Consider the following 57,671-nt stretch of genomic DNA (forward strand, 5'->3'; position numbering starts at 1 on the left):
GGTCTTCACCGGCGATATATCCGAGGCGGATGCCTATAGTGAATTACGCGGGCTGATAATCGCCATGGTCGGGCGCGCATAACGCGCCTGTACCCGGGACGATCAGCCAGCGGGCACATTGCTGCTCACTCGCGCCGTCCGCGTGTCGCCAGCCAGCAGATGACGGACCCGACGCAAACCATGCCCGCCCCCTGCCAGAACGACAGTGACAGCGGCGTGTTCAGCACCAGCGCTGCCAGCGCGGCAGAGAGAACCGGCGTGAAATACGATACGCCGGCCAGTATCGTCACGTTGCCATGCAAAATGCCGACATTCCACGCCGCATAACCGAAGCCCATCGCCCCGCCTGCAAGCGCCAGCATCATCAAGGCATGATAGCTGAACTCAAGCGTATTCACGCCGTCGATAGAGTATTTTACCCATAGTGCCAGCGCAGTCAGCATGAAAAACAGCGTCACGCCATTCTTGCCTGACGCCATTCTGGCCGTGACGATACTATAAGCTGCCCAAATAACCGCACCGGAGAAAGCGAGGCCATAGCTGAGAGGGTTATCCTTGACGTTCTCCATCAAAATCAGCGGATCTATGCCCTTGTCACCGCCCAAGACCCAGGCAATTCCCAGCAATGACAGGATAACGCCGGGAAAAATCAGGATATTGGCTTTCTGCCCGTTGAACAGGATGGCGGCGATGATGATGAATGTCGGCCATAGATAATTGACCATGCCGATTTCAATCGCCTGCTGCGAATTGTTCGCGTAGCCCAGCGAAAGCGACAGGCACAACTCATAAGCAACGAACAGGATACTTCCCCAGAACAGGTAACGCCTGGGAAACTCGCTCAACTTCGGGAAACCGACAGTAAAAACAAGCAGGATCGAGCCAACCGTATAAATCAGAGCGGCACCGCCTGTTGCGCCGAAGCTTTCGGAAACGATTCGGATCAGCCCGACAATCGAACTCCACAGCAGGATTGCTATCAGTCCGATGAGGGTCGCTCTGGTCCTGCTCATGGCGCTAACGGAATTGCTCATGCTGATTGGTCCGGCTCTTGGAAAAACAACGCAGTGGAAACAGAGCAGCTTGCGCTCAAATCGAATTGTCGAATTGAACACAAGCTGCGTGATGTCAATAATCTGCCGCCCTGTCCCCGCTTTGGCGGAGGAAGGGCGGTTTATGCTTTGTCATCAGTGACCGGATGCCGATACATCAATCCAGATCGTCTTGAGTTCGGTGTATTGGTCGTGCGCCCAGATGGACTTGTCGCGACCGCCGAACCCGGACTCCTTGAAGCCGCCGAAGGGCGTGGTGACATCGCCTTCGCCGAAGCAATTGACTGTCACGACTCCGGCGCGGATTTCACGCCCCAGTCGAATGGCATTGTTCAGGTTGCTCGTGTACACCGCAGCGGCCAAACCGTAAACGGTGTCGTTGGCCAGGGCGATGGCTTCGCCGATGTCCGTGAATGTCGTGACAGCCAGAACCGGGCCGAAAACCTCTTCGCGGAAGAGATTGTTATCCGGCTTTACGCCATCGATCACGGTCGGCTCGACGAAAATATCGTTTTCGGTTTTGCCGCCGAAAGCGATATTCAGATTGTCGGCCTGCGCCTGCTCGATGAAGGAACGCACCTTCTCGAAGTGCCCCTTGCCGGACAGCGAGCCAAGACGGTTCTCGGGGTCGAGGGGATCGCCCATCTTCCAGTCACGCAGATGCACGCCGATGCGCTCCAGCAGCGCATCCTTGATGTCGGCATGCACGATCAGTCGCGATGACGCCGAGCAGTTCTGGCCCATATTCCAGAACGCTCCGCTGACAATGTGCCCGGCAACGGCATCGAGATCCTCAACGTCGTTCAACACGACAGCCGGATTTTTGCCACCGCATTCCAGCACAACGTGCTTGAGGTTCGACTCGGCGGCATACTGCAAGAACAGCCGGCCGGTTTCCGTCGATCCGGTGAAGCTGACCATCGCAACATCCGGGTGCCGGCCCAAAGGCGCGCCGACATCCCTGCCCCCGCCCGTGACGACGCTGAGGACACCTGCCGGCACGCCGGCCTCATGCGCGAATTCCGCCAGACGAAGGGCTGTGAGGCTGGTTTCCTTCGCCGGCTTCACGACGACGGAACACCCTGCCGCAAGCGACGGCCCGATCTTCCACGCCAGCATCAGCAACGGGAAGTTCCAGGGCAGCACCAAACCGACCACGCCGATAGGCTCACGCACCACCAGAGCGACGGTATCCGACCCAACAGGGGCCGTGCTGTCGTAGATCTTGTCGATCAACTCGGCATGCCAGCGGAGAGTGTGGATGGTTTCGGGAACGTCGGTATTCTGACACTCCCTGATTGGCTTGCCGCTGTCGAGGCTTTCCAGCACCGCGAGTTCATGGGCGTTTTGCTCCAGCAGATCGGCAAAACGCAGCAGAACGGCTTTGCGCTCGGACGGAGAACGCCGACGCCAGCGCCCATCCTCGAAAGCAGCCTTTGCCGCTGCTACCGCAAAATCGACGTCCGCGGCATTGCAGGCCGCGACCTTCGCCAGAACCTTGCCGGTTGCGGGATCGATAGTCTCAAACGTTTCACCGGATGACGACGGCCTGAAGCCGCCGTCGATGAACGCCTGTGTCGGGAACTCGATCTTTTTGGCAATGGCCGCATATTCTTCTGCTGTCAGAAGCTGGGTCATCAGACGGTCTCCCCGGTGATGGCGGAAACTTCGCGCTTGAGTTCGGTCACGATGGTCTTGAGCGCATCCCGTTCGGTCTCATCAAGCGGCTGGAGCGGCGCGCGCACGCCGCCGGTTTTCAAGCCGGCCAACTCACTGCCAACCTTGATGGACTGCACGAACTTTCCGCCTTCGAGGAAGTCCATCAGCGGCAGCAGCGCAGACATGATCGCCCGGGCCTTGTCGAAGTTCTTTTCCACGACAGCCGCCTCATAGAGAGCGACGTGCTCGCGCGGAATGAAATTCGAACCGGCGCACACCCAGCTCCGCGCGCCCCACGCGAAGAATTCCAGCGCCTGGTCGTCCCAGCCGCAGGAGATGCCGATATCCGGAAACTCGCGCGCCAGCAGATGCAACTGCGACGTGAGACCGGAGCTTTCCTTGATGGCGACGAAGTTTTTCGATGCCGCGGTAACGGTGCGGAAAAACTCCCGCCCCATCAACACACCCATACGCGCGGGGTAGTTGTAGAGCATGATGGGAAGGCCGGCGGCCTTGTCGACGGCCAGTGCATGGGCCGCGTTTTCCTGCTCCGTCGGCAGCGCATAGGGCGGCGACGAAACGAGGATGGCGTCGGCCTTGATCTCCTTGGCGGCCTTGGCGAATTCAACCGAGTCTTCCGTACGCACAGCGCCCGTGCCGACGATCAGCGGCAGACGGGTGCCAATGACCTCGCGCGCCTTCGCAGAAAGATCGAACCGCTCCTGCGCGGTCTGTGCATAGTATTCGCCCGTCGACCCGCCAATGATGATGCCGTGGACTTTTGCGTCGATCAGATATTCCAGGACATCAGCAAAAGCAGCGTTATCAATCTGGCCTTCCGCCGTCAGCGGCGTAATTGCGGGAGTGTAAATTCCGTTGAACGTCATGATGACTTCTCCTTGAACTTTCAAAAATTGAGCGTGAACAGACGCCACGAGCGGCCGCAGGCCATGCCGTTAGCTTTCCAGGCCCGCGCGGTATTGCCCCCATGCGAGGTTGGCGTTGACGCCGATTGACAGGAAAGGCTCCGGGGGAGTTTTGTTCGGCCCCGGCGATGCCAGCAGCATGTCGATGAGATCGTTCCGCTGACCGGCAAGCCAATCCGCCAACAGCGTGCCGGTGACCGTGCCACGGGTGATACCCAGCCCGTTGCAACACAATGCACCGTAGACATTTGGAGCAAGCTGGCCGAAAAACCCCTCGTGATTACGCGACATCGCCAGCGATCCGCTCCACGTATACTCAAAGTCTACATCGCGGAGCACCGGGAACCGGCGCTCGAAAGATGTCCGATGGTTCCTGACAAAGCGATCCAGATACTTCTGCCGTGGGCGGCCGTCCGGATTGAAACTGAAACTGTTCCGGATCAGGATGCGATTGTCATGCGTGCGGCGTACAGTGGTGCCGTAAGTATCAGCGGGGATGACGCCCCAGAACGACTTGCCCCCCAAACTCTCCTGTTCGGCCTCGCTCAATGGACGAGTGAGGCTGGCGTAGAGAAAAATGGGCAGCATTCGACCTTGCAGAAAACCGAAGCGCCCGCCAAACGCATTGTTAGCCAGCACGAGTTTATCGGTGGTGATGCGGCCTTTGCTATGCTGCAGCACTGTCTTGTCGCCGTATCCCACTTGACTGATGGGCGTATTTTCATACAGCGTGACATTTGACGGCAAAGTATCCGCCAGCCCTTTGACCAGCGCCGACGGCTGGAGCAAAAGCGTGCCGGGCGTGTACAGCGCCTTGCGATAGAAGGATGTGCCGATATGCTCCGGCAGATCCTTGCCTTCGATGATTTCGGACGCCTCGCCAAGTTTGTCCAGCCCGCGCCGGTAGGCATCGAGCACAGCGATGCCGCGATCCTCCACCGCCGCCTGATACTTGCCGGACGGACGCAGAGCGCAATCGATCTGGTTCTGCTCCACGGTCGAGCGCAGAATCGATTGCCCCGTGCGATTAAGCTTCAGCGCCATCTTGGCGGTGGCGACGTCACCGATGTAATCCTCCGCGCCGATATCGTGCGGCAGATCGATGGCAAACCCGGCGTTGCGGCCTGACGTGCCGAAGCCGACTTCCTGCGCCTCGACCAGCACGATTTCGTCATCCGGAAAATTCAGAGCCAGTTGCCGGGCAGCGGCAAGCCCGGTCAACCCCGCTCCAACCACTGTCCATCGGGCCTGTGTCTCGCCCGTGTGCGCAGGCCGGGGCTGGCGGGTGCGGCTGGTATGATACCAGCCGCATGCAGCATCATCCGCCGGAAGCGAAGTCACGTTTTGCATTTTTATCCCACACTCTCAGAGCGCTATTGCAGAGCGGTATTGCAGAGCATTATTGCTGGCGACGTCGCCACGCGCATTCACGCGTGCCGGTGTCTACGCCCGACATTGAGCTTGTCGCGCATGTAGGCGATGCTCTCCCGAGCGGCCTGAAGCTCGATCTCACGCCCTTCCTCGATGGAATATCCGCTCAGGGGCAGCTCGACCTCGAACACGATCGTATCCAACGCCTCAGGCGCGTTTGCCCGCAACTCCTGCATGATCTTGACGCAATCGTTGTCGCCCTGCCCCACGGCGGTACCAATCGAGTGCGTCCCATTCGGATCCACGACGATCTTGATGTCGCAGAAATGGACGCAGTACGCATATGGCGACAGCTTGCGCACGCATTCCTCGACACCCTCACCAACGACAAGGGAGTTCATCGTATCAAGGCAAGCGCCGATCAGCGGGTGGTGCAGTTGCTCGACAATCCAGATAACCTCGTCTGCGAACAGGTCGCAGTGGTTCTCAAGCGCGATCTTGATGCCGTACTTCTCGATGAGCGGCAGGTTTTCCTTGAACTCACGGATGCGCTCGGCAAGCTGAACCACGATATCCGAACGCAGGCTGGACCCGTAGAGCGGCGCGGTGCGCTTGATATCGAGGCTGAACTTGACGAGCTGCGCGCCGATGGCGTGCGCGATGTTCAAGGCCTCTTCAACCGTTGCATTGACACGCGGATCGCTGGGGGCATCGAAGGAGACGTTCAGCTCCAGATCGAGGCCGTGCTTCTTCGCATTGGCTTTGACCTGGCTGAGATGTTCAGGGCTGACGTCGTTGTCGAGATCGACGAGCGTGATGTGCAGGACATCCAGACCCCACTCCGCCGCCAGCTCCATCATCTTGTTCAGGTTGATTGTCTTCTCAAAAGCGTAATTTCCATCAAAGCCCCAGCTCTCACCACACCCGCTGAGATGAAGCGAATAGGAGTGCATGCCAAGCTTAAACTGACGGTCGTTATTTTTCACGATAGCCATGTTTCATTCCTTGAAAGTTTGAACTTTGTTTTGCTGATCGAAACAATCATCTGTTCCGAAATTTATTGAGCTGCGGCTAAGCCTGGCGCTGCGAGCGGGATGGTGCGACCTCGGCCGATACGGTCTGCGAAAGCTCCATGCCCTTGGTTTCAGGCGCCCATGCATAAGAGACCACCAAACCGATGAGGCTCACGATGCCGCCGATGAGCATGACTGGCCCGGTTCCCCAGAGCGCGAGACCGATGGGAAGCAGGAAGGTACCGGCCGCTGCGCCAAGACGGCTCATTCCAGCGGCAAAGCCGACGCCCGTTGCACGGATTTCCGTGGGGAATATCTCACTCGGATAAAGCATCTGCAGGGTGCTTCCGGCTGCATGCGAGAAGGCGAAGACGATGAAGCACAGCAGCACGAGGAACGCCGGGTGATCGCTGAACCAGACACCGAGCACCAGAAGCGGAATGGCCTGCCCGATGAATGTATAGATGAGCAGCTTGCGCCGTCCCAGACGGTTGATAAGCGAGACACCGACAAGGCAGCCGATCAGCAGGAAGATATAGAGAACAATCTCACCCCAACTGCTTTCCGAACTAAAGTGGAGATCCTGCAAAATCTTGGGCAGGAAGATGTAGATCGCGAAGAACGGTGTGATCTGCGCCATCCAGAAGATGCTGGTCAGAGCGGTTTTCTTGATATATTGCGGCGAAAACAGCGCGCTATATCCCAGAGAGCGGATCTTTTCCTTGAACAGATCCTGCCGGGTAACGGGATCGAGGTATTGCTCCGCAATGGCGTGCGCCTCTTTCATCCTGCCTTTGCTGGCCAGCCAGCGCGGGGACTCAGGCAGACCTATTCTCAAGACCATCATCACCAGCGCAGGCAGGAAGCTGCTGGCCAGAATGACGCGCCACAAATCGGGATAATCGGGCATGACGCTGATCAAGACGATCGACATCGTAGCCGCGACAGTGAAGCCGATATACCACCAGACCAAAAGGCCAGCCAAACCAGGGCCACGCCGCTCCTTGCTGTTGAATTCAGCAATAAATGCCCCTGCGATGGCATAATCGGCACCCACCGCGAGGCCAAGAATGACACGCAGCACAAAGAGTTGCGTAGGGTCAGTGACGAAAAACTGAAGGATCGAGCAGACAAGAAATGCGGCCAGCGTCGCAAGAAACATCTTCTGGCGGCCAAGTTTATCGGTGACCCACCCGAACACCAGACCGCCGATAAAGAGGCCTATCAGCGACGCCGAACCAATCAAACCCTCCATAGTCGGAGAGATATCAAGGCCGGTGCTGGTCAAAGGCAGGGCTACACCGATAACGGCAAGAATCCAGCCGTCACAAAGCTTACCGCCAGAAGCGCAGACCGTAACCTTTCGCTGGAACTTCTCGAATTTTTTATCGAGTGGAGAATGCTCTCCATAGGAAGCGGAATTTTCCATATTATTTTTCCTCCTGATTTTTATATTTTTATTGAAAGCGCCCTTGTTTTATTGAAGCGCATTGCTCCACTCGCTCTTGCCTGTACAAGAGCTATTCAGAACTTCAGACATGACCCGCCAAGCATCCGGACGACGACATCCGGTTGTTTTCTGAAATGACGCACTTTGGCCTGTATCAGTTGCACGCGCGGATCTGCCGGGAGCTTTCACCGCGAGACGCCGCATGGCGATCATGAGCGCGGGCGTAAAACACCGAGGCCCCATCGTTTGCCAAGCCATCTGACACAGTGTTCAACGCACTCACCCACGTTGCAGGGATACCGTGCGCAGCGACACAAGCAACGAACGACTCGAGCCTAGATAGCCAGTAACGGTTTGATATTGATCGGCATTTCATTCTCTCCCTGTCATGAAGCTTGCTTATGACGATATTTTCTGTATGTCTTTTTTGGTCGGCGGCTTTCTGTTGAACCGTCACTCGTTGAAATTTAAAAGCTTCATCGCTTGGCGCCATATGGCAAAAGACATACGTCCGGAGACCTGCTTCCATGAGGGACGACGAAGCACAGGCATCGGCTGCCCTCTTCTCCATGTGTGGCAGTAACGATTTTGGAGCAGCACTGGATAGACTTTCTTCCACCGCCGCTGTGTTCGACATGAGCAGCGCCTTTGCTTTTCATGCAGATCGCTCTCCGGTGGTTATTCATGATGGCTACAGCGCGACCACCAATCGCAAGGCCCTCAACGCCTACGTTCGCGGAGCCTATCTTCTCGACCCATTCTACTCTGCCAGCGTGGGAAACCATGCTGAAGGGTTATGGCGGATGCGCGATCTCGCGCCAGACGCCTTCTATGAAGGGGGGCTGTCACGTTCAAGCGAAGTCTACCCTTGTATTTCAGACGAAGCAGGCACGCTGGTTGAGGAAGTCGGATTCATTATCGACCTCGAAAACAATATCTCTGCTACGTTTTCAATAATGCGCAATCGCCATGGTATGCCGTTCAGCGACGAAGAGTTCGCAGCGCTTTCCGCTCTCACGCCTTTAGTTGCTGTCAGCTTGAGACGACATTGGCAACTGCTGAATGTGTCTGACGATGCGGCCACAACACGTCGACATAGCGAAGAAATTTTCCGTCGAGCGTTCAGCAATCTCACTCCGGCACAATACCTTGTTACCAAACTGATCCTCAGAGGACACAGCAACATCTCGATTGCCGAAAACCTGGGGATTACAGAGGGAACAGTAAAAATGCACCGCTATAATATCTATAAACGCCTGAACATCTCAAGCCAGTCAGAACTTTTCCAGATATTTATTGATCAACTGACAGAATGAATATTCCGTCGAAATTGACCATTTTGAAATCAGGGGTGAATATGAAGCTGAAGCGAGTGAGGTGTTTCCAAGCCATGAAAGCAACTTGCGGTTCAATATCAAACTCTGACTTGAAATAACTTCGCTGCAACGGTTTCCAGCGCGGGACGGGCGAGATGATATCCGCCCTGCCGCACCGTCTTGCTTTGCTCACGCTTGTCGGATCAGGCTCCTTGGGCGTAGAGTTGGCGGCGGGCGTCCGGATCGACGCCATTTGCGGAACGATAAATCGCCGCGACAGCCTCGACTTGCCCCTCGTCGACCCGGGCGGCTACAAGCGTTCCGCCCCGGCTGACCGCTTCGGCATAGAATTTTGCATCATCGACCGATACGCCCGATTCCGTTAGCCCCCCGATCAATCCGCCTGTGAGACCGCCGACCACGGCACCGCCAGCCGCTCCGGCAAGCGCAGCCGCCAGCCATCCGGCTGCCACGACCGGGATTGCGACTACGCTGAGGCCGGCGATGACTCCACCGACACCGCCGATCAATGCTCCAATCCCGATACCGGCACCTGCACCTTCGACTGCTCGCTCGCCGCTTCCGGCCAGCTCCTCCGGCGAGATAATGCTGATGTCCGCCACATCGACATTGGCTGCCTTCAGTGCCTCGACTGCTTTGCGCGCATCTTCATAAGTATCGAACAATCCTGTCACGACCGGCATGATACTCTCCTGTTTATTTTGTTATTTTTAAATCAGTATTCCAGAATATTGTCATGACTTTCATCTGGGGCAGAAACAGCACATCAGCCGACAATATTCTTTGTATACATGCCGTTAGGGTACTTGCGGCACTTCCGGATTCAGAAACTCGAACAGCATCAGCAAGCCTGCAACCACGATCAATCCCGCGATGAGAAGATAAAACACCGTCCGCCCGACGCTTAGTCGACGATTTGTGGTTCCGGGCGCGACTTCGGGGTCGCCATTCGGCTTGACTTCCCGTTTTTCAGGCGCATAAGCCATCATAATGCCTCCTGCATTCACCATATGATGGGTAACACCTTCCATTCCGAAGTTGTTCCCACCGGGAAATGCTGGCGCCGGGCGCGGCGTCTTTATCGAACCCGCCGGTCGCTCGTTTATGGCTAATCGACTGGTTGAACACAGATGCTCTAAAAATCCGCCGCTTCGCTCTTTTTTGCAGCCAATTTGCGCGATAGGCGGGCATCGCGCCATTCGCCGCCGTTCACCACCAGCATGCCGCAAAGCACCAGCGCTGCACCGATAATAAAGCTCGGTTCAAGCCGCTCGCCTAGCAGCACCACGCCGAACAGCACACCGAACAACGGCGTCATGAAGGACAGCACGCCCAGTCGCGATGCAAGATAAACCCGCAGCAGCCGAAACCAGACAAGGTAGCTGATAAACACGACGATGAGCGTCTGGAAAATCAGGCTCGTCCAGACCAACCCCGTCGATACGAAATGGGTGCGGTCGAACATCAGCACGAAGGCGAATGCGACGATAAACCCCACTGCAAGCTGCCAGAAAAGCGTTTGCGCCGGCGGAGCCTCGCTGAGCCGGGTGGTGCGCACTGTCACGGTGGTCATGCCCCAGGCGAACCCTGCACCCAGGCCCATCAGGTCTCCGATCAGCATCTCATGGGAGATCGCCGCCCCGGCAACGGACTCCACGGGTGATAGGAGCCCCGGCGCCAGAAAGATGAAACCGATGCCACTGAACGCTATGGCGATCCCGATCCATTTTACCCGCGACAGATGCTCCTGCGGCAGGGCCAGATGAAGCCCGAGGGCGGCGAAGATCGGCGCGGTATAGAGAAACACCGCCATGTGCGCGGCATTGGTCCAGCGCAGTCCTTCGGCAACCAGCAGGAACTCCAGCCCGAACAGGAGGCCGGCGACAGGACCGGGGCCTTTGGCAATTCCCGGCAACCACGAATCGCGCAGCCACAACCGGCTGAACGCCAGAACGAGGCAGGCGCCGATGCCGGACCGCAGAGCGATCTGAAGCGCGGGGTCAAAATCCCCCACGACCACCTTGATCGCCACCTGTTGCAGCCCCCAGATGACACACAGCACGACCATGGCGCTGAAGGCGAAGGCATCGACGGGTTTTCGCATGGACGGCACCGCTGCTTGAGGAACGCCATCATTCCTACCGTGGCATCGCGAAATTAGACAGCGCCAATCCGCCAGTCAGACAACAAACCTGTCAGGAGTTTTATGCATGCATCAATCCATTATTTCATTGGACTCTGCGGTATTGGAGGCCGCCTCGTCCCCCAGCACCAGCGCGAGTTGTGCGGAGGCGATATCGACCAGATCAATGGGCGGATAGCCGGTCATGAAGCGGTTCCACAGCAGTCCCGCGATCACCGGGGCGATGAGAAGCTGCGGGAAACGGCGCAGGACATCCAGCCGGGCTGTATCATCGGAGTGGGCCAACCGGTCTATTTGCGCCAGCACGGGCTCCAGCACGGCGTTGACATAGATCTCGACGAGCTGCGGAAACTGCCGCCCTTCCGTCAGAACCACAAGTGCAATGCCGGAGCGGCCCGAGTTCTGCAAATCGGCAACCGACGCCAGCATGGACCGCCGGAAAGCCTCCGTGGACAAATGATGCGGGTTGTCGGAGATGATGCCCTCCTCCCCCGATGGCAGCAGGGTTTCCCGCACGACACCCTCGAACAACTTTTCCTTGCTATCGAAGTAGAGATAAAGCGTGCCCTTGGCGACACCGGCATTGCGCGCCACTGCCGAAAGCCGGGCATCGGCGAAGCCGTTGTCTGTGAACTCGCGCAGCGCCGCTTCCAGAATAGCCGCCCGCTTCGCCTGCTTCTTGTGGCGCATGCGGTCGGATTCTGGGCGGCTCACGGATTCCGGGGGCTGATGTTTCGTCATGCGGCAATAGTGGCACAAGAAAAAATGACCTGCCAGTCATTATATCATTGAAGATTGACCTGCGGGTCATTATTGTCTGGCCGGTCATGAGGAGCTTCAGACCATGAAACGCGCCGCCATCGTCATCCTGCTTGCGGTCGCTGTCGTTGGCGGCGGGGCGTGGTATTGGCAAAATCATCAATCCAACGGATCGCCGCTGGTGCTGGGCGGCAACGTCGATATACGCGAGGTCAACCTGTCGTTCCGCATCGGCGGGCGGGTTGCGGATGTGCTGGTCGACGAAGGCGACCGCGTGGATGCCGGCACGGTCATCGCCCATATCGATCCGGAACCGCTGGAACAGGCGCTGTCGCGGGCACAGGCCGAGTTGGCCGCGGCCAAGGCAAGCGAGGCATTGTTGAATGCCGGCACGCGTACCGAGGATATCGCCCGTCTGAAAGCCCAGATGGATGGCCTGGCCGCAGTCGCCGCAACGGCGCAATCGACTTATGAACGCCAGCAGTCTCTGGTGCGGACCAACACCACCTCCCGGCAGGCGCTGGACGATGCTCGCGGCGCACGCGACCGTTCCGAGGCGGAGCACGAAGCGGCGCGTCAGGCCCATGCTGCCGCCGTCGCCGGCGCACGCCCCGAGGAGCTGGCGCAGGCTGCCGCCCGCACGCGTGCCGCCGAGGCGCAGGAAAGCGCCGCCGCGCTGCAACTGCGTGACGCCACCTTGCTCTCCCCCAGCGCCGGAACCGTGCTGACGCGCGCGGTGGAACCGGGAACGATGGTGAACGCGGGGACATCGATCGTGACGCTATCGCTCGACCGGCCCATGCGGGTGCGCGCCTATGTGCAGGAGCCCGATCTCGGCCGTGTCGCGCCCGGTACAAAGGTGCTCGTCCATACTGATTCAAGGCCCGGACGGCCATATACCGGAACGGTCGGCTTCGTCGCGCCCCGGGCCGAGTTCACGCCCAAGCAGGTGGAAACGCAGGATCTGCGAACCGCGCTCGTCTACCGGCTTCGCGTCGTTATCGATGACCCGGACGACCTTCTGCGTCAGGGAATGCCGGTGACCGTCAGCCTCGCTGATGGACCATGATACCGGCCATGCAGGACAAAACCGCCGTCACCATCCAGGGGCTGTCCCATCGTTACCGGGAGCAGGCGGAGGGGGAAAGCGCCCTTGCTGATGTGGATCTTGCCGTTCGTCCCGGCATCATCACCGGGCTGGCGGGGCCGGACGGCGCGGGCAAGACCACGCTGATGCGTATCATGGCGGGTTTGCTGAAACCGTCCTCAGGATCGGTTGAGGTCGTGGGGCTGGACCCCATCGCACAGGCGAACGAGCTGCATTTGCGTGTCGGCTATATGCCGCAGAAATTCGGCCTCTATGAAGATCTGACGGTCATGGAGAATCTCGTTCTTTATGCCGATCTGCGCGGCGTAAAGAACGAGACGCGCAAGGCGCAGTTCGCGCAACTGCTCGACTTCACGGATCTTCATCGCTTCACCGGGCGGCTGGCGGGCAAGTTGTCTGGCGGCATGAAGCAGAAGCTCGGCCTTGCCTGCACCCTCATCGGCACGCCGGAGTTGCTGCTGCTCGATGAGCCGGGCGTGGGGGTGGACCCCATATCGCGCCGCGAACTCTGGCGCATGGTGACCAGTCTGGCCGAAGACGGCATGGCCGTGGTGTGGGCAACGGCCTATCTCGACGAGGCTGAGTTGTGCAATGAACTCTGCCTGATGAACCAAGGCCGCGTCATCTTCTCCGGCCCGCCGGCAGAGCAGATTGCCCGCATGCGTGGCCGCTGCGTGCGCGTGGGCAACATCACTGAGAACCGCCGCCATTTCCTGCGCCGGGCGTTGGGTGATCCGGATGTCGTCGATGGCGCTATTCAGGGCGAAAGCGTGCGCGTTGTCCTGAAGGAAGGGGTCGCCACCCTTCCCGAGCGATTGATCGCAAATGAGCCGGATGCGCAAGTTGCGGCGGTTGAGCCCCGGCTGGAGGACGCTTTCATCGACCTTGTCGGCGGTGGGCCGGATGGCCGTTCGGTGCTGGCCGAAACCATGCCTGAAGCCCGCCTGCCAGAGGGTGTTGATGCCAATTCAGTGATCAGCGCCCATGAGTTGACGCGCCGTTTCGGCGATTTCATCGCCACGGATCATGTCAGCTTCGATGTGAAACGCGGCGAGATATTCGGCCTTCTGGGGCCGAACGGGGCGGGCAAATCCACGACGTTCCGCATGTTGTGCGGGCTGCTGACGCCGACATCCGGCACGGCGCAGGTGATGGGCATCGACCTGAAACGAAGCGCCGGCGAAGCCCGCCAGAAGCTCGGCTACATGGCGCAGAAGTTCTCGCTTTACGGCAATCTTGGCGTGGAGCAAAACCTGCTTTTCTTCTCCGGCATCTATGGTTTGCGGGGAAGCGCGCGCACGCGCAAGGTGAAGCAGATGATGGACAGCTTCGACCTGACGCGCTATCGCCGCACCCAGGCAGGTGAGTTGCCGCTGGGCTTCAAGCAGCGGCTTTCCCTTGCCTGCGCACTGATGCACGAGCCGCCGTTGCTGTTCCTCGATGAGCCGACATCGGGCGTCGACCCGGTGACGCGGCGCGAGTTCTGGACGCATATCAACGCCCTCGTGGACAAGGGCGTCACCGTGATGGTGACGACGCACTTCATGGACGAAGCGGAATATTGCGACCGCATCGCCCTGATCTATCGCGGCCGGATGATCGCCGCCGGGCCGCCGGATGCGCTGAAACGGCAGGTGGCGGACGATGATCTTCCCGATCCGACATTCGAGGATGCCTTTATCCGCCTGATCCAGCGCGACGATGCCGCCCGGCAGCAGGCGGGGGAAGCCGCCGCATGACGGACAGGCCCGCCGCCCACGCCGGTTTTTCCTTCCGCAGGCTCTCGGCGTTATGCGTCAAGGAAACGCGGCAGATCATGCGCGATCCCAGCAGTTGGCTGATCGCCATCGTCCTGCCGGTATTCCTGCTGTTCATCTTCGGCTTCGGCATCTCGCTGGATACCAACAGGCTGAGGATCGGCGTCGTCATGGAAGATCGCGGCATCGAGGCCGTGCGGCTGGCAGCTTCGGTGTCCGGCTCGCCCTACTTCGATCCCGTCTTCGCGGACACGTTGGCCGAGGTGCAGGACGGGCTGACACGCGGTAACCTGCGCGGCGTCATCGTCATCCCGCAGGATTTCACCGCCAAAGTGCTGGGTGGGCATGACCAGGCACAGATACAGGTGCTTGCGGACGGCTCGGAGCCGAACACCGCCAACTTCGTGGCCAGCTACGCGCGCGGCATGCTTGAGAGCTGGCTCGCGGCCCGCGCGGACTCCCACGGCATGAGCTTCAGCGAGGCCGTATCGCTGGAGCCGCGCTACTGGTTCAATCCCACCACCATCAGCCGCAACTATCTTATTCCCGGTTCGATTTCCGTGGTGATGACGATCATCGGCGCATTGCTGACATCTCTCGTCATCGCCCGCGAGTGGGAGCGCGGCACCATGGAGGCGCTGCTGGCCACGCCCATCAGCAAGACGGAGCTGCTGCTTTCCAAGAGCCTGCCGTATTACGCGCTGGCCATGGTGGCGATGGCGATCTGCGTGCTGATCGCTATTTTCATCATGGATGTGCCCTTCAGGGGATCGATCCTGATCCTGCTGCTATCCACCAGCCTGTTCCTTGGCAGCGCGCTGGGCCTTGGGCTGCTGCTGTCGAGCGCCACGCGCAACCAGTTCAATGCCGCGCAAGGCGCGCTCAATGCCGCCTTCCTGCCATCGGCATTGCTATCGGGCCTCATCTTCGAGATTTCGTCGATGCCGCTCGCGGTGCAGGCGGTGACTTATCTGGTGCCTGCCCGATATTTCGTCACGACGCTGCAAACGTTGTTTCAGGCGGGAGACCTGCTGGCAATCCTGCTGCCGAACATGCTGTTCCTGCTGTTGTCCGCCGTGTTCTGGCTTGGCCTGACCGCCCGCGCGACGCGGCGCCGGCTGGACGGGTAAGCGCCATGTGGAACCGCATCGTCGCCCTCGTCACCAAAGAGTTGCAGCAACTTTTCTCCACCCGGCGCAACATCATGATGCTGATGACGCCGCTTATCCTGCAACTGGCGATTTTTCCCTTTGCCACCACGCTTGAGGTGCGCAACGCGACGCTCGCCATTTTGAACGAAGACACAGGCGCGGAAGCCATAGAACTGGTGCAACGGCTGGCAGCGGCATCGGCTTTTACGCAGGTGACGATGATTTACGACGACGCCACACTGGAAAACGTGATCGACGCGCAGACGGCGCTTCTGGCCATCCGCATCCCGCCGGACTTCTCCGGCAAGGTGTTGACGGGTGAGCCCGTTCGCCTGCAAGCCTTGATCGACGGTCGGCGTTCCAACGCGGCGCAGATCGCTTTTGCCTATGCGCAGCAGGTGGTGACCCAATTCGCCGAGGAACGCGCCGGGCAGAAGCCGCCCGCGACACTTGTGGTCCGCAACCTCTACAATCCCAACCTCGACTATCGCTGGTTCGTGCTGCCAAGCCTCGTGGCGATCATCGCCACTGTCGGCTGCCTTCTGGTGACGGCGCTGTCGCTGGCGCGGGAGCGCGAGGAAGGCACGTTCGACCAGTTGCTGGTCACGCCGCTGACGCCGGCCTACATCATGCTCGGCAAGGCTGTTCCGGGCATTCTGGTGGGGATGGCGCAAGGCGGCATCATCGCGCTCGCCGCCGTGTTCATCTACGGCGTTCCTTTCACCGGCCCGCCGTGGCTGCTGGTGCTGGCGACCTTCGCCTACGCGCTCGCGCTTTCCGGCGTCGGGTTGCTGATCTCGTCGGTGTCGTCCAGCCAGCAGCAGGCGTTTCTTGGCGTGTTCTGCTTCATGGTGCCGTCAGTCGTGCTTTCCGGCTATCTCGCGCCTATCGAGAACATGCCCACCGTGTTGCGCTGGATGAGCGATATCAACCCCCTCACCCACTTCATCGCCATGTCGAAAGGCATCTTCCTCAAAAGCTTCGGGCTGGAAGAAACCTGGCATTCGCTTGTGGCGCTGTTCGCCATCGCAGCCGTCACGCTGGTCGCGGCGCATGCCGTGTTCCACAAGCAGACCCGATCCTGAGCGGAAGCTGCCCGACGCCTTCGGATTTTCATAATCCGTATGATATATCTGCCATCCGATAGAACATAAAATCATTGATTTGTCAGTCGGATGGGAGGCTTCATGAAATTCCGGACCACGATCAGGACGTCGATGAGCCGCATGGATCTGGCCTGGCGCGACAGCGCGGCATCTGCCATTGCCGCCATTGTGGCATGGGTGATCTCGCAGCGGTTGCTGGGGCATCCGCTGCCGCTGTTCGCCGCCATCACGGCCCTCGTCTGCCTTGCGCCGGGGCTGCCCAACCATGGCGGGCAAGCGGTCAACATGCTGCTGGGCGTCATCACCGGCATCGTGATCGGCGAAATCGGCCTGTTCATCTTTGAAATCCTCGGCATCGAACAGGGCTTCTCCCTGCTGCGGCTGGCGCTGGTGCTATTCTTCGCCATGATGATCGCGGCCAGTTACGGCCTGCCGGCCGTGGTGGTGATCCAGTCAGGTATCTCGGCCATGCTTGTTGTGGCCACAGGTCCGGAAAACGCCGGGATGCATCGCCTGCTCGACGTTGTGGTGGGTGTCACGGTAGGGCTCTTCTTCAGCCAGATTTTGCTGACACCCGATCCCCTGCGGCAGATCGCGGGGGCGTCCGGCAGGTTCTTTTCACGTCTTGGAGCAGGCTTTACCGGGGTTGCGTCAGCCGTAGCGGCAGGTGACGCAGGCAAGGCGGAGAACGCGCTGAAGAGCTTCGCGGCCGCGCACGACAGTCTCGTCGCGCTGCAAGCAGGCATAGTCGGGGCGCGTGGCTCGACGCGTTGGTCGCTGCGTGGACGCCTGATGGCGAAAGCTGTCACGGTCGCGGCAGATCGCTATGAGCGCAACGCGGTGAAGCTTTATGCCTCGGCCCTGCTTCTCGCAGACAGGTGCCCTGCGGCCCTGCGCAGCGGCGAACCCGCGCCGGAAGGGCTGGAAAGCGCTATCCGGGCAATTGCAGCCTATTGCGCCGGCCAGCCATCAAACACGGAGCCGCCCGTGGTGGATCTGGAGCGCATAGCGATTGCCAGCCCGTGGCATGAAACCGTGCTGCATCTGCACCAGGTCAACGAGACGCTTGCCGCCCTGCAACGAACCGAGGCCGATCTCGACAAGGCGACGTGAAGCGCGGGCATCTGGTCTTAGGCGTCAGCCTGCCGCTTCCACCATGCCGTGGCGACCGATGGGCAGCATCAGCGGCCTACCGGACGTCGGATCGGTGATGACTCTGCTTTCGAGGCCGAAGACTTCGCGCACGTTACTTTCCGTCAACACATCCTCCGGCTTGCCGGAAACGTGCAGACGCCCCGCCGCCATCGCCACGAGATAATCCGCGTAACGCGCGGCGAGGTTGAGATCGTGGAGCACCATCACGATGGTTGTGCCGCGGGCGCGGTTAAGATCGGTCAACAGATCCAGCACCTCGATCTGATGGCTGATGTCGAGAAAGGTCGTGGGTTCGTCCAGCAGCAGCAGATCCGTCTGCTGGGCCAGCGCCATGGCGATCCACACGCGCTGGCGCTGCCCGCCGGACAGCTCGTCCACCAGTCTGGTGGCGATGCCGTCGGTCGCCGTGGTCACAAGCGCTTCAGCCACGGCCTCATCATCCGCACGCGTCCAGCCTGAGAACAGGCCTTGATGCGGATGCCGGCCACGGCTGACGAGATCCGCGACGGTAATTCCCTCCGGCGCAATCGGTGACTGCGGCAACAGGCCAAGTTGCCGCGCAAGCTGCCGCGACGGCAGGTGGTGGATCGACTTGCCGTCGAGCAGCACCTGCCCCCGGCGCGGCTGAATGAGGCGCGACATCGCGCGCAGCAGCGTGGACTTGCCGCAGGCATTCGCGCCGACGATGGCGGTGATTCTGCCGGGTGGCACGGTCAGATCCAGCCCTTGCAGGATGTCCGTTTCGCCATATCCGGCGGACAACCCGCTGACGACGAGCGAGGTGGAATGGGCGGCGGCGCTCATAACGAACTGCCCCTCCTGTTGACGCGAACGATCAGGAAAATCAGGTACGGCGCACCTAGCGCGCCAGTGACGACACCCACCGGATAGCGGCCCGGCAGCAGGAACTGGCCGCAATAATCCCCGGCGAGCACGAGCACCGCGCCAACCAGCGCCGATGGCAGCAGCAGGGAGCCGCTTCCACCCACGATGCGCGCGGCAATCGGCCCGGACAGGAAAGCCACGAAAGCAATCGGCCCCGTCACCGCCGTCGCAGAGGCAATCAGGCCCACCGCCCCGACGATGACTGCGATGCGGGTGCGAGCGATCCCCGTGCCCAGCGCCGCTGCCATATCATCGCCCAGCCGCAGCGCGTCGAGATCGCGCGCCCGGCTCGCCAACAGCCCGCCGAAAACGAGCAGCGCCAGCAGCAAGGGCAGCACGTCCCCGGGCTTTGCACCGTTCACGCTGCCGGTGAGCCAGCGCATCGCCTCTTGCAGATCCCACGCCGGCGCACGGGACAAGGTGTAGGCGACGAAGCTCTCCAGCATGGCCGAAACCCCGATGCCGACGAGGATCAGGCGCGTTCCGGCGACGCCGTTGCGGAACGACAGGCCATACACGAGCAAGGCCACGCCAAGCCCGGCAACAACGGCGGCGACCGACACCGCAGGCCCCTTCAGCGACAGCACGACGATGGCGAATACCGCCGCCGCGCTGGCGCCTGAGCTGATGCCGATGATGTCCGGGCTGGCAAGTGGGTTGCGCAGCATGACCTGGAATGCAACGCCGCCCATTCCAAAGCAAAGCCCGGCAAGCAAGGACAGAGAAGCGCGCGGCAGCCGCAGCTGCCCAACGGTAAAGCTCGCGCCCGGCACCTGCTGCCCCAGCAGCACGCGCACCACATCCTCCGGCGGGGTCAGCGATTGCCCCAGCGACAGAGTGAGCAGGAACAGCGCCAGGATGAGCGCGACGAGCAGGCCGACCGCGAGATTGCGGCGACGGGCGCGATGGCGGCGATCACTGACGATCGCATCGAGGGTGGCGGTCAATTGGGTCACAGGTCATGCACCCGCTGGCGTCTGATCATCCAGATGAACACCGGCGCACCGACGAACGCGGTGACGATGCCCACATCAATCTCCGATGGCCGTGCGACGATGCGCCCGACGACATCCGCCGCCACCAGCAGGCATGCGCCGCCCAACGCCGAGAACGGCAGCAGCCAGCGATGATCCACCCCAACCAGCAGACGGCACAGATGCGGCACCACAAGGCCGACAAAGCCAATCGGCCCGCAGATGGCGGTCGTCGCGCCGCACAGCAGGATCGCGCCGAATGACGACACAGCGCGCGCGGCGGCAACGTTTTCGCCCAGCCCTGCGGCCAGATCATCTCCCAGCGCCAGCGAGTTCAGCTTGCGCGCCGACAGCAGGCTGATGACGAACCCGGCGGCGAGAAACGGCAGCCCGTTCAGGATGCCGTCGAACGTCGCCCCGCCGACACCGCCGACCTGCCACGAACGGATACCGCCCGCGATATCGCTGCGCGGCAAGACAACTGCGATGACCAGCGACGAGAAGGCGACCGAGGTGGCCGCGCCTGCCAGCGCCAACTTGAGCGGCGTCGCACCGCCGCGCCCGAGCGAGCCAATCACGTAGACGAACGCAGCCGCCAGCCCCGCGCCGACAATGGCGGTGAAAATATAGGCATGGGCGGAGGCGATGCCGAACCACACGATGCCGACCACGACCGCCAGAGACGCGCCCATGTTGACGCCAAGAATACCGGGATCGGCAAGCGGATTGCGCGTCACACCCTGCATGATCGCCCCCGCGAGGCCCAGCGCCGCCCCGGCCAGCACGGCCAGCACGGTTCTGGGAATGCGGACGGCAACCGCAGCCTGCCCGACAGAATCGACCTGCCCATTGAGCGCTGCGGCGATGTCCGACCACGCGACTTCGCGCGTGCCGATGGCGACGGAAAGCATGCACAGGGCGGCAAGCGCCACGACAAGCCCCGCCAGTGACAGCAGACGGACACCGCGCGATTTGCCGTGAAGAGGTGCAGGCCGCAGGGACGTGGCGCGGGCGAGAATCATTGGGAGCCCGCCGTCACTGCGATTTGTTGACGGCGGCGCCGAGCAGCGCGACATAGTCCTTCAACACCCACGGAATCGAGAGCGGCGTGGGGTTGGCCGCCGTGCCGACCGGATCTCTGCCGAGCATGACGAGCGCATCCTTGTGCACGGCGGGCATTCTGGACAGCAGAAGATGGGCGCGCACCGCGTCGAGCAGCGGCTGGCTGCCATAGCTCACAACGATGTCGACATCGTCGAAGGCATCGACGCGTTCGGCGCTGACGCTCGCCGCGAACTGTCCCGGCTTTGTCGCCTCGCGCACGCTGCGGGGAGATTTCAGCCCGAGATCGGCGAAGAACTTCACCCGCGTATCGTTTTCGGTATAGAAATTGACGACGCTGAGGTTCGTGGCATCCAGATGCGTCACGAACATCGCGGTCTTGTCCTTGAGTTCGGGATGCTCGGCAACCGTCGCGGCGATCTCCGCTTCGATCTTCTCGATCAGGGCATCGCCTTCAGCGGCCATGCCAAGCCCGGCGCTGTTCAGACGGATCATGTCGCGCCAGTCCGTCGCCCATGCTGACTCGGGATAGGCGACAACCGGGGCGATCTGGCTCAGCGTATCGTAATCGGACTGGCTCAGGCCGGAATAGGCCGCGAGGATCACATCCGGCTGCGTCGCGGCCACGGCCTCGAAATCAATGCCGTCGCCCTCGTCGAACAGCACCGGCTTGTCGGCGCCAAGCTCCTTCAGCTTCGCATCGACCCACGGCAGCAACCCGTCACCATTGTCATCGCCGAAATTGGCTGCCGCGAACCCCACGGGCACGATGCCCAGCGCCAATGGCACCTCATGGTTGGCCCACGCCACCGTTGCGACACGCACAGGCTTTTTCGGAATGGTCGTCGTGCCCAAAGCATGCTTGATGACGACAGGATAAGCCGTATTCTCCCCCGCCTCGGCGCCGCGAAACAGGCCAATTGTAATAAACAAGGCCAGAAATAAAATAGAATAATTAAAAACTCGCAGCATTAGACAGTGTCTCCGCAGTGCTTCGGACGCTATCTAGTTTCAGTTTCACCATAGTCCGTCAACAGCGCAGCATGCTTACTTATGGAAAAGCAATCAGATTTCCGTGCCTTTCTACAAAGGAGAGGAAATGTACAATACGCGACGGCGCGCTCAAGTTAGCGATGATCCCAGCTCTACGATTGTCACGGCTTTACGATTATCCACAGAATGCGCCAAGGATGGTATGATGCGTGTATTCGATTCCTCACCCCGGCGGCCGGCCAATGTCTTCCTTGCCGGTTGCTCTCTCATCGCGGTTCTTGCCGGCTCGTCGGCGGCGCATGCGCAGCAGGCGACTCCCGCCATCGAGCTTGACCCTGTCGTGATCGAGGCCACCGGCACTGCCCCGGGCGACGGGCCGGGCGGCGGGCTGACGTCAGCAGGCTACGTCGCGCGCGATACGACGATCGCGACCAAGACTGATACGGACGTGCGCAAGATCCCGCAGTCCATCGGCACCGTCTCGCGCGAGGAGTTGGAGAACCGCAACGTGCAGTCGCTGGTCGAGGCGGCGCGTTACACGGCGGGCGTGCGCGCGGGGCAGTTCGGTTTCGATCCGCGCTTCGACACCATTTATGTCCGCGGCTTCAACGTCACCGACACGGGCTTTTACCGCGACGGCCTGCGCAGTCTCGGCGGCTCGTTCTCCGTCTTCCGCCATGAGCCCTACCTGTTGCAGGGCGTGACGATTCTGAAGGGGCCAAGCTCCATGCTTTATGGCTCCGGCGCGCCGGGAGGCATCGTCAACGTCATCTCGAAGCGTCCCACCGAGACGCCGTTCCATGAGATCGAGGCCCAGGTTGGCTCGCACAGCCGCGTGCAGGGCAATTTCGACCTCTCCGGCCCGGTCCCGAGCAGCGAGAACCTGTTCTATCGCCTCACCGGCGTCTGGCGGTCCGCCGATACGGAATTCATCGCCGCGCGCGATGATCGGGTTTCCATTGCGCCCGCTCTGACATTCCGCTCCAGCGACAAGAACACCGAGCTGACCGTGCTGGGCGAATACACCGAATTCACCTCGGGCGGTTCGGCGGGATGGTACACCACCCCTCAGGGCCAGATCACCGGCCTTCAGCATGGCGATCCCAACTACAAAGACTATGACGGCCAGCAGTTCCGCATCGGTTACGAGTTCAGCCACCGCTTCAATGAGCATCTGGCCTTCCGTCAGAACCTGCGTTATCAGAACGTGGATACGGACATGAAATATGTCAGCATCCTCGGCCTCGACCCGGTTCAGGGCGTCGCGAACCGCTATGCGGCCCGCCTCGTGGACAATTCTGAAGGCATTGCGGTCGATAACCAGCTTCAGGCGAACTTCAACCTTGGCCCCGTCGCCAATACGGTTCTGGCCGGGCTGGACTATAACAATGTCAGCTATCGCTACCGTTACGGCTTCGGCACTGCCGGCCCCCTCAGCCTCGCCTTCCCCAATTACGGGATGACGTTGGTGCAGCCGCCAGTGAGCCTTGACGGCTACGAGCAGCGGACGCGGCAGGAGCAGCTGGGCGTTTACGTTCAAGACCAGATCGAGTTCAACCGCTTCGTGCTCACGGTCGGCGGCAGGCATGACTGGCTGGAGACGCGCAACAAATACCCCCTCTCGTCCAGCAGAAGCGAGCAGAACGACAGCAAATTCACGGGCCGCGTCGGTCTGGCCTATCTGTTCGATAACGGCTTCTCGCCGTATGCCAGCTACTCCACCTCGTTCGCGCCCACCATCGGCACGTCGCGGGACGGTTCTTCATTCAAGCCCACGGAAGGCCAGCAGGAAGAAATCGGTCTGCGCTATACGCCGAGCGACCTCAACCTGTCCGTCAGCGCCGCCCTGTTCCGCATCAAGCAGTCCAGCATCCTGATTCCCGATCCGACCGATCCCAACTTCCGGATACAGCAGGGCGAGGTGGAATCGCGTGGCTTCGAGGTTCAGGCCATGACCAGCCTGACGGATAGCCTGAACTTGACCGCAGCCTACACCTATCTGGACATGGAATACCTGAACGGCGATGACCGCGGCAACATGCCGGCGGGCATTCCCGATCACCAGTTCTCGGTGTGGGGCAATTACGAGTTCTCGTCCGGCTTCGCGCAGGGCGTGGGGATCGGCTTCGGTACGCGCGTCATCAGCAAGAGCTGGGCGGACGATGCGAACACCTCGCGCAACCCCTCCCGCGTTCTCTTCGACGCTACGCTCTCGTATGACTTCAGCCACCTGAGCGAAAGCCTCAAGGGGGTTCGCGCCCAGGTATCCGCCAAGAACCTGTTCGACGACCGCGTGCCGACTTGCGTCAACAGCTACTGCTACCGCGAAGAAGGACGCAGCGTCATCGGTTCGCTGCGCTACAGGTTCTAAAACGGTTTCAAGCAGAGCGAATACCGACTTGCGTCAATAATACGCGATACACCAATGCGCTAGAGCATTTCGACAGGCTAGAGCATTTCGGCATTTCGTTGAAACGCAGAAATGCTCTATCTTATTGGCTTTACGCGTTTTCTTCACGCAAAGCGGCATCCGCTTTGCTTGAAAACGCTTTAGCGAAATGCTCTAGCGATTCAGCGCCGCATGCCGGGCGCGCCGCCAGGCGGCGGGTGTTTCACCTGTGATCTGGCGGAAAGCCTTGGTCAGATGCGCCTGATCGGAAAAATTGAGCTGGGCGGCGATGTCAGCGATCGTCAGGTCGGTGTCGGCCAGCAGTTGCCGCGCGGCCTCGATCCGCCGCGCCAGTTGCCATTGCTGCGGCGTCTTGCCCAACGTCTGCTTGAAGACGTTGGCGAACCAGCTCTCCGACAGGCCAACCGTCTCGGCCATTTCCGCAACGGTCAGGCGATGGCCGCCGCTGGCGTCGACGCGTGACAGCAGCTTGTTCATCTGCCCCTGCGTTAGACGGCCGGTGGCGCGTTCGGCGGCGGGTTCGGGAATGTCCAGAAGCCCGGTGACGATGCTGCCCGCCAGGCTCTCGGCATAAACCGCATGCTTTGACGGTTTCGCCACCTCGTCGACAAGCAGGCTCGCCAGGGTCTCGACGGCATCGATATCCTGAACCTCCACAGGCCGCCGCAACGCCGTCAGGGCATGCGACTGGCCAATGGACGGCGACAGAAAGCGCAACATGCGATCCTTGTGAACATGCAGATCCAGATGCGAGAAACGATGCGGGGCCGTGAAATTGGTCCACAACGGAACACCGGCGGGAACGTAGATCGCGCGCGTCATCTGGCGGCCGTCGCTGCCAAAACCGTTTTCCCGGTTGGTCATCCGGATATGGGAGGACACATCATTGAAGAAGATCACGATGCGCGGGTCCGGCGACAGATAATAGCCGCTGGCCCCGGAATCGCCCTCTGCCTCCCAGAACACGTTCATCAGGCCATCGAGGCCACGCCATTTGACCGGCTTTCGCGCCCGGATGCCCTCGGTGTGGCACTTCATGGAATGCAGATAGCCCGACATGTCCGCCTCACCTTCCCGATCCGCGCCAGATTCACGCGTGACATGCTCCCCACCCGGAAAAGCTGCCGGAAACGATGCGCGCTAAAAATCCGGATGATAATCGCAGCCAGTTGCTATAGACACAAATATGTATATTACATGAATAAATCTTGCAACATCCAAGAATATAGAGGCTATTTATAATAGTTATAATTATGTATTGTTGCAAATTTTTATAGTTTTAAATTGAATTGCCTTGCAGGTGGATGCCACGGACTGAAAACGGAAAGCCTTCAATGACCGACACACGCCCTTCCCCCCGCCTGGTTTCCTCCGCGCGCATCGCGCTTGACGAGCCGGCCTCCGTGCTGGACCGCCTGTGCGACCATCTTTCTGAGTATGTCACCGTTGAGCGCAGGGAGGGCGGCGCCACGTTCGTTGCGGAATACGGCTCGGCACGCGCCAATATCGAGGCGGGAGCCGTCGTCGTGGGGCTGGAGAGCACTGACGAAACCGGGCTGTCGTTCCTCAAGCTCACGGTAGCGGAGCATTTGCTGGCGTTTGCCGGCGACCAAAAGCCCGTCATCCGCTGGAGCGGCGATGGCAAGGTGGGGGAGTTGCTGGCGTATTTTCGCGAGATGCGCGTTGTCTCCGTCGGCAACGTCACTCCGCTGATGCGCCGTATCGTGCTGTCCGGCAACGATCTTGCCCGCTTCGCCAAAGGCGGCCTTCATGTGCGGCTGCTGTTTCCGCCGGCTGGAATCGTGCCACCACGTTGGCCGGTGAATGGCGAGGATGGGCGTCCGCAATGGCCCAAGGGCGATGAAAAACCGGAAGCGCGTATCTACACCATCCGCCACCTGGACGTGACCAAAGGTGAAGTCACCATCGACATGCTGCTGCACGGCGACGACGATGATGACGATCACCATTCTCCGGGTGCCGATTTCGCGCGCAACGCCCGGCCGGGCGATATCGTCGGGATGACCGGCCCCGGCGGCGGTTCGATTGGCGAAGCCGGGCGCTACATTCTATTGGGCGATGAAACTGCCCTGCCCGCCATTGCCCGCCTGCTGGAAACGATGCCTGAGTCGGCACGGGTATCCGTGTTCATAGAGGTCGCCAACGCGGATGAAGAGCAGGTCTTACCGTCGCCTGCCGTAGTGGATCTGCACTGGCTGCACCGCGATGCCGCCGGTGACAGTTTGGCCGCCACCCTCCGCAACCACTCCTGGCTGACGGACGGCGGGGAGACCCCGTTCATTCTGGCCGGTTGCGAGCATACGCTGGCGCAGGAGATCCGCCAATTCGTGTTGAAGGAAGCCGGCATCGCCCGCGAGAAATGCAGCATTGCCGCCTATTGGCGACGCGGCAGCGAGGGAGAATAGGCAGGAACGGATTGACAGGACAGGCAGATCGGCCCATTCCGGGCCATATGCCTGACCAGACCCGCGCAGCCTTGCTCCGCATTCTCTCGCCATCTCCGCCTCGCCGGGGCCAGACCGACGTGACATGATGATCGACCTCCTGAAACGCTTTGCCACCTATTATCGTCCGCACAAACGGCTTTTCATGCTGGATTTCGGCTGTGCGGTCGTTGCCGGTCTGGTGGAACTGGCCTTCCCGCTGGCCGTGACGCTGTTCATCGACGATCTGCTGCCCACCGGCCAGTGGGGCCTGATAACCCTCGCACTGGCGGGGCTTCTGGCCATCTACCTCATCAGCGGCGGGTTGCAGGCCATCGTCGTTTACTGGGGGCACATGCTCGGTATCAATATCGAAACCGAGATGCGTCGCAAGGCGTTCGACCACCTTCAGAAATTATCTTTCGGTTTCTTCGACGCCAACAAGACCGGCCACCTCGTCGCCCGGCTGACCAAGGATCTGGAGGAGATCGGCGAAGTGGCCCACCACGGGCCGGAAGACATCTTCATCGCCATCATGACGCTGATCGGCGCTTTCATTCTGATGATGTGGGTGCATGTGCCGCTGGCGCTCATCACCGCCGTCATCGTGCCGCTCATCGCGTGGCTCACCACCCGCTATGGCGGGCGGATGACGGCGACATGGCACGGGCTTTATGGCCGGGTGGCGAACTTCAATGCCCGCATCGAGGAGAATGTCGGCGGCATCCGCGTGGTGCAGGCGTTCGCCAATGAAGAGCACGAGCGCCGCCTGTTTGCCGACGACAACGACGCCTATCGCTCCACCAAGTTGCAGGCGTACAAGGTGATGGCAGCGTCCACCTCGCTGAGCTATCTCTCGATGCGCTTCGTGCAGATCGTCGTCATGCTGGCCGGCAGTTTCTTCGTCGTCCGGGGCGAACTCTCAGCCGGCGGTTTCGTGGGCTTTCTGCTGCTGGTCAACGTGTTCTTCCGTCCCATCGACAAGATCAACGCCGTCATCGAAACCTATCCCAAAGGTTTCGCCGGCTTCCAGCGCTATGTGCAGTTTCTCGATACCCGTCCCGATATTCAGGACAAGCCGGGCGCCGTCGATGTGCCGGCCCTGCGCGGAGCGATCCGCTACGACAACGTCGTTTTCAGCTACCACCCCGGCGGGCGGAGCGTGCTCGACGGGATCGACCTGACGATCAACCCCGGAGAAACCGTCGCTTTCGTCGGCCCGTCCGGCTCCGGCAAGACGACGATCTGCTCGCTGCTGCCGCGATTCTATGAAGTCGGCTCCGGCGCGATCTCCGTCGACGGCATCGATATTCGGGACATGACCCTCAACGCGCTACGCCGCAATATCGGCATCGTCCAACAGGATGTCTTCCTGTTTGCCGGCACGATCCGCGAGAACGTCGCCTACGGCCGTCTGGATGCCTCGGAAGCGGACATCCGCGAAGCCGTGCGCCGGGCGCGGCTTTCCGAACTGGTGGAATCGCTGCCGGAAGGGCTGGATACAGTGGTCGGCGAGCGCGGTGTCAGACTGTCCGGCGGCCAGAAGCAGCGCATCGCCATTGCGCGCATCTTCCTCAAGAACCCACCGATCCTAATTCTCGATGAAGCAACCTCGGCGCTCGATACGGAAACGGAACGGGCCATCCAGCAATCGCTCAATGAGCTGTCGCAGGGGCGCACGACGCTCGTCATCGCCCACCGTCTCGCCACCATCGCCCACGCAGACCGCATCGCCGTGGTGCGGGACGGCCGCGTGGTCGAGGAAGGCCGCCATGCCGATCTGCTGGCGCTGAACGGCGTCTACCGGCGGCTGTATTCGAACGGCGGCGTCATGGAACCGGCACACACCGGGGCCTGACGCGCGCCGTGTCCAGACAGTCCGCGGTGAATCTGAGGCCTACGCGCTGACAGAATCAGGGCGTAGGCTCCCGCATGGTCATGACGTTCGTGGCGAGCCACAGATCCCGCTCCTGCCTGAAGCGTTTGCCTTCGCGCATCAGCCATTCCCGCAGCGTGTTCATGCGAGGCTGCTTCTCGTTGAGTGTCATGAAACGGTAGGACGCCTGAGACGGAATGGCCAACCGGAACGCCGGCACGAGACGCCCGGAAACGAGATCTTCCAGCACCAGCGCCAGCCGCCCAATGGCGATGCCCTGCCCCGCCATGGCGGCGCTGACTGCAAGCTGGGACAGGTTGAAGCACGGGCCGTCATGTCTGGGCATGGTCTGCCGCCCTGCCGCCTTCAACCACGAATCCCATTCCACCAGGGGTTCGGTCGTTTCCTCCCAGGGCGATGCATCGTGCAGCATCAGCGCCGATGGCAGGTTTTCGGGGCTGTCTATTTCCGGGTGCTCGCGCATGAACTGCGGACTGGCGACCGGCAACAGCCATTCATCCAGAAACACCTCATTGAAGATATCCCTGTGCCCGCCGGGATCGTAGCGGATGGCGGCCTGAATGCGCTCGATCTCCATTCTATCCCGGGTGAGCGTGTGGAACTCGCCGTAGACGCGCAGGTCGATGTCCGGGTGCTCGCGCATCAGCGTTCCCATATGCGCCACGAACCAGCGCATGGCGAATGAGGGCGAGCAATTCAGATTGATGGTGTAACTGCTGTTCTGCACCTTGATCTGTTGCAGCGTGGTTTCCAGCACCTGAAATGCTTCCTGACACGCGAGCTTGAGCTGCATGCCCTCGCGCGACAGGCTGATGTTGCGCGTGTTGCGGTGAAACAGCCGCACGCCGAGCCATGTTTCAAGCTGCTTCACCTGCTGCGAAACCGCGCCCTGTGTGACATGCAGGCTGTTTGCAGCCGCAGTAAAGCTATTATGCTGAGCAGCTGCATCGAAACTGCGCAGCCAGCCCAGCAAGGGGGCAGACAGATTCATTTTATTAGCTCCACTAATGAACGGCTCATGATAAATGAGTTGTGCGGCTATCACAAGATTGCACAATATCCTTGAAACGGACACGCAGATGTCCGCTGAAAAGATAACGAGTGGGGAATATCTGTGACATCCTTGGCAACGGCTTCACGGGCCCGGCTGTGGCTCAACCCTGCATTGCGCGCATCTGCATCCCGGCAACCGGACCCCGATTTCGGCGTCGACGCGATTTCTGAGGCGCAGCAGCGTTTCGCACGTTTCGCACCGCTTCTCGCCAACCTGTTCCCCGAGCTGGGAGCCGAAGGGCGGATCGAGTCTCCGCTGCTGCCGCTCAGCGACGACGAGCGCCACGCCCTCTATGGCGACCTTCCGGGCAACTTTTATATAAAAGCCGACCACGCCCTTCCCATCGCAGGGTCCATCAAGGCCCGCGGCGGCATTCACGAAGTGCTTGAGCTGGCCGAAAAGGTGGCTGGTGAGCACAATCTGCTCGATACCGGCGATTACACGACCCTCGCCAGCGATGCGGCGCGTGCTGTGTTTTCACAATACAGCATCTCGGTCGGCTCGACCGGCAATCTGGGCATGAGCATCGGCATTATGGCCTCGGCGCTAGGCTTCACCGCCCGCGTTCATATGTCGAGCGACGCCAAGGAATGGAAAAAGGCACGGCTGCGCGCACGCGGCGTGGAGGTGATCGAGCACGCCGGCGACTATGCCGCCGCCGTCGCCAGCGGACGCGACAGCGCTGCTAATGACCCGAAAGCCTTCTTCGTCGATGACGAGAACTCACGCTCGCTGTTCCTCGGTTATGCCGCGGCCATCTATCATCTGCAGGAGCAGCTCCGGCAGGCGGATATCGAGGTGGGGCCTCACGCGCCGCTGTTTGCCTATCTGCCGTGCGGCGTCGGCGGCGCGCCTGCGGGCATCGCCAGCAGCCTGAAGGCGGCTTTCGGCGACGACGCGCATTGCTTCTTCGTCGAGCCGGTGGCAGCGGCCTGCTTCCTCACCCGAATGCAGCATCCAAGCCGCCCGGGTATCTCGGTTTACGATGTCGGTCTCGACAAACGCACGGATGCGGACGGGCTTGCGGTTCCAGCAGCGTCGGAGCTTGCTTACGAGCAGATGCGCAATGTGCTCTCCGGCGTGCTGACGGTGGAAGACGAGACGCTGTTTGCGGATGTCTACCGCGTGCATCAATCCATGGGCATCCGGCTTGAGCCGTCGGCAGCGGCGGCGATCAGCGGGCCACGCATGCTGCTCTCGACGACCGAGGGGCAGCGCTATCTGCGCACGCACGGGCTGGATGGCGACGTGGCGCAGGCCACCCATCTGTTGTGGACGACCGGCGGGCTTTTCGTGCCCGACGACGCGTTCGAGGGTTTTCTGGAAAGGGGGCGGCAGGCTGTATAGACCATTTCCGCGGTTCACGACCATGCGGAATGTGATCTCGCTTTTTTGATTTTGAGCATATTTCCGTCCACCGGATGCTTCCATCCGGTCGGAAAGCGCTCCAAAACACAGGGAGAGACCGGCTTTGCAACAAAAAACGGGAGAGCCAGCCGATCATTCCCTGCCCTGTTCAAGGGGCAACGTGAGCACTAACAAAACATCTTGCATATCTGGAGGGGTATGAAATGAAGCACTTCTTCTCACAAAAACTGACCGCCAACATCCGGCTCGGTCTTCTCGCCGCCGTCGCGAGCGGCGCTCTGTTCACAACGCAGGTGCAGGCCCAGACCCTGACGGCGGTGATGCACGCCAGCCTGCGTCTCACGGACCCGGTGGTGACGACGGCCCACATCACCCGTAACCACGGCTTCATGATCTACGACACGCTGTTGGCGACGGATGCGGAGAACGCCATTCGCCCGCAGATGGCGGAGAAGTGGGAGGTTTCTGACGACGGCAAGACCTACACCTTCACCCTGCGCGACGGCCTGAAATGGCATGACGGCGCGCCGGTGACGGCCGAGGATTGCGTCGCATCGATCCAGCGCTGGGCGCAGCAGGACAAAAGCGGCCAGATGATGAGCGCGCAGATGTCCGAGATCAAGGCGCTGGACGACAAGCGTTTCAGCATGACCTTCAAGGACGCCACCGACTTCCCGCTCATTGCGCTCAGCAAGCCCAGCGGCATCACGCCGTTCATCATGCCCAAGCGCATCGCCGAAACGCCGGCCAACCAGCCGATCAAGGAATTCGTCGGCTCCGGCCCGTTCAAGTTCGTGGAGAGTGAGTTCCGCCCCGGCTTGCAGGTGGTGTACGAAAAGAACACCGATTACGTGCCGCGCGCCGAGCCGGCCAGCGGCCTTGCCGGCGGCAAGGTGGTCGAGGTCGATCGCGTGCGCTGGGTCTCGATGCCGGACTCGATGACCTCGGTCAACGCCCTCATCAACGGCGAGATCGACTATCTCGAACAGATGCCCTACGATCTGCTGCCGCTGGTGCAGAACAACCCTGACGTCAAGCTCGAAGTGCTCGACGAAGGCGGCTATCAGACAGTGATGCGCCTGAACCACCTGCACCCGCCTTTCGATGACGAAAAGGTTCGTTTGGCTGCCCTCTACGCTGTCGGGCAGGAAAACGTGATGCAGGCGATGATCGGCAACACGGACTATTATGAGACGTGTCCTGCCGTGTTCGGTTGCGGCCTGCCCTATGAAAGCCGCGCCGGCGAAGACGTCAGCGTTCCGGCAAACCCGGCGAAGGCACGGGAACTGCTGAAGGAAGCAGGCTACAACAACACCCCCGTCATCATCCTTCAGCCCACCGATACGCCGACCGTCAACACGCAGCCAGTGGTCATCGGGCAGGCGCTGCGCGAGGCCGGCTTCAACGTGCAGATGCAGGCGATGGACTGGCAGACCGTGGTGACGCGCCGGGCCGTGCAGGCACCTCCGTCCGAAGGCGGCTGGAACATCTTCGCCACCAACAACGTCATGGTTGAAGCGCTCGATCCCCTGCGGGCTTTCGGTGTCGCGGCCAATGGCAAGCAGGCCTGGTTCGGCTGGCCGGACGTTCCGGAGATCGAGGAGCTGCGCCTGCGCTTCTCGCAGACCACCGACACGGAAGAGCGCAAGAAACTGGCTGACCAGATTCAGGCGCTGGTGATCGAAAAGGGCGTGCTGCTGCCCATGGGCCAATACTATGTTCCGGCTGCATTCCGCAGCTCGATTTCCGAGCCCCTGAAGTCTCCGGTCCCGGTGTTCTGGGGCGTCAGCAAGAAGTAATAACCGCAAAGGAGCTGTCATGTTCAGCTTTGTCTTGAAAAGGACGGCTGCGGCAGTTCCGGTCATGGCGATGGTGGCGATCATTGTGTTCGCTCTCCTTCGCCTGACACCGGGCGACCCTGCCGCTATCATCGCCGGCGATTCCGCCACTCCGGAACGGCTGGAAGAAATCCGCGCCCTCATGGGGCTCGACCAGCCGATCCTCGTCCAGCTCTATGTGTGGATCTCCCAGCTTCTGCAGGGCGATTTCGGCACTTCCCTGCTGTCGGGAGTTCCGGTCACGCAGATGATCGGCCAGCGCATCGGTCCCTCGCTGGCGCTGTGCCTGACCACGATCACGGTTTCGGTGCTGGTCGCCATTCCGCTCGGCGTTCTGGCCGCGTGGCGGCAGGGCAAGTTGCTGGACCGCTTCGTCATGTCGATTTCCGTGCTCGGATTCTCCGTGCCGGTGTTCGTGTCGGGATATCTGCTGATCCTGTTCTTCTCGTTGCAGCTCAGGTGGTTTCCCGTGCAGGGCTACCAGCCGCTGTCGGCCGGCCTGTGGCCGTTCCTGAATTCGCTGGTTTTGCCGACGGTTGCACTGAGTTCGGTCTATATCGCGCTCATCGCCCGCATCACACGCACCAGCGTCATCGAGGTGATGAACGAGGATTTCATCCGCACGGCCCGCGCCAAGGGTCTTGGCGAACGCGGCGTGCTAATGGGCCATGCGCTCGGCAACGCTGCCGTGCCGATCATCACCATCATCGGCGTGGGCATCGCATTGCTCATCAGCGGCGTGGTGGTGACGGAATCCGTATTCAACCTGCCCGGCCTCGGCCGGCTGGTGGTGGAGGCAGTCCTGGCGCGCGATTATCCCGTGATTCAGGCGCTCATCCTGCTATTCGCCTTCATCTATATTCTCATCAATCTGGTTGTCGACGTTCTTTACACAGTCTTCGACCCGCGCATTCGGCAGTGAGGTCATCATGTCCATGACAGAGACCACGACGGAAACGGCCGTCGGAACAGCCGCCATTTCAGGCGCACCTCCCGGCAATGGCCCGGCGGCCTCCCGCTCCCCGCTGTGGCGCACGCTGAGAACCACCCCCGTAATCGTTGCGCTGGGTGTGCTGACGATCCTCGTGTTCGTCGCCTGCTTCGCGCCGTGGCTGTGGACGGTCGACCCCGTCCAGATCAACCCGGCGCAGCGCCTGCGGCCAATCTCGTTCGAGCACTGGCTCGGCACGGATGCTTATGGCCGCGACGTCTATTCCCGCGTGTTGTACGGCGGGCGCATATCGCTCATCGTCGGCCTCAGCGTCGCCGTCATCAGCATGGCCGTCGGCCTCGTGATCGGCGTCGTGGCGGGCTACTTCCGCTGGGTGGATGCCATCGTCATGCGCATCATGGATGGCCTGATGGCCATTCCCGGCATCCTGCTGGCCATTGCGCTGGTGTCGCTGTCCGGCTCCAGCATCATGACAGTGATCATCGCCATCACGGTGCCGGAAATCCCGCGCGTAGTGCGGCTGGTGCGCAGCGTCATCCTGAGCGTACGCAACGAGCCTTATGTCGAGGCCGCCGTGTCGCTCGGCACGCCCACCGTGACCATCATGCTGCGTCACCTCGTGCCCAACACCATTCCACCGCTGATCGTGCAGGGAACCTACATCTTCGCCTCCGCCATCCTGACGGAAGCGATCCTGAGCTTCCTCGGCGCGGGTGTACCGCCGGAAAACTCCTCGTGGGGCAACATCATGGCCGAAGGGCGGACCTTCTTCCAGCTCATTCCGGGTCTTGTGCTCTATCCAGGCATTCTGCTGTCCATGATGGTGCTGAGCGTGAACATTCTTGGCGACGCCTTGCGGGATGCGCTCGATCCCCGCATGTCCCGGCGTCTGTGACGAACGCGAGAGGAGGATGTCATGAACCAAACGGAATCATCCGCTGACGCCGCCCGCTCCGCGCAGCAACCCGTGCTGACCATCGACAAGCTGTCGGTGGCGCTGGTGGGCGAACATGGGCCGGGGCGCCCGGTGGTCAAAAGCCTGTCGTTCGATGTCAAGGCCGGCGAGACGGTCTGCATCGTCGGCGAATCCGGCTCCGGCAAGTCCGTCACGTCGCTGGCGGTCATGGGCCTGCTGCCGAAGGACAGCCTGACGCCGACGGGTGGCCGCATCCTGCTGGAAGGCGAGAACCTGCTGGAAGCGTCGCAACGCCGCCTGCGCGACCTGCGCACCACCGGCATGGCGATGGTGTTTCAGGAGCCGATGACGGCGCTCAACCCGGTGCAGCGCGTCGGCGAGCAGGTGGACGAGGTGCTGCGGCTGCACACCAAGCTTGGCCGCGAGGAGCGTCGCAAGCGCGTCATCGCCATGCTGGAATCGGTGCACCTGCCGGATGTCGAGCGCATCTACCGCTCCTATCCGCACGAGCTGTCCGGCGGGCAACGCCAGCGCATCGTGATCGCCATGGCGCTGATCCTGAAGCCCCGCTTGCTGATCGCCGACGAGCCCACGACCGCGCTCGACGTGACGACGCAGAAGCAGATTCTGGCGCTCATCAAGGAGTTGCAGACGGAACAGGGCACGGCTGTCATCTTCATCACCCACGATTTCGGCGTCGTGGCCGAGATCGCGGACCGCATCGTGGTGATGAACCAGGGCAGCGTGGTGGAGACCGGCACGCGCGACGAAATCCTGGCGCATCCGAAGCAGGATTACACGCGGATGCTGGTGTCATCCGTGCCAAGCCTCATTCCGCATCATCGCACACAGCCCACGGGCGAGACGGTGCTGACAGTGAAGGCGCTGACCAAATATTACGGCAGCAGCAAAAGCTGGTTTGGCGGTGCGACAGCGAGCGGAACGCCGGCGGCGCAGGACGTGGATCTTATCCTGCGGCGCGGTGAGGTCGTTGGCGTGGTGGGCGAGTCCGGCTCCGGCAAGTCAACGGTCGCTCGCTGCGTCATGCGGCTCATCGATCCGAATTCAGGCGAAATCAACCTGAACGGGACAGACATCGCAACCATGGGCAGGGGCGCGCTCATGCCCATGCGCAAGCGCATCCAGATCGTGTTTCAAGATCCGTATCGCAGCCTGAATCCGCGCCGCAGGGTGGGCGAATCCATCATCGAGGGGCTGTTGAACTACAACGTCTCGCGTGCCGAGGCCGAGAGCAAGGCGCGTCACGCCCTGAAAACGGTGGGACTGCCGGAAGACGTTTACGACCGTTATCCGCACCAGTTTTCCGGCGGACAGCGCCAGCGCATCTGCATCGCGCGGGCGCTGGTGATGGAGCCGGACGTGCTGGTGGCGGACGAAGCGGTGTCCGCGCTCGACGTCTCGGTGCAGGCGCAGGTGCTGGCGCTGCTGGACGAGGTGCGCGAGCGCGTGGGTGTGGGCGTGTTGTTCATCACCCACGATCTGCGCGTCGCAGCCCAGATCTGCGACACGATCATCGTCATGCAGCGCGGGCGCATCGTCGAGCAGGGAACCGCTGTCGAGGTGCTGACCAAGCCCCGCGAGAGCTATACCCGCGCCCTGATCGAAGCCGCTCCCGGGCGCCATTGGGACTTTCAGCACTTCCGCGCCGTGGCCTGAACCCGGCTGCGGCGGTGGCAAGATAACCTTCAACACATACGACACATCTTGGAAACAAGAAACTCGGGGAACAGGAAAATGCGTATTGTTTACGGCGGTTTCCTTCATGAAACCAACACGTTCGCGCCCAGCCGCGCCGGTTGGGAGGATTTCGTCACCGGCGGCGGCTGGCCGGGATACTCGGAAGGGGAGCAGGTATGGTCGAAGATCGCCGGCTCCAATATCCCTGCTGCCGGCTTTGTGGAAAAGGCGCTGGCCGACGGCCACGACATCGTGCCCACCGTCTGGACCGCCGCCAGCCCCTCCGGCCCCGTCACGCGCGACGCTTATGAGAAGATCGCCAGCCGCATCGTCGAGGGAATCCGTGATGCTCTCCCCGTCGATGCCGTCTATCTGGATCTCCACGGCGCAATGGTGGCCGAGCATTTCGATGACGGCGAAGGCGAGTTGCTGCGCCGCGTGCGTGCTGTCGTAGGGCCGGACCTGCCCATCGCCGTCAGCATCGACCTGCACGCGAACGTCACCGAGGCCATGCTGTCGCTCGCGGATATCGTCGTCGCCTATCGCACCTATCCGCATGTCGACATGGCGGACACCGGCGTGCGCACCTACGACCTGCTGCTGAAGCGCATTGCGCGCGGTAAGAAGCAGCCGATCGCCATACGCCGCCTGCCCTACCTGATTCCGATTTGCTGGCAAACAACAGACTTTTCGCCAGCAAAGGATCTCTATGCCCTGCTGGAGTCGCTGGAAAACGCCGACAGCCACATCTCCTTCACCACTGCGTTTCCGGCAGCCGATTTCGCCGGATGTACGCCGGTAATCTGGGCTTATGCCGATACCCTGGCGGAGGCCGACGCCCTTGCGGACAAGCTGGAGGCCGCCGCGCTGGAGGCCGAAGCACTCTTTGCCGGAAAGGCCTATGAGCCGGATGAAGCCGTGCGCTATGCGGCTGCCCGTGCGACGGACGGCGTGCGCCCGGTGGTGATCGCCGATGCGCAGGACAACCCCGGCGCCGGCGGCAACTCAGACACCACCGGCCTGCTCAAGGCCCTTGTGCGGAACAATGCACAGCGCGCGGCCATCGGCCTGATCGTCGATCCTGAAGCGGTGAAACGCATTCACGAAGCCGGCGCAGGCGCACGCATTCGTCTAGCGCTGGGCGGGCATTCCGGCATTCCGGGCGACGAGCCGCTTGAGGAAGAATTCCTGATCGAGAGCATCTCGGACGGCAAGTTCAAGGCATACGGCCCCTACTATCGCGGGTTCAACATGGATGTCGGCCCCAGCGCCTGCCTGCGCATCGGCGATGTGCGTGTCGTCGTCGCCTCCTACAAGGTGCAGATGGCCGACACGTCCATGTTCCGCTTTGCGGGCATCGACCCGGAGGCGCAGGACATCCTGGTGGTGAAAAGCGCGGCGCATTTCAGGGCCGACTTTACGCCGATTGCGGGGGAAATCATCGTCGCCGCGGCACCGGGGTTCATGCCAGTTGATCTGTCGACGCTGCCTTGGAAGCATCTGCCGGAAGGCGTTCGCCTCAATCCGCTGGGGCAGCCGTTCACGCCGCCCCGCGCTGACTGAAGACCGAAAATATACGGATAGAAGACTCCAGCTCCGCGATGAACCCGGTTCATCGCGGAGCTGATTTATATGCGCTTTATGGCCCCGCCACCACCAGCGCCCAGTACACCTTGTACTTCGAGCCAGGAGCGTAAGCCGTCGCGATGCCGAAGCGGGTGGCCGTTTTCTGCAACAGCACGCGGTTATGCTGCGGCGAGTCGCGCCAGCCGGAAAATGCCTCCGCCAGCGTACGATAGCCGGCGGACAGATTGACACCCGGATTCGGAACGCCTTGCGCCGCCAGATTGCGCTTGAGCGCGTCGGCGGATGCGGGCTTGTCTGCCCGCGCCGCGGCGGTGGCGCTCGCCTTCGCGGCGGCGGCCAGCGCCGGATCGTAAGTCAGGGCCGGCAGGCCGTGGTTGCGGCGGTAGGCCGACAGTACTTCTGCCGCCGCGCTTGCATCGACAAGCGCGCCATTATGATCCAGCTGGCGATAAAACGGCGCCACGCCGGAGGATGGCGGCTGCGATGCGCAACCGCCAAGGCCAAGAAGCAGACACAGCGTCGCCGCTGCCTTGCCAGAGAATAATCCGGTCATCGTCATCGTGTGGTCCCATCACCCCCCTGGTGAATATCCTGGCTATACAACGCCCCGCCATCCGAAACCGTTGTCCGCCCTGTATGCCACTCCTCCAGCGCCATCGGCCGGACGGGAACGAGATCGCGATCACGCAATGCCCGCAGCACGGCAAAGCGCAATTCGCTCGACACCGTAAGACGGTTTTCGACATTGGCGAGGAAGCAGCGCAACTCGAAGCGCAGCATGGTATTCTCGAACGCCATGAGCAGCACGATCGGCGCCGGCGTTTCCAGCACGTTCGGGTTCGCCCTCGCGCATTCCAGCATCAGCTCGCGTACCTGATCGGGATCGGCAGCATAGGTAACGCCGACGGAGACGATCATTCGCCCCATCCTGTCACGATGCAGCCAGTTCGACACTGTGCCTGAAACGAGGCTGGAGTTGGGCACGATAACCGTGGCGCGGTCGAAGGTTTCGATCTCCGTTGCCCGCACGTTGATGCGCTTCACATACCCTTCGTCGGGACCGACAACGACCCAGTCCCCCACCTTGATCGGTCGCTCCCACAGCAGGATAAGGCCGGAAACGAAATTATTGACGATGGATTGCAGGCCGAAACCGATACCGACCGACAGCGCACCCGCGACAATCGCCAGCCGTTGCAGCCCAAGCCCCAGACTGGCGCTGGCAAGCCCTACCGCCAGAAAGAAAGTGCCGTATCCAACGCCTGTCGCAATTGAATTGCGAATGCCGGGATCGAGGCCCGTCGAGGGCAGAAAACGCGTCGAGAGCCATGACTGGATCATGCGCCCTATCGCGAGCGTCACGGCAAAAGCCAGTATGGCGCTGACCAGCAAAGCCGGCGACAACCGGACCTCACCGATTGAAAAACCGTTCTGGATGATCTGGACGAAGGAAAAAACCTCCTTCGACTCAAATCCCCACGGCGCCAGAATGAGCATCACCCCGAAGGCGAACAGCAACAGCTTCGTGAGGCCGGCGAACAGAATGCCTATCTGCTCCAGCGTGCGCCGCCGCAAGCCGACACTGGTCTGCAACAACAATGAAAAGCGCGAGTTGCGCTTGGGCATCTCGACGGCGACTTCATCGATGAGGCTGGAGATGATGAAGAACAGCCCCACGACCATCGCGAACCACACGATCTGGTCCACGAGGAAGGATGCAAAGGCGATGAAGCCCGTCAACAAGGCGGCGAAGATGATCAGTGTCGCCAGCCACGCGATGACGCGGATGAACGTCCATATCTGCGGCTGGGACGAGACATACGGGCCGAAGTCATCCTCGACCGGCTTCGACCTCCCCCGCAACTTTTGCAGCGCCCAGAACATCACCAGCGCGACCACGAAGGCCGAAATGCCCTCCACAACCGCGACCTGCGCCAGATCGGCATTGACCGCCGCCACGATGGCCTGCGCGATCTGGCCGATCAGAATGACCACCGTCAGCTGCAGGCTGGTGCTGTAGAGCAGCAGCGCGGTCTCGTCCTCCATGGGAAAGAGCCGCCATTGCGGAACGGCAGGCGCGAACAGGGCGCGGGCCAAAGCGCGCATGAAAACGAGAAAGCCGCCGCTGAAAAGCAGCCAGACGACCACCAGCTCCATGCGCCCTTCGGTCAGCCCCTGCGCATCGAGACTGACGAAAACAACCGTAAATGCGGCGATGATCGGCATCGACACGCCGATCATGAGGCCGAAAGCCTTGGACGCACGGCGCAGCCGCGGCGGGTTCATCTCATCGCGCGAGCGTAACGTCATTCGAGGCAGGAAGCGCCGCTGGAGCAACCACAGGCCACCCCACGTCAACAGCGCGAGCAGCGACGTCCAGGCTACACCCTCGCTGGCATGCCTTTCCGCTTTCTCTGCCCACTCGGACAGGATGCGCCTGCCATTGGACAGAGACTCCGGTATCCCGGCCGCTGCCTCGATCCACAAACGAGGCGACAAGATGCTGTAGGTGTGGGCGAAAACCTCGTTGGCGAACGCCTCGCGCCGGTGATCGTTGATGGCCGTCGTGACCTGATTGGCGCGCACCAGCGCGGCTTCAGCCAGATTGACGGTGGCCTGTAATTCCGACACAGCGCGAGTCCGCGCCTCGCGCTCACGCGCAGCTGCCTCGGCCTCGGGCGGCTCTCCCTCCGCCGGGCGCGGCCCCAGCTGTGCGAGCTGCGCATTCAGCGCTGCGACGCGGGGCGACAGATCCGCAATCAGGCCACGGATCGAGGCGCTGACCTCGCTCACACGCTGGCGCAACTCCGAAAGCTGATCTTCCGCAAGTTGATCGGCACTGACCGCCGCCTCAAGTTTCTCCAGCTCACCCCGCGCGTGCTCAAGCGTGGCTTCTGGCGAAAGGCGCGGCTGATTTTGCGCATTCTTTTCGCCAGGCGCGGCATGCGCTGACGTTATGATACCCGCGCCGGTGGAAATCCCCAGCCGGGCTGCCACCGGCGAAATACCCACCGCGAACAACGCGAGCAACAACAGGCCGATCAGGGCCGAGGCCAGGTTGACCGGCAGAGCCGTTTTACGCCCCACACCCCGCATCAGGCACCGTTTGACGCAAATTCATCGGCAAGGAAGGCACGCACGTCATCGCGGGAAACGTCGCGGGCGATGAAACTCTCGCCGATGCCGCGCGCGAGAATGAACGTCAGCGCGCCGCGCCGCACTTTCTTGTCCTGCGCCATGGCGTCCAGAAGGCTGTCGGCATCGCCGATGTCGCCCGGCACATCCTGCAACCGCGTCGGCAGCCCGACAGCTTGCAGATGGCGAGCCACACGCCCTGCATCCTGACCGGAGGCCAGACCGAGACGCGCCGAGAAGCGGAACGCCAGCGCCATGCCGATAGCGACCCCCTCGCCATGGACCAGACGCGCGCCATCGTATGCGACGGCCCGCTCCAACGCGTGGCCGAACGTATGCCCCAGATTGAGCAAGGCGCGGTCGCCATTCTCGTGTTCGTCACGCGCCACGACAGCGGCCTTGGCGGCGCAGCTCTTCGCCACGGCATAGGCGCAGGCCTCGCCCGCCTCGAACACAGCGGCGCCGTTCGCCTCGCACCATTCAAAAAAAGCCCGATCGTCGATGAGGCCGTATTTCACCACCTCGGCATAGCCGGCACGAAACTCGCGCGGGCTCAACGTATCGAGCAGCGCAAGATCCGCGACGACGAGCGAAGGCTGATGAAACGCCCCGACAAGATTCTTGCCGTGCGGCGAGTTGATGCCCGTTTTGCCGCCCACCGACGAATCAACCTGCGACAGCAGCGTCGTCGGCCATTGCACGAAGCGCACGCCCCGGCGCAGGGACGCCGCCGCGAAGCCGGCAAGATCACCCACCACACCGCCGCCAAGCGCCAGCACGAGATCGCCGCGTTCAATCCGCGCCTCGATCAACGCGTCGCAAACACGAGCGAACTCCGCGTAGGATTTCGACCCCTCGCCAGGCGGAATCTCGACGCGCGCCACGCGCAGACCCGCCGCCTCCAGCGCATCGGTAATGGCCACGGCATGGAGGCCGCCGACGGTGGTATCAGTGACGATGGCCACCGCGCCGCCCGGTGCGAGAGCAGCCACGCGCTGCGCGCCTTCCGCCAGCAGGTCGCGGCCAATCACGATCTCGTAAGCGCGTTCGCCGAGCTTGACCGGAACCGTCGTAAAGCGCGGCTCCGCACTGGCCGTAGCGCGCAATGGATCATCGACGGTCATGACAAGGCTCCGGCAAGAGTTATTCGGTTTCAGGCACCTGAAGGCGCAAAAGGTTCGTGGTTCTACACATTACTACAGGCCGGAGTCCAGAAGTGCCACAAGTTCGTCAACGATGGCCTCGTGCGGCCCCTCGCGCGAGATCAGCGTCAGGTCGGCCTCGGCATAGACGGGATAGCGCTCATCCATCAACCGCCGCAACGTTCCTTCCGGATCTTCGGTTTGCAGAAGCGGGCGCGTGGGCCGCTTGCGCACACGCCGCAGCAGCGTCTCGACATCCGCCTTCAGCCACACGGAAACGCCCGCCTCGCCAATCCGCTGACGCGTGTCGGCGTTCATATAAGCGCCTCCGCCTGTGGCGAGCACCTGCGGACCATTGTCCAGCAGCCGATCAATGACACGCCGCTCGCCCTCGCGGAAGTGGTCCTCGCCGTGGGTGCGGAAAATCTCCGCGATGACCATGCCGGCCGCAGCCTCGATCTCGTTATCCGCATCGACGAACGGCAGATCGAGGCGCTGCGCCAGCCGGCGGCCGATGGTGCTCTTGCCCGCGCCCATCATGCCGATCAGGCTGATGGTACGCCGCCCCAGCTTCTGCCGGATACGCTCCGTAATCGCAGGGTCCTGCCGCGTGGCCGCGCCGTTCCCCGCCCCGTCATCGATGCCGGCAAGGTCCGCATCGCCGTCATCATCTTCCCCCACCGGCTTTCCCTCCTGAGTGCTGCGTGTCGCCTGTTTCTGAACCCGAACATGCGACAGATATAGACGCTTGTCGATCATATGACGTTTACTATCATGGGATAAACGTCGGCTGCTATCCCCCGGAGCGGACAGGATGCAATGCAAGCCATCGCATTGAATGAAAGCCGCTCCAGCCACGATCACCCGGGACCGGCCAGACCGTCCTGCATGCTCACCTTGCCGGAGCCGCCATGCCAACGCTTTTCCGCCTGCTGATCATTCTTGGCATTCTCGCCGGGCTTGGCTACGCGGCGCTGCTGGCGATCGTGACTTTCCTGCCGCCTGAAACCCGCCAGATCACGGTCGAGATCCCGGCCGAACGCCTGCAACGATGATGACCCGGAACGATTCTTTCTCCGCAGATGCGGCGGTGTCGCTCTATCTCGATATGCTGGCATCCGAACGCGGTGCCTCGCGCAACACCCTCGATGCCTACCGGCGCGATCTCGACGATTACACCGCCTTCCTGAAAGTGCTTCGCAAAACGCCGGATAACGCAACCGCCGATTCCATCCGCGCCTTCCTTGTCGAACTGGACGAGCGCGGCCTCAAGGCGACGTCGGCGGCGCGCAAGCTGTCTGCCGTGCGCCAGTTCCACCGCTTTCTCTACACAGAGGGCCATTGCGGCACCGACCCCGCTGCGGCAATCGAAGGACCAAAGCGCGGACAGGCCCTGCCGAAGATCCTGTCCATCGCGGAAGTGGACCGCCTGCTGGCGCAAGCGCATGCGGATACCGCCGACGATAGCGTTTCGCCGAGCAAGCATCTGGCCCGCACCCGCATGGCATGCCTGCTTGAGATGCTCTACGCCACCGGCATGCGTGTGTCGGAGCTGATATCGCTGCCCATATCGGCAGCCCGCACGCGCGACCGTTTTCTCATCGTGCGCGGCAAGGGCAACAAGGAACGCCTTGTGCCGCTTACCGAAGCCGCACGCGAGGCTGCGCGCGCTTTTCTGGCCCTGTGCGAGTCCGCGCATCCAGAGGCCGCGCGCTCATTGTGGTTGTTTCCGGCTGACAGTGCTTCCGGCCACATCACCCGGCAAGCCTTCGCGCGCGATCTGAAGGATCTCGCGGTGCAGGCCGGGCTTTCGCCGGGGCGCGTCAGCCCCCACGTCCTGCGGCATGCCTTCGCCAGCCACCTGCTGCACAACGGCGCCGATCTGCGCGTGGTGCAGGAGCTGCTGGGCCACGCCGACATCGCCACGACACAGATTTATACGCATGTGCTGGACGAGCGCATGAAGGAGATGGTGCGCGATCTTCACCCGCTGGCCGATTCCGGCGATACCGATATTGCATAGCTGGTGCTTATGACTTCCGTCGATATTGCGCTGCAACCCGGCGACATGCGATGCTGCGCGGCATTACATACAGGGAAAACCCGTGGATTGGCCCCGTCGGCAGGCGGGCGGGCTGAAGCGGGTCAGGGGTTATCATGACAGGCGATCAATCGGTATGGGGCGACGTCATCGGACTGGCGGCCGTCGTCTTTCTGGTTTTGGCCAACGGCTTCTTCGTCGCGGCTGAATTTTCGCTGGTGGCGGTGCGGCGCAGCAGGGTGGCGGAACTCGTCAGCGCCGGACGACGCAATGCCACCGCCCTCCAGAAAACCGTGGACCGCCTCGACGGCAGCTTGGCCGCAACCCAGCTTGGCATCACCATTTCGTCGCTCGCGCTCGGCTGGGTCGGCGAACCGGCGCTGGCGCACCTGATCGAACCGCTCTTCGCCGCCCTGCCCGGTAACCTCGCCTCCGTTGGCTCGCACACGCTGGCCGTGATCATCGCCTTCGTCATCATTACGGCGCTGCATATCGTGTTGGGAGAGCTGGCACCCAAAAGCCTCGCCCTGCAACGCAGCGAGGCGACCGCGCTGGCAGTGGTGCACCCGCTCAACGCTTTTCAAATGGTTTTCCGCCCCATCATCGTTGCCCTCAACGGCATGGGCAACCTCGTGCTTCGGCTTGTCGGGCTGCACGGCAGCGGTGGCGAAGGCGCCAACTATTCGCCCGAGGAACTGAAGCTGCTGATGGCCGCCAGCCAGCGCGCCGGCGTGCTGCAACAGGCACAGCTTGAAGTGGTGGAGCGCGTCATCAACCTCAGCCAGCGTCGCATCGGCGATTTCATGACGCCGCGCCTCGATGTGGAATGGGTGGATGCGGACGATTCGCCGGAAGCGATCCTGCAAACCATCCGGGAGTGCAGGCATGCGCAGATGCTCGTCGGCCGCAATGCGCTCGATGAGGTTGTCGGCATCGTGCTGAAGGAGGATATCCTCGACAGCACCCTCGATCACCGCACCCTTGACGTAACCGCCCTGGCGCGGGAGCCGCTGGTGGTGCACGAGGCGACGCCCTTCCTGCGCGTGCTGGAACAGTTCAAGCAGCGGCCAGTGCGGCTTGCCATCATCGTCGATGAATATGGCGGCGTTGAAGGCATCGTTACGCAGACGGATCTTCTGGAAGCCATCGCAGGTGAACTGCCCGGCGTGGACGACGACGAGCCTTCCGTCGTCGAGCGTGCGGACGGCTCGCTGCTGCTTGACGGGCTGATGCCCGCGCATGAGGCATTCGACCGGCTGGGGATGCGCGATGCCCCTGCGGGAGATTTCCACACCATCGCCGGTTTCATCCTGTCGGAACTTGGCCGCCTGCCGAATGTCGGCGACACCGTAGACTGGCGTAACTGGCGCTTCGAGGTCGTGGATATGGACGGCCGGCGCGTGGACAAACTGCTCGTCTCGCGCACGGACGCATAAAGCGTCCGTTCTGATTCCCCACGCTGCCGCTACTTGTGCAGCGGCTACTTGCGCAGCGGCGCGTCGCGGTCGTTACGTTCATCCGGGCGGGTCGGCACTTTCATTCGCACGAAGCTCTTACCCGTTGATGGTGTGTCTGCCGCTGCGGGCGAGACCGGCCGTAGCGGTACGGCGGGCGGCTCGCTAACGGAAGCGGCACGAGCGCGCCGGGTGCCTCCCGGCAATGCCGACGGCCACCTCGCCTTGGGACGGTTTGTGCGGAACTGCCCGTGGGCGATGGCCCAGAAGGCAATGACAGTCACGGCCAGCGTCGTCACCCACCAGGGAAAAGCCGCGCCCGCCCCCAGATAGGACAACATGAAAGCGCACGCCAGAAGCGCCATCAGGCCGGGCACCAGTCTCCCGGAACCTGCCGGGCCGCGTCCCAACCCTTCGAAGCTGCGCACCGTGAAATAGAATGTCAGCGAGGCGAGAATCGCCCCCAGCGCGCCAAGCTCGAACCACAATTCGAACGGCAGGCCGCGCGGCGTATCCGCCGGGATCGTGCCAAGCAACCGGGCCGGCAGCAACGTATCGAGACCGTGGCCGATCAGGAAACTGACCGGGTCGATCAGCACCAGCGAACCCCATGCAGAAAGCCAGCCGCGCAGAATATGCCCTTCAGCCAGCAGCAGCTTCGCCAGCGGCAGCAGCAGCGTTGCGATCAGCGGTGCGCCCAGCAAAATGCCGGCGCCGACCCATGCGATGAAACGGTTGGCCACAATGGGCCGCCACACGGCAAAGGCATAGAACACCACGCCCGTGACGAACCCGGTGAGCGGCATCCACAACCGCGCGCCCACCAGCGCCGCCGCCGTGACGGCCACAAGGGCGACGGCCAGCCCGCGCCGGCTGCGTGATTCCAGCCACGCGGCGGCGGGCCAGATCAGGATAGCGAGTCCCGCGAGGCCGCGCTCGAACGTGCCGATCTCTCCCACCAATATACCGCGTGGCCGTGCCACGAGCAGCACCAGCGCCAGCAGGGCGGAAACGGTGGCGCCGATGCTGATGAGATAGAGATTGGAAGCCCGCACGCGTTCCGGCAGCAACGACACGCCGAGCATCGCCAGCACGACCGCCTGCAACAGATTGAACAGCTTGTCGAAAGCCTCGCCCTGATCCGGCGCCCAGAGGCCGGTCAGCGCCGCCCATATCAGCAACAGCAGGCCAGAGACACCTGCGGGGCGCGTGACCCACGCGCGCGCGGCCCGTCCGACACCACGCGGCGGCGCCTCAATGATGCTGGAAACGGCGATCAGCGACACGCCGACCGGCGCGAGTACCACCGTGGATCGGCGCGACAGAAAGGATGCCAGCGGCAGCAGCACGAATAGGATCGAGAAGCCAAGACGGCGCAGCAAGGCCGCTGCGTCGGCGGCCGGATCGAGCGGCGTCGTGCGGGTGTGCGTGACCATGCCCAGAAAAAGTTCCAGAACCGGCGGGCACCATGCACGCCTTTCGCCCCCACCCTAGCGTCTGGTTTGTCCGGATGCTGTAGGTCTGATGCAACACCGCGACGGAATGCTGCATGGACCTGCCGAACGTGCATTTTCAGGCAACAAGGGGCATTCATGCAACTGTCACGCAGCGAGGGCAAACAGGGTGCAATCATCGAAGGGACCGTGCGCAGCGCGCTCGCGTGCAGCCTCTCGCATCGCTCTCTGCCCCCGCCCTTCCCGGAACCGTCGCATGGCTATATCGCTTTCCCACGTCAGCCGCCGTTTCGATGCCGTGCTTGCGCTCAAGGACATCAGCCTCACGGTCGAGGACGGGGCGTTCCTCGCCCTGCTCGGCCCTTCCGGCTGCGGAAAGACGACGCTGTTGCGGCTGGTCGCGGGTTTCGAAAAGGTCAGCGAGGGCAGCGTCGCTCTCAGTGGCCGCCAGGTTGCGGGGCCGGCGCTCCACATCCCGCCGGAGGAGCGGCAGGTGGCGATGGTCTTCCAGTCCTACGCGCTGTGGCCGCATATGACCGTGGCGGAAAATGTCAGCTTCCCGCTGTCCGTGGCGCGCGTTTCCGCAGCAGAAGCGGCCAAAAGGCTCACCCATGCGCTTGAGGCCGTGGGCCTCGCCCATCTGGGCCAGCGCCGCCCTGAAGCGCTGTCCGGCGGCCAGAGACAGCGTGTGGCGCTGGCCCGCGCGCTGGTGCAGGATGCAAGGGTCGTGCTGTGCGACGAGCCGCTCGCCAACCTCGATATTCACCTGCGCGCCACGATGCTGGATGAGTTCCGCCGCCTGCATCGCGAGACCGGACGCACTTTCGTCTACGTCACCCACGACCAGTCCGAGGCACTGGCGCTGGCGTCGCAGGTGGCGGTGCTCAACGGCGGTGTGTTGTCACAACTGGCCTCCCCGCAAGCTATCTATGCGGAACCCGCGAATATCGACGTGGCGCGGTTCGTTGGCGAGGGCAGCGTCGTCCGCGCCGGCATCGAGACACCGCCGACGGGAGACCGGGCCGTGGTGCGGATTGCCGGTCAGGACGTGCAGGTTCGCGCCCGCCCTGGTACAACACCTGCGGCGCTTCCCGCGTCGATCCCGGTTCTGATCCGTCCGGAAGCCATCTCACCCGGCGGTGATATCGCCGCGCGCGTCACGGCTTCCATTTATCGCGGGCCTGTCCATGCTGTTACGGCGGCGCTGGACGATGGGCAGAGCCTGCAACTGCATCTGCCGCACGCCCCGGCAATCGGCGAAACCATCAGCCTCCGGATCACCGATGGCTGGGCGATTCCCGAATAAAGTCTACTCGCGGAAACTCACTCCCGCCACGGCAAGATGCCGGGCGGCAGACGCGGGGCGAGCGCATCCAGAAACGCCATGATCGCCGCCACCGCCACCACGGCAGTCAGCGCTATGGCCGCCGCAGGTGAGGCAAATCCGGCTTCCTCAAGGCTGAACAGCGCCACGCCGATCGTTTCCGTGCCCGACGACCACAGCAGCGCCGATACCGTCAGTTCGTTGAACGCGAACAGAAACACCATCAGCCCGCCCGCCGTCGCGGCAGGCGCGACGACCGGCAGCACGATGGATCGCAAGCGGCGGAAGAAACTAGCGCCGCAGATACGGGCTGCTTCCTCCAGTTCGATGGGCAGCTGCCCCACGGCGGCGGCGGGGGCCTTGAGCGCCACCGGCAGGAAGCGCGCGGCATAGGCGAACAGAATGATGAACGGCGTGCCATAGATGCTGACGCCCAGCAAAGGCAGCGGCTTGAGGAACAGCAGGATGCAGGCGATGGCGAGGACGATGCCCGGCAGCGCATAGGGAATTTCGATCACGCCCTCGACAGCACCGCGCATGCGCCCCACCTGCCTGTCGAGCGAATAGGCCAGCGGCACCGCGATCAGCGCCAGAAACAGCGCCGACGAAGCGGCGAAAATGAACGAGTTGCGGAACGCGCGCACGGTCACATCCTGCCGCACCAGCACCTCGACGAAATTATCCAGCGTCGCAGTGGCCCATGTCAGCGGCACCCCATAGGACGGCACGAGCGCCGTCGCCAGAAGCGACACCAGCGGCAGGAAAAGTGCCACAGCCACCACGATCCACACGCCGATTTCGACAGCGAGCCGATGCCGCAGAGTCCAGATCACGCCGATGGGTCTGCCGCGCGAAAACCGCGCCGACCCGCTGCCCCCGGTCCCCGCGCCCGCACGCTTCAGCCACCATGCGGCCAGCGCCACGCCCGCCCCGGCGATCAGCGCGACGAGCAGCGACAATGCTGCCGCATCCGCAATGACGGACGGGCCGAAACTCACCATGCGGCGATAGATCAGCGTCGGCAGCGTCAGATAATTGACCGGCACGCCGAGCAGTGCCGGAATGCCGAAATTGCCCACGGCGGCCACGAACGTCAGCGCCAGCGAGGCGGCAAGGTATGGCCGCATCAGCGGCAGAACGACGCTGCGCATCACCCGCCACGGCTTCGCGCCTGCCGTCAGCGCCGCCTCGGCCATATCGGCCGGCAGGCTACGCAGGCCAGCCCGCAGCGTCACGAAAGCCAGCGGCGCGTGGTGCAGCGCCAGCACCAGCATGATGCCCTCGCGGCTCATCAGCGGATTGTTACTGCCCGGCGGCGGCGCAAGACCCAGCGCATTGAGCAGCGGAGATGAAGGCCCGGCAAGCGTAAAATACGCCAGTGCAACCACTTGCGGCGCAATCATCATGGAAAGGATAAAGCAGAATGACAGGCTTCGCCGCGCCCGGACATCCGTCAGCGTCAGGATGAACGCCAGCGCCCCACCCAGCGCTGTTGCCGCCACGGCGGATACCACGCCGGTTTCGATGCTGTGCCATGTTGCCCGCATCGCGGCGCGGCGGGATATTTCCGCCAGCATGGGGCCGGGGTCGACAAAGCCCGCCGGCGCGAGTGCAGCCCAGATCAACCGCCCGAACGGCAGCACCGCGAACAGCGCGACGACGATTGCCAGCAGCGCGATAACCCACGCGCCATCGGGAAGGCGGCGCGGTATGCCCGCGCCGCCAATTGGCAAGCCGCCAGTGCTGTCGATATCCGCTATCCGGTTCGTCACTGGCGGTGGCTCGATCACTGGCCGAAGATGTCGGCGAACTCTTTCTTGTTCTTCGCTTCGTCTTCAAGCGCCTTGGCGGGGTCGAACGACAGCACCTTGATCGTGGAGCGGGCCGGGAAGCCCTCGGGCAGCGCCACTTCCGGATGCGCCGGGATGTAGCCCTGCTGGCGGGCGAGATCCTGCCCTTCCTGCGACAGGATGAAGTCGACGAAGGCCTTGGCGGCTTCGGGGTTCTTCGCCGTCTTCAGGATGGCGACCGGCTCGGTGACGGCGGAAACGCCATCGACCGGGAACACGAACTCAATCGGCGCGCCCTTGGCCTTCTCGCGGATCGGCATGTAATCCACGATCACGCCATACAGCTTGTCACCGCCGGCGACCGCCTTGAGCACGCCGCCGTTGCCGCCTGCGGCCAGCGCGTCGTTCTGCTTCAGCGCTTCATAATAGCCCCAGCCCTCGGGCAGGTTGCCGGTGAGCGTTGCAGCGTGGATGAGCGCCGCGCCGGATGCCAGCGGGCTCGGCATGATGAGCTGGCCCTTGACTTCCGGACGCTTGAGATCCTCCCACGACGTCGGCTTGAAATCGGCCTTGGTGTTGTAGGCGATGCCCGTCGTGATGAGCTTGGTGGAGAACCAGTTCTTGTCCGGATCGTGCGTGCCGGGCGGATAGGCCGAAACGTCCGCGGCCTCATGCGGCTGGAGCCGGCCTTCCTTCTTGAGGCCCTCCAGCGTGACGCTGTCGGCGATCAGCAGCACGTCCGGCTGCGGCTGGCCGGCCTCGAACTCGGCGCGCAGCTTGGCGAGCAGCGGCGGGGTGCCGTCGCGGACAAAGCTGATGTCGACGTTGGGATGCTTCGCCTTGAAAGCATCGATCGTCTGCTGGGCATCGGTGTTCGGCTGGCTGGTGTAGAGCACCAGCTTGCCGGAAACGTTGTCGGCCGCAAACGCCGCAGGAACCACGGCGACGGCGGAAGAAAGGGTTGCGATAACGGCTGCAAGGACGCTTTTCATCGGGAAAACTCCCAGTATATGGCGGAGGAACGGACGCATATCACCGCGTTCTGGCGGCGAAACCTTGTATTGCCAATCATGTTGATCCGTCTGCGTAGCCGCAGGCCGTGACGCTGATATGACGCGACGAATTCGCACATCCGAATGGCGACACGGGTTGCTTCCGACCCCGCGCTGACTGTACTGCTAATGAAACTTGCATCGGCGCATCGTCCGTGCTCCAACATGGGTGCGGCGGGCCATCGTGGAACCGGATGCAACCCTTTGGAGGAAAGGCCGGAACACCGCAGCAGCGGCAACCGGACATGCAGCGCAAGGAGCGGCCAGATGACCTCGAAACTGGACCGGCTGAAAGCCGTTACCGTGGTGGTCGCCGACACGGGCGACATCGAAACCGTCCGCCGCCTCCGGCCGCAGGACTGCACCACCAATCCCACCCTGCTGCTGAAAGCCGTGCAGTCCGGCAACTCCGCCGATATCGTCGACGAAGCCCTCGCCTGGGGCAAAGGTCTTAAAGGCAACCACGAGGACATCGTCGCCCGCGTCGCGGACAGACTCGCAGTGAGCTTCGGGGCGGAGCTGGCGCGCATCGTGCCCGGCCGCGTCTCGACCGAAGTGGATGCCGACCTGTCCTTCGACACCGAGGCCACGGTTGCAAAGGCCCGCGCCCTTATTGCCGATTATGCGGATCGTGGCATCGGCCGCGAGCGCATTCTCATCAAGATCGCCGCGACATGGGAAGGCATTCGCGCCGCCGAGATCCTGCAGAAAGAAGGCATCGACACCAACCTTACGCTGCTGTTCTCGCTGGCGCAGGCCGCCGCTTGCGCCGATGCCGGGGTGTTCCTGATCTCGCCCTTCGTCGGCCGCATTCTGGACTGGAACCTCAAGAACGGCGGCGGCCCCTACACCGGCGAGACCGATCCGGGCGTCGTGTCCGTGCGCTCCATCTATGCTTATTACAAGCGCCACGGCATCGGCACGGTGGTCATGGGCGCGTCGTTCCGCAACCTCGGAGAGATCGAGGCGCTGGCCGGTTGTGACCGCCTGACCATCTCTCCCGCGCTGATCGACGAACTGGCCGCCAGCGACGGCGATCTGCCGCGCCGCCTTTCGCCAGACGATACCGCCGCAGCCCCTGACCGCCTGCGCCTCGATGAAGCGGCGTTCCGCTTCGCGCTCAATGAGGATGCGATGGCGACCGAAAAACTCGCTGAAGGCATCCGCGCCTTCGTGAAGGATCTGCGCAGCCTGCGGGCGCTCATTGCCGAGCGGCTGGGATAGAGAAGTTTGCAGTCACATCATTAAAGCGAGAGCGCGCGGGCATGGTCGACATCGCTACACGGGTCTACAACCATAAGTGGAAAATCGATCCGATCGTCCGGTCGATGCTCGATACGGATTTCTACAAACTGCTGATGGCGCAAATGATTTTCCGCCGCCAGCGGGATACGCGGGTGACCTTCTCGATCATCAACCGCTCGCAGCACATCCGCCTCGCCGACCTCATCGACGCCGGCGAGCTGCGTGAACAGCTTGACCATGTCCGCTCCCTGTCCCTGACACGCGGCGAATCCACTTGGCTGCGCGGCAATATGTTCTATGGCCGCCGGCAGATGTTCGAGCCGGAATTCATCGCCTGGCTGGAGACATTCCGCCTTCCGCCCTACGAGCTTGAGGAAAAAGACGGCCAATATGAGCTGACTTTCGAGGGGCCGTGGCTGGAAACCACGTTCTGGGAAATTCCGGCGCTGGCGATCATCACCGAATTGCGCTCGCGGGCGGTGCTGAAGCACATGGGCCGCTTCGAATTGCAGGTGCTGTATGCCCGCGCCATGGCCCGGCTATGGGAGAAGGTGAAGGAGCTGAAAACCCTCCCGGACCTCTCGATTGCCGATTTCGGCACCCGCCGCCGCCATAGTTTCCTGTGGCAGGACTGGTGCGTGCAGGCGTTGCAGGAAGGTCTCGGCAAAGCCTTCACCGGCACGTCGAACTGCCTCATCGCCATGCGGCGCGAGCTTGAGGCCGTGGGCACGAACGCGCACGAACTTCCCATGGTCTATGGCGCGCTGGCACCCGACGATGCCGAGCTTTTGAAGGCCCCGTATCACGTACTGGCGGACTGGCAGGAGGATTATGACGGCAACCTGCTCGTCATCCTCCCCGACACCTACGGCACCACCGGCTTTCTTAAAAATGCCCCTTCGTGGCTGTCGCGCTGGACGGGCATCCGCGTCGACTCCAAAGATCCGATCGAAGGCGGCGAGGAAGCGATTGCATGGTGGAAGGCGCAGGGCACGGACCCGCGCGACCGCCTCATTGTTTTCTCCGACGGGCTTGACGTGGATGCCATCAAGAGTATCCACGCTCATTTCAGTGGCCGTGTCCGCTTCGCCTTTGGCTGGGGCACGCTGCTGACTAATGATTTTCGCGGTTTCGCGCCGGACGGTCTGCTCGACCCCTTCTCCATTGTGTGCAAGGTGGTGTCTGCAAACGGTGCGCCAACCGTGAAGCTGTCCGACAACCCGGCCAAGGCGCTCGGTCCTCCCGAAGAGATCGAGCGATACAAGCGGGTTTTCGACGTCAGCGAACAAAGCGTGCGTGAAGTGGTGGTATAATGGCCGACGACAAGAAAAAAACAAATGAAGCCAATGCGATGTGGGGCGGGCGTTTCGCGTCCTCGCCCGCCGCGCTGATGGAGGCCATCAACGCCTCCATCGATTTCGACAAGCGGCTTGCCGATCAGGATATTCGCGGTTCCCTCGCCCACAGCGACATGCTGGCAGCCCAGGGCATCATCGGCGCAGCCGACCGTGACGCCATCCACGCCGGACTGGCCGAGGTGCGCAAAGACATCGAAGCCGGAACCTTCACGTTCAGCACGGCGCTGGAAGACATCCATATGAATGTCGAGCAGCGATTGAAGGAGATCGCTGGCGAGCCAGCGGGCCGCCTGCATACAGCCCGAAGCCGTAACGATCAGGTGGCTGTGGACGTGCGCCTGTGGGTGCGCGAGGCGCATGACCGGGCCATCGAGCAGATCACCGGCCTGATGCGCGCGCTGGTCGCGCTGGCCGAGCACAACACCGACACCGTGATGCCGGGCTTCACGCATCTTCAGTCGGCGCAGCCGGTAACGTTCGGTCATCACCTGCTCGCCTATGTCGAGATGCTGGGCCGCGACCGCAGCCGTTTTCGCGATTCGCGCCGCCGCCTCAACGAATCGCCGCTCGGCGCGGCTGCCCTTGCGGGTACGTCCTTCGCCATTGATCGCCACGCCACGGCGAAGGCGCTCGGTTTCGATGGGCCGACGCGCAACTCGCTCGATTCGGTATCCGACCGCGACTTCATTCTGGAATATCTGTCGGCTGCCTCCATCTGCGCCATGCACCTGTCGCGCTTCGCGGAGGAAATCGTGCTGTGGATGACGGCGCAGTTCGGCTTCGTGCGCCTGTCCGACCGCTGGACCACAGGCTCCAGCATCATGCCGCAGAAGAAGAATCCCGACGCCGCCGAACTCGTGCGCGGCAAGACGGGACGCGTCTATGGCGCACTCTTCTCGCTGCTCACCGTTATGAAGGGTCTGCCGCTCACCTACTCCAAGGATATGCAGGAAGATAAAGAGCAGCTCTTTGATGCCGCCGATACGCTGGAGCTGGTGCTCGCGGCCACCACCGGCATGGTGGAGGATCTGGAGGCTGTGCCAGAGCGGATGTCCGCCGCGGCGGGCGCTGGTTTCTCCACTGCCACCGATTTGGCCGACTGGCTCGTGCGCAGCCTCAACATGCCTTTCCGCGATGCCCACCATGTCACCGGGCGTCTCGTTGCGGAGGCGGAACGACGCGGCGTCGGGCTTGAGGATCTGCCGATCGATGCGTTCCAGACCGTCGAACCCGGCATCACCAGTGATATTTATGCGGTTCTGGGCGTCCAGAATTCGGTCCGGTCGCGAAAGAGTTTCGGCGGCACCGCGCCTGATCAGGTCGCAACCCAGATTGCCTGGTGGAAAGACCACTTATGAACGCGGCGCTTCTGCGCACTATTCCGGCGGTTTTCGTCGTCATATGGGCCACCGGCTTCATTGTGGCGCGTTTCGTCGTGCCACACGCCGATCCAATCACCTTCCTTGCGGTACGCTGCGCATTGGCAGCCCTTGTCTTTATCGTGATAGCCATTGCCGCAGGCGCCAAGTGGCCGGTGACGCCGTATCAGTGGTTTCAGGCGCTTGTCGCCGGCGTTCTCATGCAGGGCATCTATTTGGGCGCGACCTTCTGGTCGGCCAAGCATGGGCTGCCGGCCGGGATCATCGCGCTTGTCATGGGTCTGCAGCCGCTGTTGACGGGCGTGTTGTCGGTTCCGCTGCTCGGGGAACGCGTATCCGGCCAGCGATGGCTTGGCATCGCAGTCGGATTTGCCGGGGCGTTGCTGGTGATGTTCCCACGCATCGGCGATGCCTCACTCGCGATCCCGTTCGCGGCAACGGCGGTGGCCTTCGGTGGCATGGTGTCGATGACCCTCGGCACGGTCTGGCAGAAACGCACAGCCTCGGCAATGGATCTGCGCGTCAGTGCGGCCATCCAGTTCGTCGGCGCTGTTCTCGTGCTGGCGCCGTTCGCGGCGCTCACGGAAGATCTCTATATGGACGGCAGCGTGGCAATGTGGGGCGCGTTGATCTGGGCCGTATTCGGCCTGTCCGTGGGTGCGATCGGGCTGCTGCTTTATCTTATCCGGCAGGGCGCTGTCGCCGGCGTGGCATCGCTGCTCTATCTCGTGCCGCCGGTATCGGCGGTGATGGCTTATGGCTTGTTCGGGGAAACGCTCGAACCCGTCCAGATGGCCGGCATGGCTGTTGCCGCAATCGGCGTGGCGCTAGCCAACCGTCCCTCATAAGGCGCTTTGCGCTAAAATATAAAATCTGCATGAAATAAAAAGTCTCGCCCACGTCCGCGCCTCTTGAGACGGGATGTGGGCGAGACAGAAGCGATCTGCCGGAGCGGTCGACACCCGCCCCGGGTAAAATTACGCGCCGAGCGGGTTGAAGCTTGCGCCGCCGCCACGGAAGAGCTGGTTCAGGAAGCTCTGCTCCGCGCCGCTCGTGGGCGTGGTGCGGCTGATGAAGTCGAACACGACGCCATCCTTCAGGCCGTAGTGGGCGACGCGCTCCACCTTGAATGCCTGATTGAAGTAGATCGCGATGACCTGCTGATCGACGATTCGCGGCTCGATGAACTGCACGTTACGCTGCAGCTTCTGGCTGATGTAGTAAAACGTCTTGTTGCCGACCGTGGAAACGGTGGACGGCGTGCCGAGGATGGAGAGCACCTCTTCTACACCCGTGCCGGGCTTGATGCGGGCAAGCGCGTCTTCATTGACGACGTAACCGCGCGAGATCGTCTCCCGGCTGCCGCATGCGGCCAGCGGAAGGCTTGCGACCCCCGCGAGCAGGATAGCCGCCGCAACGGAGCTTCTGGATGCAAAACGTTTGCCGGTAGAGTTGCTCACCCCGATGGTCTCCTGAACTGATACGCGTCTGGCATAAAACTCCACCCATGGCCTAACCCGCGACTGGCGGATTTGCAAGGCGGTATCACGCTGATACGCACTGTTGATATCCTCTTTCGCCGCCCACAGGCGCGCGAGCGCAGAATCAACGGCTGCACTTTCTCACAGGAAAATACAAAATCCCTTCAATAACCTTTCAGATTGTCGGCACACCGGCGGATCGCCATGCTGGTGCAACAGTGGAGGATTACGCTTCTGATGCATTATATTTGCAAAGGCTGTTCCCCGATGCGCCTGAATGGTGATACTGCCGCTTAGATATGTTGAATCGACCGGGCACGGCGCTTTGCGGCAACAGACCGCTTCCAGCGTCGCGCTCCACAACCCGCTGCCCGGGCTTTTTGCTCTGGCGGCGTCACCCGAGGGAGGTCCATCATGACCGAGACCATTTCTTTTCCCCTGCAGCACATCTTCAATGTGACCGATCTGAAGCCCGAAGGGGTGGACGTGACCGTGGAAACCACGGCCGAAGAGCGTGCGGCGCTGGCGAAGTTTCTCGATCTGCCGGCCATTCATCACCTCGAAGGCACGTTTCACCTCACCGGCAACGCCCGGCGTGTGACGGTGCGCGGCGAAGTGCGGGCGGCCATCGTGCAGACCTGCACCGTGTCGCTGGACCCATTCGACACCTCCATTCATGAAGATGTCGAGGTGGTATTCGAGGAACCTGCTGTCGACGCGCTCGACGCAAACGCCAAGGCCGCCCTGGCCC

Annotated in this window: 49 protein-coding genes (2 of these 49 only partly in view); 25 read left to right on the forward strand and 24 right to left on the reverse strand. The window is 62.2% G+C overall.

The features are described from left to right. Positions 1-82 carry the 3' portion of a TetR/AcrR family transcriptional regulator gene (locus tag FHS81_RS09950; RefSeq protein ID WP_246374960.1) on the forward strand. The gene continues 449 nt to the left of window position 1, outside the view, so the window shows 82 of its 531 coding nt (coding positions 450-531); its start codon lies off the left edge, out of view; the stop codon is at positions 80-82. 43 nt (positions 83-125) lie between these two features. Here FHS81_RS09950 and yddG read toward each other — a convergent pair whose 3' ends face one another. From yddG to FHS81_RS09980, 6 genes are all read right to left on the reverse strand, one after another. Beyond that, positions 126-1,034 carry an aromatic amino acid DMT transporter YddG gene (gene yddG, locus FHS81_RS09955; RefSeq protein ID WP_281374453.1) on the reverse strand — a complete coding sequence of 303 codons (909 nt, stop codon included), beginning with the start codon at positions 1,032-1,034 and terminating at the stop codon, positions 126-128. Positions 1,035-1,187: 153 nt separating this feature from the next. Continuing rightward, a complete protein-coding gene (locus FHS81_RS09960; RefSeq protein WP_183752496.1) occupies positions 1,188-2,690 on the reverse strand; it encodes an aldehyde dehydrogenase in 1,503 nt (500 codons plus the stop codon). Continuing rightward, on the reverse strand, positions 2,690-3,598 hold the full coding sequence (locus FHS81_RS09965) for a dihydrodipicolinate synthase family protein (protein ID WP_183752498.1): 909 nt from the start codon (positions 3,596-3,598) through the stop codon (positions 2,690-2,692). Before FHS81_RS09965 ends, FHS81_RS09960 begins: the two co-directional genes overlap by 1 nt. Before the next feature lie 69 nt (positions 3,599-3,667). Further along, positions 3,668-4,978, reverse strand: coding sequence for an FAD-dependent oxidoreductase (locus tag FHS81_RS09970; protein ID WP_210281626.1), 1,311 nt, complete (start codon positions 4,976-4,978; stop codon positions 3,668-3,670). 86 nt (positions 4,979-5,064) lie between these two features. Further along, positions 5,065-6,003: a sugar phosphate isomerase/epimerase family protein gene (locus FHS81_RS09975; RefSeq protein WP_183752502.1), complete on the reverse strand. Its 939-nt coding sequence runs from the start codon at positions 6,001-6,003 to the stop codon at positions 5,065-5,067. Positions 6,004-6,079: 76 nt separating this feature from the next. Then, complete coding sequence (locus FHS81_RS09980) at positions 6,080-7,450, reverse strand: MFS transporter (protein ID WP_183752504.1); 1,371 nt, start codon at positions 7,448-7,450, stop codon at positions 6,080-6,082. A gap of 548 nt (positions 7,451-7,998) precedes the next feature. Between FHS81_RS09980 and FHS81_RS09985 the strand changes: the two genes are divergently transcribed. Beyond that, on the forward strand, positions 7,999-8,787 hold the full coding sequence (locus FHS81_RS09985) for a helix-turn-helix transcriptional regulator (RefSeq protein WP_183752506.1): 789 nt from the start codon (positions 7,999-8,001) through the stop codon (positions 8,785-8,787). A gap of 203 nt (positions 8,788-8,990) precedes the next feature. Here FHS81_RS09985 and FHS81_RS09990 read toward each other — a convergent pair whose 3' ends face one another. From FHS81_RS09990 to FHS81_RS10005, 4 genes are all read right to left on the reverse strand, one after another. Beyond that, the gene (locus tag FHS81_RS09990; RefSeq protein WP_183752508.1) at positions 8,991-9,491 is read right to left on the reverse strand and encodes a general stress protein; all 501 of its coding nucleotides are present in this window, start codon (positions 9,489-9,491) and stop codon (positions 8,991-8,993) included. 114 nt (positions 9,492-9,605) lie between these two features. Then, a complete protein-coding gene (locus tag FHS81_RS09995) occupies positions 9,606-9,839 on the reverse strand; it encodes a hypothetical protein (RefSeq protein ID WP_183752510.1) in 234 nt (77 codons plus the stop codon). A gap of 104 nt (positions 9,840-9,943) precedes the next feature. Further along, on the reverse strand, positions 9,944-10,912 hold the full coding sequence (locus FHS81_RS10000; protein ID WP_183752512.1) for a DMT family transporter: 969 nt from the start codon (positions 10,910-10,912) through the stop codon (positions 9,944-9,946). Positions 10,913-11,023: 111 nt separating this feature from the next. Next, positions 11,024-11,665 (reverse strand): TetR family transcriptional regulator, encoded by a 642-nt coding sequence (locus tag FHS81_RS10005; protein ID WP_183752514.1) that lies wholly within the window; start codon positions 11,663-11,665, stop codon positions 11,024-11,026. A gap of 130 nt (positions 11,666-11,795) precedes the next feature. On the opposite strand from FHS81_RS10005, the gene hlyD reads away from it, so the two are divergent. From hlyD to FHS81_RS10030, 5 genes are all read left to right on the forward strand, one after another. After that, positions 11,796-12,779 (forward strand): secretion protein HlyD, encoded by a 984-nt coding sequence (hlyD, locus tag FHS81_RS10010; protein WP_183752516.1) that lies wholly within the window; start codon positions 11,796-11,798, stop codon positions 12,777-12,779. 8 nt (positions 12,780-12,787) lie between these two features. After that, on the forward strand, positions 12,788-14,557 hold the full coding sequence (locus FHS81_RS10015; RefSeq protein WP_183752518.1) for an ATP-binding cassette domain-containing protein: 1,770 nt from the start codon (positions 12,788-12,790) through the stop codon (positions 14,555-14,557). Further along, a complete protein-coding gene (locus tag FHS81_RS10020; protein WP_183752520.1) occupies positions 14,554-15,705 on the forward strand; it encodes an ABC transporter permease in 1,152 nt (383 codons plus the stop codon). Before FHS81_RS10015 ends, FHS81_RS10020 begins: the two co-directional genes overlap by 4 nt. Positions 15,706-15,710: 5 nt before the next feature. After that, complete coding sequence (locus FHS81_RS10025; protein WP_183752521.1) at positions 15,711-16,811, forward strand: ABC transporter permease; 1,101 nt, start codon at positions 15,711-15,713, stop codon at positions 16,809-16,811. 102 nt (positions 16,812-16,913) lie between these two features. Further along, on the forward strand, positions 16,914-17,945 hold the full coding sequence (locus FHS81_RS10030; RefSeq protein ID WP_183752523.1) for an FUSC family protein: 1,032 nt from the start codon (positions 16,914-16,916) through the stop codon (positions 17,943-17,945). Positions 17,946-17,969: 24 nt separating this feature from the next. On the opposite strand, the gene FHS81_RS10035 is transcribed toward FHS81_RS10030, so the two are convergent. Genes FHS81_RS10035 through FHS81_RS10050 form a run of 4 tightly spaced genes read right to left on the reverse strand, consistent with a single transcriptional unit; the run spans position 17,970 to position 21,880 of the window. After that, positions 17,970-18,791, reverse strand: coding sequence for an ABC transporter ATP-binding protein (locus FHS81_RS10035; protein WP_183752525.1), 822 nt, complete (start codon positions 18,789-18,791; stop codon positions 17,970-17,972). Beyond that, entirely contained in the window at positions 18,788-19,828 is a 1,041-nt protein-coding gene (locus FHS81_RS10040; RefSeq protein ID WP_183752527.1) for an iron chelate uptake ABC transporter family permease subunit, read from the reverse strand. Before FHS81_RS10040 ends, FHS81_RS10035 begins: the two co-directional genes overlap by 4 nt. Beyond that, a complete protein-coding gene (locus FHS81_RS10045) occupies positions 19,825-20,868 on the reverse strand; it encodes a FecCD family ABC transporter permease (RefSeq protein ID WP_183752529.1) in 1,044 nt (347 codons plus the stop codon). Before FHS81_RS10045 ends, FHS81_RS10040 begins: the two co-directional genes overlap by 4 nt. Before the next feature lie 13 nt (positions 20,869-20,881). Beyond that, positions 20,882-21,880: an iron-siderophore ABC transporter substrate-binding protein gene (locus FHS81_RS10050; protein WP_183752532.1), complete on the reverse strand. Its 999-nt coding sequence runs from the start codon at positions 21,878-21,880 to the stop codon at positions 20,882-20,884. A 226-nt stretch (positions 21,881-22,106) separates the two neighbouring features. Between FHS81_RS10050 and FHS81_RS10055 the strand changes: the two genes are divergently transcribed. Then, entirely contained in the window at positions 22,107-24,272 is a 2,166-nt protein-coding gene (locus FHS81_RS10055; protein WP_183752534.1) for a TonB-dependent siderophore receptor, read from the forward strand. A 192-nt stretch (positions 24,273-24,464) separates the two neighbouring features. Here FHS81_RS10055 and FHS81_RS10060 read toward each other — a convergent pair whose 3' ends face one another. Beyond that, positions 24,465-25,370, reverse strand: a complete 906-nt coding sequence (locus FHS81_RS10060; RefSeq protein WP_210281628.1) for a helix-turn-helix domain-containing protein — start codon at positions 25,368-25,370, stop codon at positions 24,465-24,467. 275 nt (positions 25,371-25,645) lie between these two features. On the opposite strand from FHS81_RS10060, the gene FHS81_RS10065 reads away from it, so the two are divergent. Together FHS81_RS10065 and FHS81_RS10070 are read left to right on the forward strand one after the other, a co-directional pair. Beyond that, positions 25,646-26,737, forward strand: a complete 1,092-nt coding sequence (locus tag FHS81_RS10065) for a siderophore-interacting protein (RefSeq protein ID WP_183752536.1) — start codon at positions 25,646-25,648, stop codon at positions 26,735-26,737. Positions 26,738-26,864: 127 nt separating this feature from the next. Then, positions 26,865-28,613 (forward strand): ABC transporter ATP-binding protein, encoded by a 1,749-nt coding sequence (locus tag FHS81_RS10070; protein WP_183752785.1) that lies wholly within the window; start codon positions 26,865-26,867, stop codon positions 28,611-28,613. Between the two features lie 55 nt (positions 28,614-28,668). On the opposite strand, the gene FHS81_RS10075 is transcribed toward FHS81_RS10070, so the two are convergent. Continuing rightward, positions 28,669-29,643, reverse strand: coding sequence for a LysR family transcriptional regulator (locus FHS81_RS10075; protein WP_183752538.1), 975 nt, complete (start codon positions 29,641-29,643; stop codon positions 28,669-28,671). Positions 29,644-29,766: 123 nt separating this feature from the next. Here FHS81_RS10075 and dsdA point away from each other — a divergent pair, with 123 nt between their 5' ends. From dsdA to FHS81_RS10105, 6 genes are all read left to right on the forward strand, one after another. After that, entirely contained in the window at positions 29,767-31,053 is a 1,287-nt protein-coding gene (dsdA, locus tag FHS81_RS10080) for a D-serine ammonia-lyase (RefSeq protein WP_210281629.1), read from the forward strand. Positions 31,054-31,277: 224 nt separating this feature from the next. After that, positions 31,278-32,873 carry an ABC transporter substrate-binding protein gene (locus tag FHS81_RS10085; RefSeq protein ID WP_183752540.1) on the forward strand — a complete coding sequence of 532 codons (1,596 nt, stop codon included), beginning with the start codon at positions 31,278-31,280 and terminating at the stop codon, positions 32,871-32,873. Between the two features lie 19 nt (positions 32,874-32,892). Further along, entirely contained in the window at positions 32,893-33,834 is a 942-nt protein-coding gene (locus FHS81_RS10090) for an ABC transporter permease (protein WP_183752542.1), read from the forward strand. A gap of 13 nt (positions 33,835-33,847) precedes the next feature. Continuing rightward, positions 33,848-34,759 (forward strand): ABC transporter permease, encoded by a 912-nt coding sequence (locus tag FHS81_RS10095; RefSeq protein ID WP_210281642.1) that lies wholly within the window; start codon positions 33,848-33,850, stop codon positions 34,757-34,759. Positions 34,760-34,780: 21 nt separating this feature from the next. Next, positions 34,781-36,457: an ABC transporter ATP-binding protein gene (locus tag FHS81_RS10100; protein WP_183752546.1), complete on the forward strand. Its 1,677-nt coding sequence runs from the start codon at positions 34,781-34,783 to the stop codon at positions 36,455-36,457. 78 nt (positions 36,458-36,535) lie between these two features. Further along, complete coding sequence (locus FHS81_RS10105; protein ID WP_183752548.1) at positions 36,536-38,041, forward strand: M81 family metallopeptidase; 1,506 nt, start codon at positions 36,536-36,538, stop codon at positions 38,039-38,041. Positions 38,042-38,117: 76 nt separating this feature from the next. Here FHS81_RS10105 and FHS81_RS10110 read toward each other — a convergent pair whose 3' ends face one another. The 4 genes from FHS81_RS10110 to FHS81_RS18955 form a co-directional block, all read right to left on the reverse strand. Continuing rightward, positions 38,118-38,624 (reverse strand): CAP domain-containing protein, encoded by a 507-nt coding sequence (locus FHS81_RS10110; protein WP_246374940.1) that lies wholly within the window; start codon positions 38,622-38,624, stop codon positions 38,118-38,120. After that, positions 38,621-41,152: a DUF3772 domain-containing protein gene (locus FHS81_RS10115; protein ID WP_183752550.1), complete on the reverse strand. Its 2,532-nt coding sequence runs from the start codon at positions 41,150-41,152 to the stop codon at positions 38,621-38,623. The genes FHS81_RS10110 and FHS81_RS10115 overlap by 4 nt, the downstream gene beginning before the upstream one ends. Positions 41,153-41,160: 8 nt before the next feature. Continuing rightward, positions 41,161-42,324 carry a 3-dehydroquinate synthase gene (aroB, locus tag FHS81_RS18950; RefSeq protein ID WP_246374942.1) on the reverse strand — a complete coding sequence of 388 codons (1,164 nt, stop codon included), beginning with the start codon at positions 42,322-42,324 and terminating at the stop codon, positions 41,161-41,163. 72 nt (positions 42,325-42,396) lie between these two features. After that, positions 42,397-43,023: a shikimate kinase gene (locus FHS81_RS18955; protein WP_428982447.1), complete on the reverse strand. Its 627-nt coding sequence runs from the start codon at positions 43,021-43,023 to the stop codon at positions 42,397-42,399. A gap of 230 nt (positions 43,024-43,253) precedes the next feature. Here FHS81_RS18955 and FHS81_RS10125 point away from each other — a divergent pair, with 230 nt between their 5' ends. The 3 genes from FHS81_RS10125 (at position 43,254) to FHS81_RS10135 (ending at position 45,819) form a co-directional block, all read left to right on the forward strand. Then, positions 43,254-43,397: a histidine kinase gene (locus FHS81_RS10125; protein WP_183752552.1), complete on the forward strand. Its 144-nt coding sequence runs from the start codon at positions 43,254-43,256 to the stop codon at positions 43,395-43,397. Next, complete coding sequence (xerD, locus tag FHS81_RS10130) at positions 43,394-44,365, forward strand: site-specific tyrosine recombinase XerD (RefSeq protein ID WP_183752554.1); 972 nt, start codon at positions 43,394-43,396, stop codon at positions 44,363-44,365. The genes FHS81_RS10125 and xerD overlap by 4 nt, the downstream gene beginning before the upstream one ends. Before the next feature lie 134 nt (positions 44,366-44,499). After that, positions 44,500-45,819, forward strand: a complete 1,320-nt coding sequence (locus FHS81_RS10135; protein ID WP_183752556.1) for a hemolysin family protein — start codon at positions 44,500-44,502, stop codon at positions 45,817-45,819. Between the two features lie 44 nt (positions 45,820-45,863). Here the strand turns inward: FHS81_RS10135 and FHS81_RS10140 are convergent, their stop codons facing one another. Then, on the reverse strand, positions 45,864-47,273 hold the full coding sequence (locus tag FHS81_RS10140; protein WP_183752558.1) for a peptide ABC transporter permease: 1,410 nt from the start codon (positions 47,271-47,273) through the stop codon (positions 45,864-45,866). A gap of 274 nt (positions 47,274-47,547) precedes the next feature. Between FHS81_RS10140 and FHS81_RS10145 the strand changes: the two genes are divergently transcribed. Beyond that, entirely contained in the window at positions 47,548-48,597 is a 1,050-nt protein-coding gene (locus FHS81_RS10145; RefSeq protein ID WP_183752560.1) for an ABC transporter ATP-binding protein, read from the forward strand. A gap of 17 nt (positions 48,598-48,614) precedes the next feature. On the opposite strand, the gene FHS81_RS10150 is transcribed toward FHS81_RS10145, so the two are convergent. Continuing rightward, complete coding sequence (locus FHS81_RS10150) at positions 48,615-50,405, reverse strand: ABC transporter permease (protein ID WP_343052468.1); 1,791 nt, start codon at positions 50,403-50,405, stop codon at positions 48,615-48,617. After that, complete coding sequence (locus FHS81_RS10155; RefSeq protein WP_183752562.1) at positions 50,402-51,397, reverse strand: ABC transporter substrate-binding protein; 996 nt, start codon at positions 51,395-51,397, stop codon at positions 50,402-50,404. The genes FHS81_RS10150 and FHS81_RS10155 overlap by 4 nt, the downstream gene beginning before the upstream one ends. A 327-nt stretch (positions 51,398-51,724) precedes the next feature. Here FHS81_RS10155 and tal point away from each other — a divergent pair, with 327 nt between their 5' ends. From tal to FHS81_RS10175, 4 genes are read left to right on the forward strand one after another with little or no spacing between them, the layout of a single operon-like run. Then, positions 51,725-52,681: a transaldolase gene (tal, locus tag FHS81_RS10160; protein ID WP_183752564.1), complete on the forward strand. Its 957-nt coding sequence runs from the start codon at positions 51,725-51,727 to the stop codon at positions 52,679-52,681. A gap of 41 nt (positions 52,682-52,722) precedes the next feature. Then, the gene (gene pncB / locus FHS81_RS10165; protein ID WP_183752566.1) at positions 52,723-54,015 is read left to right on the forward strand and encodes a nicotinate phosphoribosyltransferase; all 1,293 of its coding nucleotides are present in this window, start codon (positions 52,723-52,725) and stop codon (positions 54,013-54,015) included. Beyond that, positions 54,015-55,418: an argininosuccinate lyase gene (gene argH / locus FHS81_RS10170; protein WP_183752568.1), complete on the forward strand. Its 1,404-nt coding sequence runs from the start codon at positions 54,015-54,017 to the stop codon at positions 55,416-55,418. The genes pncB and argH overlap by 1 nt, the downstream gene beginning before the upstream one ends. After that, positions 55,415-56,287, forward strand: a complete 873-nt coding sequence (locus FHS81_RS10175) for a DMT family transporter (RefSeq protein ID WP_183752570.1) — start codon at positions 55,415-55,417, stop codon at positions 56,285-56,287. The genes argH and FHS81_RS10175 overlap by 4 nt, the downstream gene beginning before the upstream one ends. A 129-nt stretch (positions 56,288-56,416) precedes the next feature. Here FHS81_RS10175 and FHS81_RS10180 read toward each other — a convergent pair whose 3' ends face one another. After that, positions 56,417-56,899, reverse strand: a complete 483-nt coding sequence (locus tag FHS81_RS10180; protein ID WP_428982448.1) for an outer membrane protein assembly factor BamE — start codon at positions 56,897-56,899, stop codon at positions 56,417-56,419. Positions 56,900-57,334: 435 nt separating this feature from the next. On the opposite strand from FHS81_RS10180, the gene FHS81_RS10185 reads away from it, so the two are divergent. Continuing rightward, positions 57,335-57,671, forward strand: the 5' portion of a protein-coding gene (locus tag FHS81_RS10185) for a YceD family protein (RefSeq protein ID WP_183752572.1). The gene runs 245 nt beyond the window's last position; only the first 337 of its 582 coding nucleotides appear in the window; it begins with the start codon at positions 57,335-57,337; the stop codon falls past the right edge of the window.

The organism is Pseudochelatococcus contaminans, assembly GCF_014195635.1.
GTDB lineage: Bacteria > Pseudomonadota > Alphaproteobacteria > Rhizobiales > Beijerinckiaceae > Pseudochelatococcus > Pseudochelatococcus contaminans.

Excerpts from the sequence above, each read along its gene's own strand:
- FHS81_RS09975 (WP_183752502.1), bottom strand. The coding sequence starts at position 6,003 with ATGGCTATCGTGAAAAATAACGACCGTCAGTTTAAGCTTGGCATGCAC.
- FHS81_RS10030 (WP_183752523.1), top strand. The coding sequence starts at position 16,914 with ATGAAATTCCGGACCACGATCAGGACGTCGATGAGCCGCATGGATCTG.
- FHS81_RS10155 (WP_183752562.1), bottom strand. The coding sequence starts at position 51,397 with ATGAAAAGCGTCCTTGCAGCCGTTATCGCAACCCTTTCTTCCGCCGTC.
- FHS81_RS10060 (WP_210281628.1), bottom strand. The coding sequence starts at position 25,370 with ATGTCGGGCTATCTGCATTCCATGAAGTGCCACACCGAGGGCATCCGG.
- FHS81_RS09990 (WP_183752508.1), bottom strand. The coding sequence starts at position 9,491 with ATGCCGGTCGTGACAGGATTGTTCGATACTTATGAAGATGCGCGCAAA.
- argH (WP_183752568.1), top strand. The coding sequence starts at position 54,015 with ATGGCCGACGACAAGAAAAAAACAAATGAAGCCAATGCGATGTGGGGC.
- FHS81_RS10035 (WP_183752525.1), bottom strand. The coding sequence starts at position 18,791 with ATGAGCGCCGCCGCCCATTCCACCTCGCTCGTCGTCAGCGGGTTGTCC.
- FHS81_RS10050 (WP_183752532.1), bottom strand. The coding sequence starts at position 21,880 with ATGCTGCGAGTTTTTAATTATTCTATTTTATTTCTGGCCTTGTTTATT.
- xerD (WP_183752554.1), top strand. The coding sequence starts at position 43,394 with ATGATGACCCGGAACGATTCTTTCTCCGCAGATGCGGCGGTGTCGCTC.
- FHS81_RS10140 (WP_183752558.1), bottom strand. The coding sequence starts at position 47,273 with ATGGTCACGCACACCCGCACGACGCCGCTCGATCCGGCCGCCGACGCA.
- yddG (WP_281374453.1), bottom strand. The coding sequence starts at position 1,034 with ATGAGCAATTCCGTTAGCGCCATGAGCAGGACCAGAGCGACCCTCATC.
- FHS81_RS09995 (WP_183752510.1), bottom strand. The coding sequence starts at position 9,839 with ATGGAAGGTGTTACCCATCATATGGTGAATGCAGGAGGCATTATGATG.
- FHS81_RS10145 (WP_183752560.1), top strand. The coding sequence starts at position 47,548 with ATGGCTATATCGCTTTCCCACGTCAGCCGCCGTTTCGATGCCGTGCTT.
- FHS81_RS10105 (WP_183752548.1), top strand. The coding sequence starts at position 36,536 with ATGCGTATTGTTTACGGCGGTTTCCTTCATGAAACCAACACGTTCGCG.
- hlyD (WP_183752516.1), top strand. The coding sequence starts at position 11,796 with ATGAAACGCGCCGCCATCGTCATCCTGCTTGCGGTCGCTGTCGTTGGC.
- FHS81_RS10175 (WP_183752570.1), top strand. The coding sequence starts at position 55,415 with ATGAACGCGGCGCTTCTGCGCACTATTCCGGCGGTTTTCGTCGTCATA.
- FHS81_RS10090 (WP_183752542.1), top strand. The coding sequence starts at position 32,893 with ATGTTCAGCTTTGTCTTGAAAAGGACGGCTGCGGCAGTTCCGGTCATG.
- FHS81_RS09960 (WP_183752496.1), bottom strand. The coding sequence starts at position 2,690 with ATGACCCAGCTTCTGACAGCAGAAGAATATGCGGCCATTGCCAAAAAG.
- FHS81_RS10110 (WP_246374940.1), bottom strand. The coding sequence starts at position 38,624 with ATGACGATGACCGGATTATTCTCTGGCAAGGCAGCGGCGACGCTGTGT.
- FHS81_RS10070 (WP_183752785.1), top strand. The coding sequence starts at position 26,865 with ATGATCGACCTCCTGAAACGCTTTGCCACCTATTATCGTCCGCACAAA.
- FHS81_RS10135 (WP_183752556.1), top strand. The coding sequence starts at position 44,500 with ATGACAGGCGATCAATCGGTATGGGGCGACGTCATCGGACTGGCGGCC.
- FHS81_RS10025 (WP_183752521.1), top strand. The coding sequence starts at position 15,711 with ATGTGGAACCGCATCGTCGCCCTCGTCACCAAAGAGTTGCAGCAACTT.
- pncB (WP_183752566.1), top strand. The coding sequence starts at position 52,723 with ATGGTCGACATCGCTACACGGGTCTACAACCATAAGTGGAAAATCGAT.
- FHS81_RS10100 (WP_183752546.1), top strand. The coding sequence starts at position 34,781 with ATGAACCAAACGGAATCATCCGCTGACGCCGCCCGCTCCGCGCAGCAA.
- FHS81_RS10045 (WP_183752529.1), bottom strand. The coding sequence starts at position 20,868 with ATGATTCTCGCCCGCGCCACGTCCCTGCGGCCTGCACCTCTTCACGGC.
- FHS81_RS10125 (WP_183752552.1), top strand. The coding sequence starts at position 43,254 with ATGCCAACGCTTTTCCGCCTGCTGATCATTCTTGGCATTCTCGCCGGG.
- FHS81_RS09980 (WP_183752504.1), bottom strand. The coding sequence starts at position 7,450 with ATGGAAAATTCCGCTTCCTATGGAGAGCATTCTCCACTCGATAAAAAA.
- tal (WP_183752564.1), top strand. The coding sequence starts at position 51,725 with ATGACCTCGAAACTGGACCGGCTGAAAGCCGTTACCGTGGTGGTCGCC.
- FHS81_RS10055 (WP_183752534.1), top strand. The coding sequence starts at position 22,107 with ATGCGTGTATTCGATTCCTCACCCCGGCGGCCGGCCAATGTCTTCCTT.
- FHS81_RS09965 (WP_183752498.1), bottom strand. The coding sequence starts at position 3,598 with ATGACGTTCAACGGAATTTACACTCCCGCAATTACGCCGCTGACGGCG.
- FHS81_RS10015 (WP_183752518.1), top strand. The coding sequence starts at position 12,788 with ATGCAGGACAAAACCGCCGTCACCATCCAGGGGCTGTCCCATCGTTAC.
- FHS81_RS10095 (WP_210281642.1), top strand. The coding sequence starts at position 33,848 with ATGACAGAGACCACGACGGAAACGGCCGTCGGAACAGCCGCCATTTCA.
- FHS81_RS10075 (WP_183752538.1), bottom strand. The coding sequence starts at position 29,643 with ATGAATCTGTCTGCCCCCTTGCTGGGCTGGCTGCGCAGTTTCGATGCA.
- FHS81_RS10085 (WP_183752540.1), top strand. The coding sequence starts at position 31,278 with ATGAAGCACTTCTTCTCACAAAAACTGACCGCCAACATCCGGCTCGGT.
- FHS81_RS09985 (WP_183752506.1), top strand. The coding sequence starts at position 7,999 with ATGAGGGACGACGAAGCACAGGCATCGGCTGCCCTCTTCTCCATGTGT.
- FHS81_RS10000 (WP_183752512.1), bottom strand. The coding sequence starts at position 10,912 with ATGCGAAAACCCGTCGATGCCTTCGCCTTCAGCGCCATGGTCGTGCTG.
- FHS81_RS10020 (WP_183752520.1), top strand. The coding sequence starts at position 14,554 with ATGACGGACAGGCCCGCCGCCCACGCCGGTTTTTCCTTCCGCAGGCTC.
- aroB (WP_246374942.1), bottom strand. The coding sequence starts at position 42,324 with ATGACCGTCGATGATCCATTGCGCGCTACGGCCAGTGCGGAGCCGCGC.
- FHS81_RS10065 (WP_183752536.1), top strand. The coding sequence starts at position 25,646 with ATGACCGACACACGCCCTTCCCCCCGCCTGGTTTCCTCCGCGCGCATC.